Annotated in this window: 59 protein-coding genes and 1 tRNA gene; 49 read left to right on the forward strand and 11 right to left on the reverse strand. The window is 64.4% G+C overall.

All coding sequences use genetic code 11. The features are described from left to right. Window positions 1–328: 328 nt before the first annotated feature. From E8M83_RS10760 to E8M83_RS10770, 3 genes are all read left to right on the forward strand, one after another. Window positions 329–1099: an SIMPL domain-containing protein gene (locus E8M83_RS10760; RefSeq protein ID WP_137173366.1), complete on the forward strand. Its 771-nt coding sequence runs from the start codon at window positions 329–331 to the stop codon at window positions 1097–1099. Window positions 1100–1231: 132 nt separating this feature from the next. Beyond that, window positions 1232–2098 carry a CDP-diacylglycerol--serine O-phosphatidyltransferase gene (gene pssA / locus E8M83_RS10765; RefSeq protein ID WP_137173367.1) on the forward strand — a complete coding sequence of 289 codons (867 nt, stop codon included), beginning with the start codon at window positions 1232–1234 and terminating at the stop codon, window positions 2096–2098. A gap of 1 nt (window position 2099) precedes the next feature. Then, the gene (locus E8M83_RS10770) at window positions 2100–3029 is read left to right on the forward strand and encodes an alpha/beta hydrolase (RefSeq protein WP_137173368.1); all 930 of its coding nucleotides are present in this window, start codon (window positions 2100–2102) and stop codon (window positions 3027–3029) included. 3 nt (window positions 3030–3032) lie between these two features. On the opposite strand, the gene E8M83_RS10775 is transcribed toward E8M83_RS10770, so the two are convergent. Together E8M83_RS10775 and E8M83_RS10780 are read right to left on the reverse strand one after the other, a co-directional pair. After that, the gene (locus E8M83_RS10775) at window positions 3033–3518 is read right to left on the reverse strand and encodes a hypothetical protein (RefSeq protein ID WP_137173481.1); all 486 of its coding nucleotides are present in this window, start codon (window positions 3516–3518) and stop codon (window positions 3033–3035) included. 61 nt (window positions 3519–3579) lie between these two features. Next, entirely contained in the window at window positions 3580–4074 is a 495-nt protein-coding gene (locus E8M83_RS10780; protein WP_137173369.1) for a hypothetical protein, read from the reverse strand. A gap of 186 nt (window positions 4075–4260) precedes the next feature. On the opposite strand from E8M83_RS10780, the gene rpsO reads away from it, so the two are divergent. The 4 genes from rpsO (at window position 4261) to E8M83_RS10800 (ending at window position 7754) form a co-directional block, all read left to right on the forward strand. Continuing rightward, window positions 4261–4530, forward strand: coding sequence for a 30S ribosomal protein S15 (rpsO, locus tag E8M83_RS10785; protein ID WP_137173370.1), 270 nt, complete (start codon window positions 4261–4263; stop codon window positions 4528–4530). 172 nt (window positions 4531–4702) lie between these two features. Continuing rightward, window positions 4703–6805 carry a polyribonucleotide nucleotidyltransferase gene (pnp, locus tag E8M83_RS10790; RefSeq protein WP_137173371.1) on the forward strand — a complete coding sequence of 701 codons (2103 nt, stop codon included), beginning with the start codon at window positions 4703–4705 and terminating at the stop codon, window positions 6803–6805. A 155-nt stretch (window positions 6806–6960) separates the two neighbouring features. Continuing rightward, the gene (locus E8M83_RS10795; RefSeq protein ID WP_137173372.1) at window positions 6961–7371 is read left to right on the forward strand and encodes a hypothetical protein; all 411 of its coding nucleotides are present in this window, start codon (window positions 6961–6963) and stop codon (window positions 7369–7371) included. 2 nt (window positions 7372–7373) lie between these two features. Then, a complete protein-coding gene (locus E8M83_RS10800) occupies window positions 7374–7754 on the forward strand; it encodes a hypothetical protein (RefSeq protein WP_137173373.1) in 381 nt (126 codons plus the stop codon). Window positions 7755–7804: 50 nt separating this feature from the next. On the opposite strand, the gene E8M83_RS10805 is transcribed toward E8M83_RS10800, so the two are convergent. After that, window positions 7805–8050, reverse strand: coding sequence for a hypothetical protein (locus tag E8M83_RS10805; protein ID WP_206077447.1), 246 nt, complete (start codon window positions 8048–8050; stop codon window positions 7805–7807). Here E8M83_RS10805 and E8M83_RS10810 point away from each other — a divergent pair. The 11 genes from E8M83_RS10810 (at window position 8029) to E8M83_RS10860 (ending at window position 21249) form a co-directional block, all read left to right on the forward strand. Beyond that, window positions 8029–8910, forward strand: a complete 882-nt coding sequence (locus E8M83_RS10810) for a LysR family transcriptional regulator (protein WP_137173374.1) — start codon at window positions 8029–8031, stop codon at window positions 8908–8910. The genes E8M83_RS10805 and E8M83_RS10810 overlap by 22 nt on opposite strands. A 145-nt stretch (window positions 8911–9055) precedes the next feature. Further along, window positions 9056–9397, forward strand: a complete 342-nt coding sequence (locus E8M83_RS10815) for a DUF2946 family protein (protein WP_137173375.1) — start codon at window positions 9056–9058, stop codon at window positions 9395–9397. Window positions 9398–9478: 81 nt separating this feature from the next. Next, complete coding sequence (locus tag E8M83_RS10820) at window positions 9479–10714, forward strand: TolC family protein (RefSeq protein ID WP_137173376.1); 1236 nt, start codon at window positions 9479–9481, stop codon at window positions 10712–10714. Next, window positions 10711–11901, forward strand: a complete 1191-nt coding sequence (locus E8M83_RS10825) for an efflux RND transporter periplasmic adaptor subunit (RefSeq protein WP_137173377.1) — start codon at window positions 10711–10713, stop codon at window positions 11899–11901. The genes E8M83_RS10820 and E8M83_RS10825 overlap by 4 nt, the downstream gene beginning before the upstream one ends. Before the next feature lie 22 nt (window positions 11902–11923). Beyond that, complete coding sequence (locus tag E8M83_RS10830) at window positions 11924–15118, forward strand: efflux RND transporter permease subunit (RefSeq protein ID WP_137173482.1); 3195 nt, start codon at window positions 11924–11926, stop codon at window positions 15116–15118. A 128-nt stretch (window positions 15119–15246) separates the two neighbouring features. Further along, on the forward strand, window positions 15247–16113 hold the full coding sequence (locus tag E8M83_RS10835; RefSeq protein ID WP_137173378.1) for an STAS domain-containing protein: 867 nt from the start codon (window positions 15247–15249) through the stop codon (window positions 16111–16113). A gap of 10 nt (window positions 16114–16123) precedes the next feature. Then, entirely contained in the window at window positions 16124–16480 is a 357-nt protein-coding gene (locus E8M83_RS10840; protein WP_137173379.1) for an STAS domain-containing protein, read from the forward strand. Beyond that, window positions 16480–16947: an anti-sigma regulatory factor gene (locus E8M83_RS10845; protein ID WP_170976764.1), complete on the forward strand. Its 468-nt coding sequence runs from the start codon at window positions 16480–16482 to the stop codon at window positions 16945–16947. Before E8M83_RS10840 ends, E8M83_RS10845 begins: the two co-directional genes overlap by 1 nt. After that, complete coding sequence (locus E8M83_RS10850) at window positions 16935–17963, forward strand: ATP-binding SpoIIE family protein phosphatase (RefSeq protein ID WP_137173380.1); 1029 nt, start codon at window positions 16935–16937, stop codon at window positions 17961–17963. The genes E8M83_RS10845 and E8M83_RS10850 overlap by 13 nt, the downstream gene beginning before the upstream one ends. Continuing rightward, window positions 17960–19342, forward strand: coding sequence for a sensor histidine kinase (locus E8M83_RS10855; protein WP_137173381.1), 1383 nt, complete (start codon window positions 17960–17962; stop codon window positions 19340–19342). Before E8M83_RS10850 ends, E8M83_RS10855 begins: the two co-directional genes overlap by 4 nt. Beyond that, window positions 19339–21249 carry a response regulator gene (locus E8M83_RS10860; protein WP_137173382.1) on the forward strand — a complete coding sequence of 637 codons (1911 nt, stop codon included), beginning with the start codon at window positions 19339–19341 and terminating at the stop codon, window positions 21247–21249. The genes E8M83_RS10855 and E8M83_RS10860 overlap by 4 nt, the downstream gene beginning before the upstream one ends. A gap of 142 nt (window positions 21250–21391) precedes the next feature. Here E8M83_RS10860 and modC read toward each other — a convergent pair whose 3' ends face one another. The 3 genes from modC to modA are packed head-to-tail and all read right to left on the reverse strand — an operon-like array spanning window position 21392 to window position 23896. Further along, window positions 21392–22468: a molybdenum ABC transporter ATP-binding protein gene (gene modC / locus E8M83_RS10865; protein WP_137173383.1), complete on the reverse strand. Its 1077-nt coding sequence runs from the start codon at window positions 22466–22468 to the stop codon at window positions 21392–21394. Further along, window positions 22465–23148 carry a molybdate ABC transporter permease subunit gene (gene modB, locus E8M83_RS10870; protein ID WP_137173384.1) on the reverse strand — a complete coding sequence of 228 codons (684 nt, stop codon included), beginning with the start codon at window positions 23146–23148 and terminating at the stop codon, window positions 22465–22467. Before modB ends, modC begins: the two co-directional genes overlap by 4 nt. A 4-nt stretch (window positions 23149–23152) precedes the next feature. Next, complete coding sequence (modA, locus tag E8M83_RS10875) at window positions 23153–23896, reverse strand: molybdate ABC transporter substrate-binding protein (protein WP_137173385.1); 744 nt, start codon at window positions 23894–23896, stop codon at window positions 23153–23155. Window positions 23897–23998: 102 nt separating this feature from the next. Between modA and E8M83_RS10880 the strand changes: the two genes are divergently transcribed. Next, complete coding sequence (locus tag E8M83_RS10880; protein WP_137173386.1) at window positions 23999–24811, forward strand: TOBE domain-containing protein; 813 nt, start codon at window positions 23999–24001, stop codon at window positions 24809–24811. Between the two features lie 8 nt (window positions 24812–24819). On the opposite strand, the gene E8M83_RS10885 is transcribed toward E8M83_RS10880, so the two are convergent. The 3 genes from E8M83_RS10885 to E8M83_RS10895 all read right to left on the reverse strand — a co-directional run bounded on the left by E8M83_RS10885 (window position 24820) and on the right by E8M83_RS10895 (window position 28035). Continuing rightward, complete coding sequence (locus E8M83_RS10885; RefSeq protein ID WP_137173387.1) at window positions 24820–25101, reverse strand: PAAR domain-containing protein; 282 nt, start codon at window positions 25099–25101, stop codon at window positions 24820–24822. Window positions 25102–25220: 119 nt separating this feature from the next. Then, window positions 25221–26639, reverse strand: a complete 1419-nt coding sequence (locus E8M83_RS10890; protein ID WP_137173388.1) for a pitrilysin family protein — start codon at window positions 26637–26639, stop codon at window positions 25221–25223. A 10-nt stretch (window positions 26640–26649) separates the two neighbouring features. Next, on the reverse strand, window positions 26650–28035 hold the full coding sequence (locus E8M83_RS10895) for a pitrilysin family protein (protein ID WP_229491490.1): 1386 nt from the start codon (window positions 28033–28035) through the stop codon (window positions 26650–26652). 279 nt (window positions 28036–28314) lie between these two features. Here E8M83_RS10895 and E8M83_RS10900 point away from each other — a divergent pair, with 279 nt between their 5' ends. The 29 genes from E8M83_RS10900 to E8M83_RS11040 all read left to right on the forward strand — a co-directional run bounded on the left by E8M83_RS10900 (window position 28315) and on the right by E8M83_RS11040 (window position 53908). Continuing rightward, window positions 28315–29103 (forward strand): GIN domain-containing protein, encoded by a 789-nt coding sequence (locus tag E8M83_RS10900; RefSeq protein WP_137173390.1) that lies wholly within the window; start codon window positions 28315–28317, stop codon window positions 29101–29103. 75 nt (window positions 29104–29178) lie between these two features. Beyond that, the gene (locus tag E8M83_RS10905; protein WP_137173391.1) at window positions 29179–29802 is read left to right on the forward strand and encodes a tetratricopeptide repeat protein; all 624 of its coding nucleotides are present in this window, start codon (window positions 29179–29181) and stop codon (window positions 29800–29802) included. 66 nt (window positions 29803–29868) lie between these two features. Beyond that, window positions 29869–30393, forward strand: coding sequence for a hypothetical protein (locus E8M83_RS10910; protein WP_137173392.1), 525 nt, complete (start codon window positions 29869–29871; stop codon window positions 30391–30393). Window positions 30394–30459: 66 nt separating this feature from the next. Next, the gene (locus tag E8M83_RS10915; protein ID WP_137173393.1) at window positions 30460–31401 is read left to right on the forward strand and encodes an MYG1 family protein; all 942 of its coding nucleotides are present in this window, start codon (window positions 30460–30462) and stop codon (window positions 31399–31401) included. Window positions 31402–31654: 253 nt separating this feature from the next. Continuing rightward, complete coding sequence (locus E8M83_RS10920; protein WP_137173394.1) at window positions 31655–32641, forward strand: NAD(P)H-quinone oxidoreductase; 987 nt, start codon at window positions 31655–31657, stop codon at window positions 32639–32641. Between the two features lie 149 nt (window positions 32642–32790). Next, on the forward strand, window positions 32791–33537 hold the full coding sequence (tpiA, locus tag E8M83_RS10925) for a triose-phosphate isomerase (RefSeq protein WP_137173395.1): 747 nt from the start codon (window positions 32791–32793) through the stop codon (window positions 33535–33537). A gap of 88 nt (window positions 33538–33625) precedes the next feature. Continuing rightward, a complete protein-coding gene (secG, locus tag E8M83_RS10930) occupies window positions 33626–34069 on the forward strand; it encodes a preprotein translocase subunit SecG (protein ID WP_137173396.1) in 444 nt (147 codons plus the stop codon). A 298-nt stretch (window positions 34070–34367) separates the two neighbouring features. Beyond that, a tRNA-Leu gene (locus tag E8M83_RS10935) sits at window positions 34368–34452 on the forward strand. A 171-nt stretch (window positions 34453–34623) separates the two neighbouring features. Continuing rightward, on the forward strand, window positions 34624–34983 hold the full coding sequence (locus E8M83_RS10940) for an NADH-quinone oxidoreductase subunit A (protein WP_109347068.1): 360 nt from the start codon (window positions 34624–34626) through the stop codon (window positions 34981–34983). Window positions 34984–34986: 3 nt separating this feature from the next. Next, window positions 34987–35463 (forward strand): NADH-quinone oxidoreductase subunit B family protein, encoded by a 477-nt coding sequence (locus tag E8M83_RS10945; protein WP_005666428.1) that lies wholly within the window; start codon window positions 34987–34989, stop codon window positions 35461–35463. Window positions 35464–35481: 18 nt separating this feature from the next. Next, a complete protein-coding gene (locus E8M83_RS10950; protein WP_137173397.1) occupies window positions 35482–36075 on the forward strand; it encodes an NADH-quinone oxidoreductase subunit C in 594 nt (197 codons plus the stop codon). After that, window positions 36075–37328: an NADH-quinone oxidoreductase subunit D gene (locus tag E8M83_RS10955; protein ID WP_123067871.1), complete on the forward strand. Its 1254-nt coding sequence runs from the start codon at window positions 36075–36077 to the stop codon at window positions 37326–37328. The genes E8M83_RS10950 and E8M83_RS10955 overlap by 1 nt, the downstream gene beginning before the upstream one ends. An 18-nt stretch (window positions 37329–37346) precedes the next feature. Further along, the gene (gene nuoE, locus E8M83_RS10960; protein ID WP_137173398.1) at window positions 37347–37823 is read left to right on the forward strand and encodes an NADH-quinone oxidoreductase subunit NuoE; all 477 of its coding nucleotides are present in this window, start codon (window positions 37347–37349) and stop codon (window positions 37821–37823) included. After that, on the forward strand, window positions 37820–39115 hold the full coding sequence (gene nuoF, locus E8M83_RS10965; RefSeq protein WP_137173399.1) for an NADH-quinone oxidoreductase subunit NuoF: 1296 nt from the start codon (window positions 37820–37822) through the stop codon (window positions 39113–39115). The genes nuoE and nuoF overlap by 4 nt, the downstream gene beginning before the upstream one ends. A gap of 21 nt (window positions 39116–39136) precedes the next feature. Then, window positions 39137–41479: an NADH-quinone oxidoreductase subunit NuoG gene (gene nuoG / locus E8M83_RS10970; protein WP_137173400.1), complete on the forward strand. Its 2343-nt coding sequence runs from the start codon at window positions 39137–39139 to the stop codon at window positions 41477–41479. After that, a complete protein-coding gene (nuoH, locus tag E8M83_RS10975; RefSeq protein ID WP_137173401.1) occupies window positions 41479–42570 on the forward strand; it encodes an NADH-quinone oxidoreductase subunit NuoH in 1092 nt (363 codons plus the stop codon). The genes nuoG and nuoH overlap by 1 nt, the downstream gene beginning before the upstream one ends. A gap of 9 nt (window positions 42571–42579) precedes the next feature. Continuing rightward, window positions 42580–43068 (forward strand): NADH-quinone oxidoreductase subunit NuoI, encoded by a 489-nt coding sequence (gene nuoI / locus E8M83_RS10980; protein ID WP_137173402.1) that lies wholly within the window; start codon window positions 42580–42582, stop codon window positions 43066–43068. 22 nt (window positions 43069–43090) lie between these two features. Beyond that, window positions 43091–43774 (forward strand): NADH-quinone oxidoreductase subunit J, encoded by a 684-nt coding sequence (locus E8M83_RS10985; protein WP_137173403.1) that lies wholly within the window; start codon window positions 43091–43093, stop codon window positions 43772–43774. Next, the gene (nuoK, locus tag E8M83_RS10990) at window positions 43771–44079 is read left to right on the forward strand and encodes an NADH-quinone oxidoreductase subunit NuoK (protein WP_123067878.1); all 309 of its coding nucleotides are present in this window, start codon (window positions 43771–43773) and stop codon (window positions 44077–44079) included. The genes E8M83_RS10985 and nuoK overlap by 4 nt, the downstream gene beginning before the upstream one ends. Before the next feature lie 39 nt (window positions 44080–44118). Beyond that, window positions 44119–46230 (forward strand): NADH-quinone oxidoreductase subunit L, encoded by a 2112-nt coding sequence (nuoL, locus tag E8M83_RS10995; RefSeq protein WP_137173404.1) that lies wholly within the window; start codon window positions 44119–44121, stop codon window positions 46228–46230. A 22-nt stretch (window positions 46231–46252) separates the two neighbouring features. Then, window positions 46253–47755 carry an NADH-quinone oxidoreductase subunit M gene (locus E8M83_RS11000; RefSeq protein WP_137173405.1) on the forward strand — a complete coding sequence of 501 codons (1503 nt, stop codon included), beginning with the start codon at window positions 46253–46255 and terminating at the stop codon, window positions 47753–47755. A gap of 6 nt (window positions 47756–47761) precedes the next feature. Continuing rightward, entirely contained in the window at window positions 47762–49276 is a 1515-nt protein-coding gene (nuoN, locus tag E8M83_RS11005; RefSeq protein WP_170976765.1) for an NADH-quinone oxidoreductase subunit NuoN, read from the forward strand. Window positions 49277–49285: 9 nt separating this feature from the next. Further along, on the forward strand, window positions 49286–49612 hold the full coding sequence (locus E8M83_RS11010) for a DUF2818 family protein (protein ID WP_137173406.1): 327 nt from the start codon (window positions 49286–49288) through the stop codon (window positions 49610–49612). A gap of 121 nt (window positions 49613–49733) precedes the next feature. Then, window positions 49734–50300 (forward strand): NUDIX domain-containing protein, encoded by a 567-nt coding sequence (locus tag E8M83_RS11015; RefSeq protein WP_137173407.1) that lies wholly within the window; start codon window positions 49734–49736, stop codon window positions 50298–50300. A 35-nt stretch (window positions 50301–50335) separates the two neighbouring features. Next, window positions 50336–51022 (forward strand): hypothetical protein, encoded by a 687-nt coding sequence (locus E8M83_RS11020; protein ID WP_137173408.1) that lies wholly within the window; start codon window positions 50336–50338, stop codon window positions 51020–51022. After that, on the forward strand, window positions 51019–51759 hold the full coding sequence (gene ispD / locus E8M83_RS11025; RefSeq protein WP_137173409.1) for a 2-C-methyl-D-erythritol 4-phosphate cytidylyltransferase: 741 nt from the start codon (window positions 51019–51021) through the stop codon (window positions 51757–51759). The genes E8M83_RS11020 and ispD overlap by 4 nt, the downstream gene beginning before the upstream one ends. A gap of 22 nt (window positions 51760–51781) precedes the next feature. Next, window positions 51782–52297 carry a 2-C-methyl-D-erythritol 2,4-cyclodiphosphate synthase gene (gene ispF, locus E8M83_RS11030; protein ID WP_137173410.1) on the forward strand — a complete coding sequence of 172 codons (516 nt, stop codon included), beginning with the start codon at window positions 51782–51784 and terminating at the stop codon, window positions 52295–52297. Between the two features lie 46 nt (window positions 52298–52343). Beyond that, the gene (locus E8M83_RS11035; RefSeq protein ID WP_137173411.1) at window positions 52344–53597 is read left to right on the forward strand and encodes an MFS transporter; all 1254 of its coding nucleotides are present in this window, start codon (window positions 52344–52346) and stop codon (window positions 53595–53597) included. 2 nt (window positions 53598–53599) lie between these two features. Continuing rightward, the gene (locus tag E8M83_RS11040; protein WP_137173412.1) at window positions 53600–53908 is read left to right on the forward strand and encodes a hypothetical protein; all 309 of its coding nucleotides are present in this window, start codon (window positions 53600–53602) and stop codon (window positions 53906–53908) included. Window positions 53909–53948: 40 nt separating this feature from the next. Here the strand turns inward: E8M83_RS11040 and E8M83_RS11045 are convergent, their stop codons facing one another. Both E8M83_RS11045 and E8M83_RS11050 read right to left on the reverse strand, forming a co-directional pair. After that, window positions 53949–54134: a hypothetical protein gene (locus tag E8M83_RS11045; protein WP_137173413.1), complete on the reverse strand. Its 186-nt coding sequence runs from the start codon at window positions 54132–54134 to the stop codon at window positions 53949–53951. Window positions 54135–54140: 6 nt separating this feature from the next. Beyond that, window positions 54141–54500, reverse strand: a complete 360-nt coding sequence (locus tag E8M83_RS11050) for an NADH-quinone oxidoreductase subunit A (RefSeq protein WP_137173414.1) — start codon at window positions 54498–54500, stop codon at window positions 54141–54143. A 239-nt stretch (window positions 54501–54739) separates the two neighbouring features. Between E8M83_RS11050 and E8M83_RS11055 the strand changes: the two genes are divergently transcribed. Continuing rightward, window positions 54740–55294 (forward strand): NADPH-dependent FMN reductase, encoded by a 555-nt coding sequence (locus E8M83_RS11055; RefSeq protein ID WP_137173415.1) that lies wholly within the window; start codon window positions 54740–54742, stop codon window positions 55292–55294. Window positions 55295–55348: the final 54 nt, after the last annotated feature.

A 55348-nucleotide genomic window follows, 5' to 3' on the forward strand; every position in this document is an offset into this window, starting at 1 on the left:
TACAATCAGCAGAGGCTGCATCAAACCCTGGGCTACCAAACGCCAGCCGCCGTCGATGCAGCATTCCGTGTGCTCAAATAGATGTCCGAGAAATCCGGACCACCTCAGGTCTGACATTTGGACACGACCTCGACTGTAAGCGTTGTTATGGCTGGGGTCGTGTCTGAATGTCAGACCTGACCCCGCTGTTATTTGGGCCGGCTGTTACAAATTCGCTTCCAAAGCTACTCAATTGCAACTGTCCATTACAAAATCACGATGGAATCCTTGCGATTGGTATCGTATAAGTGCTGTCAGACATCTGTCGCAACTTATAGGAGAACAATAAATGGCCATTTCGAAATCCCTCGTCGCCGCCGCCCTGGTCCTGGCGTTCAGCGCCGCCCATGCGCAAAGCCTGCCGTCGCCCGCCACCAGCGGCACCATGGTCGTGGTCCCGGCCTTCGGCGAAGTGAAACATGCCAACGACCAGGCAATCATCACCTTCGCCGTCGAAGAGCACGACAAGGACAAGAATGCTGCCGCCGACCGCGTCAACCGCAAGATGAAAGAGGGCACCGAGATCGTGCGCCGCGCCGATCCGAAGGCCGAACTCAAGACGCAAGGCTATTACACCTACCCGGTCTACCCGGAAGTGCCGCCGCAGCCGGTCGGCCGCACGGTCCAGCATCCGGTCAAGCCAGTGCCGATTGCCTGGCGCGTCGGCCAGTACCTGGAAGTCAAGACCACCAACCTGGCCGCGTTGCCGAAGACCGCTGCCGCTGGCCAGAAGGTATTGCAGATCAACGGCGTCAACTTTGGCCTCAGCCCTGAACTCCTGAAGCGCCTGGACGACCAGCGCATCGCCGCCACTTACCAGAATCTGAACGAGCGCATCGTCTCGATCGCCAAGGCCATGGGCCGCCAGCCGACCGACGCCGTGCTCGATACGGTCGACTTCGAAGGCTCGGGCAACTACGCCGGCGACGCTGCTGCTCCGCAAGCCATGATGATGCGCAGCGCCAAGCGCGAGATGGCCGACGAGATGTCGGAACCGAGCTTCGAACCGGGCGAAACCACCCTGCAAATGCGCGTGGTGGGCAAGGTCAAGTTCAAGTAATCGGCGGCATTGTTCAAGTAAGCGCCATGCGATCGCCAGTCGGGTTAGCGTAGTGTTTCGCTAACACGTGTCCCCGCCTCTATAATGTGGGGGAACTGTCGCGCTCGGCGACTTACTTGAATACGATTCCTTATGCCAACCTTTCCACGAAGAAGAACACCAGGGACAACGCCAAAGGGTCCACGATTCTCCCGGCTGAAGAAGCGTTTCGGACGCCGCGCCGAAGACCGCCAGGTCGGAGAGCGCGGCCGTGGCATCTACCTGCTGCCGAACGCCTTCACCACCGCAGCGCTGTTCTGCGGTTTCTACGCCATCGTGATGGCGATGAACCAGCGTTTCGAGCATGCCTGCTGGGCCGTGTTCATCGCCATGATCCTCGATGGCCTGGACGGGCGCATTGCGCGCCTGACCAATACCCAGTCCGAATTCGGCGCGCAGTTCGACAGCCTGGCCGACATGGTCTCGTTCGGCGCCGCGCCGGCGCTGGTGATCTATGAATGGTCGCTGCGCGGCCTGGGCAAGCTGGGCTGGATCGCGGCCTTCATCTATTGCGCCTGCGCCGCGCTCCGCCTGGCGCGCTTCAACACCAATATCCAGGTGGTCGACAAGCGCTTCTTCCAGGGCTTGCCGAGTCCGGCCGCCGCGGCATTGGTGATCGGCTTCATCATGATGATGACCGACCCCGACATCAGCGTCAGCGCGCGCAAGGTCGATTGGGTGTCGTGGTGTATCACCGTGTTCGCCGGCCTGACCATGGTGTCGAACGTGCCGTTCTACAGTTTTAAGGACATCAACTTCAAGAAGTCGGTGCCCTTCATTGCGGTCTTCTTGATCGCACTGGTGCTGGCGTTGCTGGCGATCGACCCGCCCAAGGTACTGTGGCCGATCTTCGTGGTCTATGGCTTGTCGGGCTATGTCGTGTACGTCTGGCAAAAAGCCAAGGGCAAGCCGGTCAGCATCATCCCGCTCGACGACGAGCCGGACGACGTGCGCCGCTAAGATGGCGGTGCGTAGCTGGCGTAAGCGGTCGACGAAGGCGCTGGCCGTCGCCGTGGCGGCGCTGGCCGGCCTGGTCATGGCCGGCGCCCTGAGCGGCTGCTCGCCGCTCACCCTGGTCAACGTGGTGTCGCCGGGCGGAACGGCGCGTTCGGTCGCGACGGCCGCCTTCGGCCCCGACCCGCGCCACGTGCTGTCCATCTACCGGCCGGCATCGGGCGCGAGCAAGGCGCCGGTCATCGTCTTCTTTTACGGCGGCAATTGGGTCAGTGGAGAGCGCGATGATTATGCGTTCGTCGGCCGTTCGCTGGCCAAGCGCGGATTCGTGGTGGTGATTCCCGATTATCGCCTGTATCCGCAGTCCAGCTATCCAGATTTCCTGCACGATGGCGCGCGCGCCCTCGTCTGGACCGAACGCCGGATCGCGGCCTATGGCGGCGATCCGAAACGCCTGTTCGTCATGGGGCATAGCGCGGGCGCCTACAATGCGGCGATGCTGGCACTCGATCCGCGCTGGCTGCGCGAACAGGGCAGCAAGCCCGACATCCTGCGCGGCTGGATCGGCATGGCGGGTCCGTATAACTTCTTGCCCATCGAGAATGAAACCACGCGTCCCGTTTTCCACTATCCCGATACGCCGCGCGACTCGCAACCGGTCGATCACGTCAGGGCCGCGGCGCCCCCGGCACTGCTGATCGCTGCCCGCAACGACACGACGGTGAACCCCGAGCGCAATACCGGCGTGCTCGCGGACAGGCTGCGCAAGGCCGGCGTTCCCGTACGCGAGGAGTACTACGACAACGTCAACCACGCCACCCTGGTCGCCACGCTCTCATCCACGCTGCGCCGCCTGGCGCCCAGCCTGGACACGATCGAGGATTTCGTGCGCAGCGACGGCGGTCGACACACCTCTGCGGCTGCTCCGGCAAGATAAAGCCTAGAAGCCGAAGCGGTCGCGCGGTTCGTACATCGGATCGGGCGCGTTCATTATCTGCCGCACGACGCCTTGCCGGTCGAAGTGGACGTGCATGAGCGAATTCCAGACGCCGGCTTCCTTGTAGCGATAAGACCAGACCTCATAGTCCCTCATGGCGACATGCGAACGCTCGGCGGGGCGGCCGACGGTGCGCAATAGCTGGTCCTTGGTCGCGTGATCGATTTTAATCGTGGCAAATTTCTCGCTCGTGAGCACTTGCTCGTATGAGAGCAGGCGGCCGTCCGGGCCGAGGTGCGCCATCCAGGTGAATTGGCCCATGGGGCCGGTGGCGTATTCGAGGGTACGCGATGCGCCGTCGGCATACACCGCGGTTGGCATCCCCATCTTGGCCTGGATCACATCCTGCGTGTCGCCCGGGTTCGGCGGGGTGCGCATGGCGCATCCCGTCAGCAGCAGGGCGGCGATAAGTGTTGTTAATTTGATCATCATATTCTTGTCGTCGTGGCGGACAAGGCGCTGCACCGGTGCGGTCCAGCGCCTTGTTGCATTACCAGATGCCGCGATCCTGTGGGTTGTACATCGGATCCGATGCATTCATCATCTGGCGCACCACGCCTTGCCCGTCAAAATGAACGTGCATCAATGAATTCCACACGCCGGCTTCCTTGTAACGATATGACCATACCTCATAGTTCTGCATGGCGACCCGGGAATACTCGGCCGGATGGCCGAAGGTGCGCAGGACGTCGTCCTTGGTCGCCTTGTCGATCTTGACTGTAGCAAATTTCTCGCTTGTCAGGACTTGTTCGTAGGAGGTCAGCCGGCCATCCGGGCCGAGGTGCGCCATCCAGGTAAATTGGCCCATGGGGCCGGTGGCATACTCGAGGGTGCGCGCCGCGCCGTCGCTATAGACCGCTGTCGGCGTGCCCAGCTTGGACTGGACCATGTCTTGCGAGTCGCCGGGAGCCGGCGGCGGGCCCATGGCGCAGCCGGCCAGCAGCAGGGCAACGATCGGCGTTGATAATGTGATTATCTTGTTCATGTTTGTCACCTGTGTCGAGCTTGCCAGCAAGCGGTAGTCCTGTCCAATCGCCGAAGGAGGATATCAAACACTGGTTCGAGCCGGCGTTTTGCACTATACTGGCGGGTCTGTCCAATCCGGACAGGTATTTGATAACTCACGGTGCCTGGGGTTCCGACTCTTGCACCGCATGTGAAAGGTAACATCATGTCGGTCGAAAACATCAACAAAGCCGCAATCATCGCGGACAACGCTCGTGGCGAAAAAGACACCGGTTCCCCAGAAGTGCAAGTTGCACTGCTGACCGCGCGCATCAACGACCTGAACGGTCACTTCAAAGAGCACAAGAAGGATCACCACTCGCGCCGCGGCCTGATCATGATGGTCAACCGTCGTAAGAGCCTGCTGGCCTACCTGAAGAACAAAGACCTGAACCGTTACCGCGATCTGATCTCGAAACTGGGCCTGCGTAAGTAATTGCAAGCTTGCTTCAGACGGTTTAGTCAAAAAATGCCTGCGCCAGGAATCTAGCGCGGGCATTTTTCGTTTTTGCGGTTTGTTTTTGCTGTAAAGGTTGCTAAGGCAACCCGTGGTGAGAGGTGAACGACAGCTCCTGAAAATCTGTCGGCAAAATGAAAGGGATTACCCAATGTTTAATAAAGTTACGAAAACCTTCCAGTACGGTCAACACACGGTCACCCTGGAGACGGGTGAAATCGCGCGCCAGGCAAGCGGCGCCGTCGTCGTGTCGGTCGAGGATACCGTCATCCTGGCAACCGTGGTTGCCCGCAAGGACGCCAAGCCGGGCCAGGATTTCTTCCCGCTGACCGTCGACTACATGGAGAAAACGTACGCTGCGGGTAAGATCCCTGGCGGTTTCTTCAAGCGCGAAGGCCGTCCTTCCGAAAAAGAAACGCTGACTTCGCGCCTGATCGACCGTCCGATCCGTCCGCTGTTCCCGGAAGGCTACCTGAACGAAGTCCAGGTCATCATCCACGTGCTGTCGGTCAACCCTGAAATCGATCCGGACATCCCTGCGATGATCGGCGCTTCGGCCGCCCTGTGCATCGCCGGCATCCCGTTCGCCGGCCCGATCGGCGCCGCACGCGTCGGCTACGCCAACGGCCAGTACATCCTGAACCCGACCACCACCGAGCTGAAAACCTCGCAGATGGACCTGGTCGTGGCCGGCACCGAAGGCGCCGTCCTGATGGTCGAATCGGAAGCCAAGCAACTGTCCGAAGAAGTCATGCTCGGCGCGGTCGTGTTCGGCCACGAGCAAATGAAAGTCGTGATCGACGCGATCCACGACCTGGTCGCCGAAGGCGGCAAGCCGGAAGTCGAATGGGCGCCGGCGCCAAAGAACGAAGAACTCATCGCCCGCATCGGCGAACTGGCCGGCGCCAAGGTCCGCGATGCGTACCAGACCCGCGAAAAATCGGCGCGCCAGCAAAAGCTGAAGTCGCTGTCGAGCGAAGTGATGGCCGAGCTGTCGGCGCAGGGCGTCGCAGCTGACGCCGGCGACGTCGGCAACATCCTGTTCGACATGGAAGCCAAGGTCGTGCGTTCGCAGATCCTGGACGGCGAGCCACGTATCGACGGCCGCGACACCCGCACCGTGCGTCCGATCTCGATCCGTTCGAGCGTCCTGCCACGCACCCACGGCTCGGCCCTGTTCACCCGCGGCGAGACCCAGGCACTCGTGGTCGCCACCCTCGGCACGGCCCGCGACAGCCAGAAGATCGACGCGCTGATGGGCGAGTACACCGACGACTTCATGATGCACTACAACATGCCTCCGTTCGCCACCGGCGAAACCGGTCGCGTGGGCACCCCGAAGCGTCGCGAAGTCGGCCACGGCCGCCTGGCCAAGCGCGCGCTGGTCGCCGCACTGCCCAACCCTGAAGATTTCAGCTACTCGGTGCGTCTGGTCTCGGAAATCACCGAGTCGAACGGTTCGTCGTCGATGGCGTCGGTCTGCGGCGGCTGCCTGGCGCTGATGGACGCCGGCGTGCCGATGAAAGCGCACGTGGCGGGCATCGCCATGGGCCTGATCAAGGAAGGCGGCAAGTTCGCCGTCCTGACCGACATCCTGGGCGACGAAGATCACCTGGGCGACATGGACTTCAAGGTCGCCGGCACCGCGCAGGGCATCACCGCGCTGCAGATGGACATCAAGATCCAGGGCATCACCAAGGAAATCATGCAGGTGGCGCTGGCCCAGGCTAAAGACGGCCGCCAGCACATCCTGGCCGAGATGCAGAAGGCCATGCCGACCGTGAAGACCGAGCTGTCGGACTTCGCACCGCGCCTGATCACCATCCGCATCAACCCTGAGAAGATCCGTGACGTGATCGGCAAGGGCGGCGCCGTCATCCGCGCGCTGACCGAAGAAACCGGCACCCAGATCGACATCACCGACGAAGGCATCGTGACCATCGCGTCGGTCGACGCCGCCGCCGGCCAGGAAGCCAAGCGCCGCATCGAAGAGCTGACCGCATCGGTCGAAGTGGGCAAGACCTACGACGGCACCGTGTTGAAGCTGCTGGACTTCGGCGCGATCGTGCAAGTCATGCCTGGCAAAGACGGCCTGCTGCACATCTCGCAGATCGCCAACGAGCGTGTCAACGCCGTTGCCGACTACCTGAAAGAAGGCCAGCAAGTGCGCGTGAAGGTTCTCGAGACCGACGAGCGTGGTCGTCTGAAGCTGTCGATGAAGGCGGCTGATCCGGTGGAAGGCGCGGCGCAGTAATTTTGCGTCTGCAGCGCTTCGCCGCTGAATGAAAAAACCGCCAGAGCGTGAGCCTGGCGGTTTTTTTATGGGGGTTCAGATATTGCGCAAGCCCAATCCGTGACATGCGGACCCGAGAATAATGGAGCCCGACTCGTCATCCTCTCGGAGAAATAATGCCTATACAGTCAGCGCTTGCATTATTCAATCAGCTCACCGAACAAGAGCGGGCTTATCTGCGATCGCATCCGCATCATGTTCCTGTCATCATGAGAGCGCGCGAATTCGCGCAGAGCGAGGCTAAGCGGCTGTTTGCGATCAGCGGCCACAACGACAATTCGGGTGCTTTTCGCCATTGCTTGTGGTTTGCCCAGTTGGCACGCGATATTGGCATCACCAATGCGCGCCTCTACACGACGGCGCATGAATCGTCTCCCAGAAACCCGCCGAGAGAACGTGCGATGGATTTGCATAACAATAGTGTCGGCTTGAATATCGGCACGACGAAGCAATCGAACGAAGCGCTCAGCAGGCGTTGCATGGCAGCGCTGAAAATTGGCCTGCTCAAGACTCTGCAGGTGAAATAACGATGCGAATCTTCGCCGCCCTCGTGATGACCATCCTTTGTCTGCAGGGATGCACGCAAAGGTCAGTGGAAGAACAAAGCCGGGCGTTCGGCAACGACGAGTTCACGCCGACGGCGTGGGCTGCCGCCGATCAACTGGGGCGAGGCCGGATGCTGGCTTCCTTCCTGCGCCAGCACCCGGTGAAAGAACTCAATGCAGACCAAGTCAGGGCACTGCTGGGCCTATCGACGGGGTATGCCGATTATGACGAGAATCTCGCCTATTTCGTTGGGCCGTCCACTGTCGAAAGTGAATACGGCAAGGGGTATTTGCTGATATTCGTCACGGACAAGAAGACAGGCCGTATTCAACAACTGCGATTAGTCCCGTCCGTCAAGGAGTGACTGGCGACGTGCGAGTTTGGACGCGGGTCCATCTCACAGGACCTGCGTCGTCATGCGTCGAGATCCGCACTCAGGGCCAGGTCCTTCTGCGCTGTCAATCGCGCCAGGCGATCGGTCAGCGCGCAGTGGATCGATTCGTAGGCAGTGGACCCCAGTGCAATGCGCCGCCGCGCCGGCGCCTGGTCGGCCGAATCGATCATGATCTCCACCATCCGCACCGGATCACCGGTCAGCTTGAAACTGCCATCGGCCAGCGCGCGCCGCACCCCGCCCGATGGCGTGTCGGCATATTCCACCCATCGCCAATCGCCGCAGCTTTCGCAAGGCGGCGGACGAACTCGGCGTCTCGCCTTCGACCCTGAGCCATATGATGCGGGTAATGGAAGAAAAGCTCGGCGTGCGCCTGCTTTACCGCACCACGCGCAGCGTGGCGCCGACCGAGGCCGGCGAACACTTCCTGCGCCGGATCGAGCCGGTGCTGCGCGAACTGGGCGCCACGCTCGAAGACGTCAGCGGCTTTCGCGGGCGGCCGGGCGGTTCGCTGCGCATCAACACTGCCGAACCGACGGCGCGCTGGCTGCTGCAGCATGCGGTACCGGTGTTCCAGGAGCGTTATCCGGACGTCTCGCTCGACCTGTTCGTCGAGAACGGCCTGGTCGACATCGTCGCCGGCGGCTTCGATGCGGGCGTGCGCCTGCTGGAGGCGGTGCCGCAAGACATGCACGTCGCCCCCTTCGGCGCGCCGGTCTGCTTCATGCCGGTGGCCTCGCCGGCCTATCTGAAAGCACACGGCACGCCGCAAGTCCCGGACGACCTGCAACGGCACCAGTGCATCCGCATGCGCATGCAGAGCGGGAAGATATACCGCTGGGAGTTCGCGCGCCATGGCGAGGCTTTCGCGCTCGACGTCCGCGGCACGCTCATCCTGAACCAGGTCGGACTGATGGCCGAGGCGGCCCTTGCGGGACGCGGTATCGCCTACGTCCCGGACACCACCGTGCGCGACCATTTGCAGGATGGGCGCCTGGTGCCCTTGCTGCAGGATTGGTGCCAGCCCTCGTCCGAGCTGGCGCTGTACTATCCCGGCCATCGCCATGTGCCGGCGGCGCTGCGCGCCTTTATCGGGGTGCTGCAGGAGGTGTACGCAGCAAAGTGAGTCCCGGACCGAAGCCCTTACGCGACGTGCGGGATTCGGCCAAACGCCACGATTGTGCTTGACCCTGTAGCGGCTAGAGGGTATTTAATAGCTGGTAGAAAAAAATGGCCGACCGGTCGTGCGCTACCCCAACCTTGCTGACGCGATGCGACGCTTTTTCCTGATCCTGCTGCTCTTCATGATGCCACTCCAGGCTGCCTGGGCCGCCGGCGCAGCCTATTGCGGTCATGACGAACAGACCACGCATCCGGGTCACCACGTCCACAAGCATGCGCCGTCCACCGCCCAGGACCAGGACGATGACGCACCGGGCGAGCAATGCAACGATTGCGACGCCTGCCACCACCTGTCGGCCAGCGCCGTCCTGTCGGCGCAACCGAACCTGCCGCTCCCCAAGGGCGCCCCGCATATGCGCGGCGAATTGCGGCGCTACGTCTCCCACGTCCCTGACCTGATCCCTCCGCCAGACCGGCCGCTCCGCAGCTAGGGCGGCGGGCATCTCAATGTAAGGCGCTGCACTGCGGCGCCAGCATTCCCCGCCGAACATCCACCTGTTCGGAGCATCATCATGAAACACCGTTTGACACCGCTGCTGGCGGCGCTCGCGCTCGCCTGCGCATGCCTGCCTGTGGCGGCTTGGTCGGCGCCCTTGACCCTGGAAGCGGCCATCGACCTGGCCCTGCGCGCCAATCCGACGCTACGCGCGGCCGGCAGCGAAGTGGCGGCGCAATCGGGCGCGCTCACCCAGGCCGGGGCGCTGCCCAATCCGGAACTCGAATTCCTGCGCGAAGGCGAGCAGGGCGACAACCGCACCACGACCGCCACCCTGACCATCCCGATCGAACTGGGCGGCAAGCGCGCGGCGCGGGTCGATGCGGCGCGCCAGGAACAGCGCCTGGCAGCGATCGCACTGGAGGCGGCGCGCGACCGGCTACGCGCCGACACCGCCGCCGCCTTCCATGAGGTACTGGCCGCGCACGAGCGCGAACGCATGGCCCAGGAGCTCGTGGGCCTGGCCGGCCGCGCCCTGGCTGCCGCCGGCAAGCGGGTCGAGGCCGGCACCCTGTCGCCGGTCGAGCAAACCCGCGCCCGCGTGGCCCAGGGCAGCGCCCGGATCGAGGCGTTGCAGGCGGCGCGCGACCTCGAGGCTGCGCGCATCCGCCTGGCCGCGCTGTGGGCCGGCGACGCGCGCGCGCTGGAGATCGTCGCGCCGCAAGCCGCCGTGTTGCCACCGGCGCCGTCGCTCGACAAGCTGCTGGCCCGGCTCGACTCTTCGCCCGCGATGCGCCATGCGCGCCTTCAAGTGGACCATCGCCAGGCGCTGGCCCGCGTGGAGCAGAGCCGGCGCGTGCCGGACGTGAACGTGATCGTCGGCACCCAGCGCGAGGGGCCCGATGCCCGCAACCGCGCGGTGCTCGGCCTGTCGGTGCCGCTGCCGCTGTTCAACCGCAACGACGGCGCGGTACGCGATGCGCTGCGCCGGGTCGACAAGGCGCGCGATGAACGAGATGCCGAAGGCGCGCGCCTGCGCGCCGAGCTGGCGCAGGCCCATGCGCGTCTCACGGCGGCGCTGGCCGAATGCGCGCTGATCTCGACCGAGATCCTGCCCGGCGCCGAAGACGCCCAGCGCGCCGCCAACCGCGGCTTCGAGCTCGGCAAGTTCGGCCTGATCGACGTGCTCGACGCCCAGCGCGTGCTGGCGCAATCGAAGAACCAATACCTGAATGCCGTCGCGGAGAGTCATCGCGCGGCGGCCGATATCGCACGGCTGCTGGGACATGCAGCCGTGCAGGAGAATCCATGAACAAGCAACAAACCAGGGTCATCGCCGTCATGCTGGCGATCGCCATCGCATTCGCCGCCATCGTGCTGGTGCGCGACCGCGGCGCCAGTAGCGGCGACGAACACGGCCACCAGGAAGAACAGGAACACGCCGGCGAACATGGCGCAGAAGGCCATGACGACGACGGCGTGATCCGCTTCACCGACAAGCAGGTCGGCGTGGCCGGCATCACGATCGCCACCGCCGGACCGGTCCACCTGGACACCTTCATCCGCATGCCGGGCCAGATCGCGCTCAACGAGGACCGCACCGCCCACGTGACGCCGCGCGCCGCCGGGGCGGTCAGCGAGGTCAACGCCACGCTCGGCCAGCAGGTCCGCAAGGACCAGGTGTTGGCCAGCGTCGCCAGCGCCGACGTGGCGGGCCAGCGCGGCGCGCTGGCGGCGGCCGAGCGCCGGCTGGACTACGCGCGCAAGGTCCACGCGGCCGAGAAAACGCTGTGGGAAGAACAGATCTCGGCGCGCCAGGACTTGCTGCGCGCCGAGCAGGAACTGCGCGAAGCGGAGATCGCCGTGCAGAGCGCGCGCCAGCAGTTGCAGGCGCTCGGCGCACGCGACGCCGGCTCGTCGAACCTGTTGCGGATCCGGGCGCCGTTCGACGGCGTCATCGTCGAGAAGCACATCACGATGGGCGAAGTCGTCGGCGCCGATACGCGCGTGTTCACCCTCACTGACCTGTCGACCGTTTGGGCCGACGTGGTGGTGCCGGCGCGCGACCTGGACATCGTCCGGGTCGGCACCGATGCCGTGATCCGCTCGATCTCGTCCAATACCACGGCGCCGGGAAAGGTGTCGTATGTGAGTTCGCTGGTGGGCGAGGAATCGCGCTCGGCCAAGGCGCGCGTGGTGCTCGATAATCCCGGCGCGGCCTGGCGTCCGGGTCTGGCCGTGAATATCGACATCGTCACCGGCTCCAGCGATGTGCCGGTGGCGGTGGCGGTTGATGCGATCCAGACGGCCGACGGGCGCCAGGTCGTCTACAAGCGGGTCAGGGAAGGCTTTGTCGCGCAGCCGGTCGCCACCGGCCGCTCGGACGGCCGTTTCGTCGAGGTCACGGCCGGCCTGGTTGCCGGCGACGCTTATGCGGCCGCCGGCAGCTTCGCCGTCAAGGCCGAGCAGGGCAAGGGAGAGGGAAGCCATGAGCACTGATACTCCGACCGAACCCGCGACCCTGTTCGACCGCCTGATCGCCACCGCGATCGCGCGCCGCTGGCTGGTGATGCTGGCCGTGCTGGCGCTGGCCGGCATCGGCGTCTATAACTACGGCCGCCTGCCGATCGACGCGGTGCCGGATGTGACCAATGTGCAGGTCCAGATCAATACCGCGGCGCCGGGCTACTCGCCGCTCGAGACCGAGCAGCGCATCACCTATCCGGTCGAGGCGGTGCTGTCCGGCCTGCCGCATCTCGAACAGTTCCGCTCCCTGTCGCGCTACGGCCTGTCGCAGGTGACGGTCGTGTTCGAGGAGGGCACCGACATCCAGTTCGCGCGCCAGCTGGTCAGCCAGCGCCTGCAGGACGCGCGCGAGGGGTTGCCCGCCGGCGTCGTCCCGACCCTGGGGCCGATCGCGACCGGCCTGTCCGAGATCTACCAGTGGACGGTGGAGACCGAGCCGGGCGCCAGGAAGCCGGACGGCACGGCCTACACGCCGACCGACTTGCGCGAGATCCAGGACTGGATCATCAAGCCGCAGCTGCGCACCGTGCCCGGCGTCACCGAGATCAATTCGATCGGCGGCTTCGACAAGGAATACCTGGTGGCCCCGAACACGGCCACCTTGTCGTCGTATGGTCTCGAGCTGGCCGACATCGTGCTTGCGCTGGAGCGCAACAACAGCAATGTCGGCGCCGGCTATATCGAGCGCGAAGGCGAGCAATACCTGGTGCGTGCGCCGGGCCAGGCCGCGTCCATCGACGACATCGGCAATATCGTCGTCACCAGCATCCGCGGCATCCCGGTGCGGGTGCGCGACGTGGCCGAGGTGGCGATCGGGCAGGAGCTGCGCACCGGCGCCGCCACCGAGAATGGCGTCGAGGTAGTGCTCGGCACCGTCGTCATGCTGATCGGTGAAAACAGCCGCGCGGTGTCGAAGGCGGTCGACGCGCGCATGCTCGAGATCAACCGCGGCCTGCCGAAGGGCGTCAAGGCGGTCACGGTCTACGATCGCACGGTGCTGGTCGAGCGGGCCATCGCCACGGTACGCAAGAACCTGGTCGAGGGCGCGATCCTGGTGGTGGCGGTGCTGTTCTTCTTTTTGGGGAACCTGCGCGCCGCGCTGATCACCGCGATGGTGATTCCGCTGTCGATGCTGTTCACCTTCAGCGGCATGGTGGCTAACCAAGTCAGCGCCAACCTGCTCAGCCTGGGGGCGCTGGACTTCGGCATCATCGTCGACGGCGCGGTGGTGATCGTCGAGAACTGCGTGCGGCGCCTGGCCGCGGCCCAGCACCGGCTGGGCCGCATCCTCACGCGCGAGGAGCGCTTTGCCGAAGTGTTCGAGGCTGCGCGCGAAGCGCGGCGTCCGCTGATCTACGGCCAGCTGATCATCATGATCGTCTACCTGCCGATCTTTGCGCTCACCGGCATCGAAGGCAAGATGTTCCACCCGATGGCCTTTACGGTGGTGTTCGCGCTGCTGGGCGCGATGATCCTGTCGGTGACCTTCGTGCCGGCCGCCGTGGCGCTGTTCATCGGCCGCTCGGTCGAGGAAAAGGAGAGCCGCGTGATGGGGGCGGCGCGCCGCTGGTATGCGCCGGCGCTGGACTATGCGCTCGCCAATCGCGCCGTGATGCTGGTGTTCGCCGGCCTGGTGATCGCCCTGGCGGGGCTGATGGCCACGCGCCTGGGCACCGAATTCGCGCCCAACCTCGACGAGGGCGACATGGCGGTGCTGACGATGCGCGTGCCGGGCACCAGCCTGTCGCAGTCGGTCAGGATGCAGCAGCAGATCGAGGCCACCCTGATGCGCGAATTCCCCGAGATCGCGCGCGTGTTCGCCCGCATCGGCACCGCCGAAATCGCGTCCGATCCGATGCCGCCCAACGTCGCCGACAGCTACATCATCTTCAAGCCCGAGAAGGAGTGGCCCAGGCCACGGCGTTCGCGCGCCCAGGTCGAAAGCGCGATCCGCACGACACTGGAGGGCCTGCCCGGCAATAACTACGAATTCAGCCAGCCGATCCAGCTGCGCGTGAACGAACTGATCTCTGGCGTGCGCAGCGACGCGGCCGTGAAACTGTTCGGCGACGACCTGGCCGTGCTGGAGGCCAGCGCCAACCAGATCGCCGCCGTGCTGCGCCGCGTGCCCGGCGCCAACGAAGTCCAGGTGGAGCAGACCAGCGGCCTGCCGGTGCTGCAGATCCGGGTCGACCGCGAACGCGCCGCGCGCATGGGCCTGAACATCGGCGACGTGCAGGAGATGATCGCCACCGCCACCGCGGGCCGCGCGGCCGGCACGCTGTTCGAGGGCGACCGCCGCTTCGACATCGTGGTGCGCCTGCCGGAAGCCGTGCGCGGCGACATCGACGCGCTGCGCCGGCTGCCGGTGGCGCTGCCCGCGGGCGAGGGACGGGCGGCAGGCGCGCGCAGTTTCATCGCCCTGGGCGAGATCGCGACCTTCGAGGTGGCGCCGGGCCCCAACCAGCTCAGTCGCGAGCAGGGCAAGCGCCGGGTGGTGGTCAGCGCCAATGTGCGCGGGCGCGACATCGGTTCCTTCGTCGCCGAGGCCCGGCAGCGCATCGCCAGCGAGGTACGCATCGCGCCCGGCTACTGGACCGCCTGGGGCGGCCAGTTCGAGCACCTGACGCAGGCCGCCGAGCGCCTGCGCCTGATCGTGCCGGCTTCGCTGCTGCTGGTGTTCGTCCTGCTTTACCTGGTATTTAACAATGTGCGCGACGGCTTGCTGGTGTTTACCGGCATCCCGTTCGCCCTGGCCGGCGGCGTGGCGGCCTTGTGGGCGCGCGGGATTCCGCTGTCGATCTCGGCCGCGGTCGGCTTCATCGCCCTGTCCGGCGTGGCGGTGCTCAACGGCCTGGTGCTGATCGCGTTCATCCGCAGCCTGCGCCAGGAAGGCCTGCCGGTAGCGGAGGCGGTGCGCCAGGGCGCGCTGGCGCGCCTGCGGCCGGTCTTGATGACGGCGCTGGTCGCCTCGCTCGGCTTCGTGCCGATGGCGCTGGCGGTCGGCACCGGGGCCGAGGTCCAGCGGCCACTGGCCACGGTAGTGATCGGCGGCGTGCTGTCGTCGACCGTGCTGACCCTGCTTTTGTTGCCACTTTTGTATGAATGGGCGCATCGGGAACGACCCGCCCACCCATTTTTGCCACGTGTGCGGACGTTTTTTCACGGAGACAGCAAAAATATCCCATAGACAACCGTGCGCCGCAGATTGCTCTAAATGAAAATGGTATAGTTGGATGTTTAACAGAATTTTGTCCGCGCCGGCGACGGAAACGCAGTCAGGCGCGGCGCCAATTACCATTTCTAGGGATAAGACAGATGAGCATGAAGGATTACGCGGATCGCATCAGCCAGACAATCCTGGACCAGGAGACCGTCATCGGCGCCGAATGGCTGGCCCAGCTCGAAGCGCTGCTCGTGCGCAGCAATGCCGCGGCGCGCGAGCAGTTGCGCTCGCACTGCAACCAGTTCCTGAAAGCCTTCGCCGCTGCCACCCGCAGCGGTGAACTCGAGAACATCGACCATCGCTCCTGGGACGAAGTGCGCGACCTGCTGGCCGAGATCTCGTCGACCCGTGCCAAGGCCGGCTCGACCCCGAGCGAGACCGCCATCTTCGTGTTCTCGCTCAAGCAGCCGCTGTTCAGTCGCCTGCAGGCGGCGTTCGCGGCCGATCCGGCGGGGCTGGCCGCGGCATCCTGGACCATCACCAACCTGCTCGACAAGCTGGGCCTGTACACGATCGAGGTGTTCCAGAAGACCAAGGACCAGATCATCGTGCGCCAGCAGCAGGAACTGCTCGAGCTGTCCACGCCGGTGGTCAAGCTGTGGAACGGCATCCTGGCGCTGCCGCTGATCGGCACCCTGGACTCGGCCCGCACCCAGGTGGTGATGGAAAACATCCTGCAGAAGATCGTCGATACCGGCGCCGTGATCGCCATCATCGACATCACCGGCGTGCCGACCGTCGACACCCTGGTGGCGCAGCACCTGATGAAGACCATCGCCGCCGCGCGCCTGATGGGCGCCGACTGCATCATCAGCGGCATCCGTCCGCAGATCGCGCAGACCATCGTGCACCTGGGCGTGAACCTGGAAGATGTGATCACCAAGGCCACGCTGGCCGACGCTTTCCTGGTGGCGCTCGAGCGCACCGGCGCCTCGATCAGCATCAAGAACGCTGCCTGAGGACGGGGACATGGAACGCATTCCGATCCTGCGCATGGGCGACCTGCTCCTGGTGACGATCCAGGTCGACATGCATGACCGTCTCGCCATGCAGTTGCAGGACGACCTGACCGAGCGCATCGTCAGCGACAGCGCCAAGGGCGTCCTGATCGACATCTCGGCGCTCGACCTGGTCGACTCTTTCATCGGCCGCATGATCAGCAATACCGCCGCCATGGCGCGCGTGCTCGACGCCCGCACCGTGGTGGTCGGCATGCAGCCGGCGGTGGCGATCACCCTGGTCGAGCTGGGCCTGACCCTGCACGGCGTGCGGACCGCGCTGAACGTCGAGAAGGGCATGGCCCTGCTCGGAAAGAGCTATAGATAATGGTCGACGCGCATACCGACGCCGTCCTGTTCGAGACGCACCTGCTCGATCGTTACCGCCAGCAGCGTGCCGCGCGCGTGACCTTGCCGCTGCGCTCGGACGAGGATGTGGTAGGCCTGCGCAAGCAGGTGCGCGAGCGCGCGGTGGGGCTCGCGTTGTCACTGGTCGACCAGACCAAGCTGGTGACCGCCGCCAGCGAACTGGCGCGCAACACGATCAAGTATGGCGGCGGCGGCGAAGTGCACCTCGACGCGCTCAATGACGGCATACGCAAGGGCATCGGCCTGCTGTTCGTCGACGCCGGCCAGGGCATTCCCGACATCGACAACGCGTTGCGCGATGGATTCACAACCGGTGGCGGCCTGGGCCTTGGCCTGGGCGGCTCCAAGCGCCTGGTCGACGAATTCGACATCGACAGCCGTCCGAAGGAGGGCACCGCGGTGCTGATCGTCAAATGGAAGCGCTGATCAGTTCGCAGTCGCAGCAGTTCGTGTTCGCCGTGTCCCACTCCAGCGATGTCGCCGCCGTGCGCCGCGCCGGCCAGAAGCTGGCCGACTCGCTGGGTTTCAAGGAGACCCGCGCCGGCCAGCTGGCCCTGATCATCACCGAAGCGGCCACCAATATCCTCAAGCATGCCGGCGAAGGCGAGATCCATGTCGGCCCGGCGCAGTCGCCAAGCGGCATCGGCGTCGACGTGCTCGCGCTCGACAAGGGTCCCGGCATCGCCGACCTGGCCAGCAGCCTGCTCGACGGGGTCTCGACCGCCGGCACCGCGGGCACCGGGCTGGGCGCGCTGCGCCGCCTGTCGGACGAATTCGACGTGTATTCGACCCCGGGCGACGGCGCCGCCTTCTTCATGCGCCTGTGGCGCGACGTGCCGGCCCCCGATCCGTGCGGCGTCGAGGTGGGTGCGCTATGGACGCCGATCCGGGGCGAAGAGGTGTGTGGCGACGGTTGGGCGGTCGCCTGCGGCAACGATGGCGCGACCCTGCTCGCCGCCGACGGCCTGGGTCACGGCCCGGACGCTGCGCGTGCTTCGAGCGCGGCCATCATGGCGCTCGGCCAGCGCGGCGCGATCGGCGCCCGCGACCTTGTGCATGCGGCGCACGAAGCCCTGCGCTCGACGCGCGGCGCGGCGCTGGCTGCCGCGCGCATCGATTTCGAGACCGATGAGTTGCGCTTTGCCGGCGTCGGCAATATCGGCGCGATCGCCATCGGCGAGGTGCGCCGGGCGCTGGTGTCGCACAACGGCATCGTCGGCCACAATATGCGCAAGGTGCAGGAGTTCGCAGTGCCGTTCGAAGCCGGCGCGCTGTGCATCCTGTGCTCGGACGGCATCGAGACCCGCTGGGACCTGGACAAGTATCCCGGCTTGCAGGGCCGTAGCCCGGCCCTGATCGCCGCCGTCCTGATGCGCGACTACATCCGTGGCCGCGACGACGCGATGGTGCTGGTGGTGCGTCGCCTGGCGGGCTCCAGATGACTGCCCAGCGTATCCTGAGCGTCGCCCTGGACAACGACCAGGACGTGGTACTGGTGCGCCAGCGCGCGCGCCAGATCTCGGCGCTGCTGGGTTTTTCGCAGCAGGACCAGGTACGCATCGGCACCGCCGTCTCCGAGGTGGCGCGTGGCGCCAGCCTCCAGGGGCACGGAGGCAGGGCCCTGTTCCAGCTGCGCGAGAAGGATGGCCGCCAGCATCTCGAGGTGCTGCTCAGTGGTGGCAGCGCAGGCAGGGGGCGTGTTTCCGACACCGACGCGCACCAGACGGAATCGCTGCGCGAACTGGCGATCATCACCGCGCACCGCCTGATGGATGCTTGCGAGGTCGATCCCGGCGAGACCGGGGCGTCGACCGTCACCGTGCGCAAGATGCTGCCGCGCCACGAGCACGTGACGAGCGCCAGGCTGGCGGAGATCGGCGCGCGCATGGCCGACACGCCGGTGTCGAACCCGGTGCACGAGCTGCAGCTGCAGAACCAGGAATTGCTGTCGACCCTGGCCGAGCTGCGCGAGCGACAGGACGACCTGATGTCGCTGACCCGCGAACTGGAGGACACCAACCGCGGCATCGTGGCGCTGTATGCCGAGATCGAGGACAAGGCCGAGCGCCTGCGCCGCGCCGACGAGATGAAATCGCGCTTCCTGTCCAATACCAGCCACGAATTGCGCACGCCGCTGTCGTCAATCCGTGCGCTGGCCCAGCTGCTGCTGGACCGCATGGACGGCGACCTGACCGAGGAGCAGGAGCGGCAGGTCAAGTTCATTTCTACCGCCGCGGCCGACCTGTCCGAACTGGTCAACGACCTGCTCGACCTGGCCAAGATCGAGGCCGGGCGGGTCGAGACCCACGCCGAGCCGGTGGTGGTCGAGAACCTGTTCCGCGCGCTCAAGGGCATGCTGCGCCCGCTGGTGGACGAGGCGCGGGTGGAGTTGATCTTCGAGCCATCCGGCATCGACGAGCCGTTCTATTCGGACGAAGGCAAGATTTCCCAGATCCTGCGCAACTTCATCTCGAATGCACTGAAGTTCACCGAGCAGGGCTCGGTGCTGGTATTCGCGGCCCACGACCCCGAGGCCGACACCATCGCCTTCGCGGTGGCCGACACCGGCATCGGCATCAGCCACGACAACCTGCAGCTGATCTTCGAGGAGTTCAGCCAGATCGAGCATCCGCTCCAGCGCCGCAGCAAGGGCACGGGGCTTGGCCTGCCGCTGTGCCGCAAGCTGGCCGACCTGCTCGGTGGGCGGGTCGACGTATCGAGCACGCCGGGCGTCGGCTCGACGTTTACACTGACCCTGCCACGCACCTTGCCCAACATATCGCAGCAACCGCCCATGGATCCTGATGGAACCGCATCATGAATAGTCATTCGACACAGATTCTCAACGTTGACGACAACGACGGCGCCCGCTATGCCAAGACCCGCATCCTGCAGAGCGCCGGCTTCGATGTTATCGAGGCTGCCAATGGCACCGATGCGCTCGAGATGGTCAGGCGCCTGATGCCGGCCCTGGTGCTGCTCGACGTCAAGCTCCCGGACATCAACGGCATCGAGGTCTGCCGGCGAATCAAGGCGGAATCGGACAGCAGCAGCGTGCTGGTGCTGCAGACTTCGGCCGCGCTGACCGGCCGCGCCGACAAGATCCGTGGCCTGGAAGGCGGCGCCGACAACTACCTGGCGGCGCCGATCGAGGCCGACGAACTGATCGCCAACGTCAATGCGCTGTTGCGCATGCGTCGCATCCAGGTCGACCTGCGCGACAGCGAGGAGCGTTTTCGCCAGCTGACCGACAATATCGACGACGTGTTCTGGATGTTCTCGGTGCCGGGGCGCGAGCTGGTCTACGTCAGTCCGGCCTATGCCGCGCTGTGGGGCGGCAGCGGCGAGTCGCTGCGCGACGATCCCGGCGGCTGGCTCGAGGTCGTGCACCACGACGACCGCGCGCGCATGACGGTGCGCTGGGAGCGCCTGGCCGAGGAACCGCACTACGACGAAGAATTCCGTATCCACGGCGCCGACGGCCAGCTGCGCTGGGTGCGCGATCGCCTGTTCCCGGTGCGGAACTCGCGCGGCGAGGTGTACCGGGTGGCGCGCATGAGCAGCGAGATCACGGGACGCAAGGAGATGGAGGCGCTGCTGCGCACCGCCGACAGCAACAAGAACCAGTTCCTGGCGACACTCGCGCACGAGCTGCGCAATCCCCTGAGCCCGATCCGCAACGCCGCGGCCCTGCTGGGCGCCAGCGGCGACGGTGCGGCCGAGCGCCAGGCGCGCGCGCGCGAGGTGATCACGCGCCAGGTCGACCACCTGGCCCATCTGGTGGATGATTTGCTGGATGTGGCGCGCATCTCGGAAGGCAAGATCGTGCTGCGCAACGAAGAAGTGGACCTGAAAGGCGTGATCGCGCAGGCGATCGAGACCGCCGGCCCATTGATCGCCAGCCGCAAACACAGCCTGGACGTGCGCCAGCCGAACGAAGACCTGTGGGTGATCGGCGACCCGGTGCGCCTGGCCCAGTCGGTCGGCAACCTGCTGCACAATGCGGCCAAGTTCACGCCGGCCGGCGGCGCGATCGTGCTGGGCGTCGACGTCACGGGCGATGGCGCGGACGAACAGCGGCGTGTGCGCATCTCGGTGCGCGACAACGGGATCGGCATCGACGCTGACAACCTGCCGCGCATCTTCGGCATGTTCGCCCAGGCCGCGGTGCCGCCGGACCGCGCGCCGGAAGGGCTGGGCATCGGCCTGTCGCTGGTCTCGCACCTGGCCGAGCTGCATGGCGGCCGGCTCGAAGCGGCCAGCCCCGGCGTCGGCCAGGGCAGCACCTTCACGGTCGATCTGCCGCTGCTGCGCGTCGCCTCGGGTGCGCCCGAGGCTGCGCCGCATGCGGCCGAGGCCAGCATCGAGTCAGGCGGCATGCGCGTGCTGCTGGTGGACGACAACGTCGACGCCATGGAGATGATGGGCTTCCTGCTGGCCGAGATGGGCTACCAGCCGGTCACCACCGCCGATGCCAGCGAGATCGAGGCGCTGGCGCTGCACCACAAGCCGCAGGTGATCGTGCTCGACATCGGCCTGCCGGGCGTGGACGGCTACCAGGTGGCGCGCCGGATCAAGGGCAATCCCGCGCTGGCGCACATCCGGCTGGTGGCCCATACAGGTTATGGCTCGCCGGAGGACCGTCGCCGCGCGCAGGAGGCCGGGTTCGATGCGCACCTGGTCAAGCCGGCCGAGTTGTCGGATCTCGAGGCGGCGCTGCGGGGCTGAATCGGCGCCGGGTTCGTGCCGGATGAATTCGCGGCCAACCATCACCGCGTCGGCGGCATAGCCGCCGACCCTACCGCCGTTTACGACAGGGTAGGGTTGGCGGTTCCGCCGCCGACGCGTTCACAGCACGCCGGCATTCGCATCACGCCAACAACGCCACCGCCTTCACCTGCGCCCATAGCGCCAGGCCCGGTTCGACCGCCAGCTCGCGCCGCGAACGTTCGGTGATGCGCGCCAGCAGCAGCGTTTCTCCGACCTTGAGGCGCACCAGCACCTGGCCGGGCGTCGCCGCCGGCCCCACCGCATCGACCACGGCCGGCAGGATATTGGTGATGCTGCTGCCGCGCGGGCGCTCGAGGGCCAGGCTGACGTCGCGCGCATGGATGCGGCAGCGCACCCGGCTGCCAATAGCGGCGTCGCGCCGCCCGACCAACAGCTCGCCGCCGGGAAAGGCCAGGTGCGACAGGCCGTCGGCGTCGCGCCCGGCGAGCACGGTCTCGATCATCACGCCGGCATCGTCCTCGAAGTTCGCCGCCAGGTCGAGCCGCGCCAGGGTACTGGCCAGCGGTCCGCTGGCCAGTACCCGTCCCTGTTCCAGCACCACCAGGTAGTCGGCCAGGCGCGCCACCTCGTCGGCCGAGTGGCTGACATAGATCACCGGCAGCGCCAGTTCGTCGTGCAGGCGCTCGAGATAGGGCAGGATTTCCTGCTTGCGCTTCATGTCGAGCGCCGCCAGCGGCTCGTCCATTAACAGCAGGCGCGGCGAGGCGAGCAGGGTGCGCGCGATCGCGGCGCGCTGGCGTTCGCCGCCCGACAGCGTGGCCGGGCGCTGGGCCAGCAGGTGCCCGATGCCGAGCAGCTCGGTCACGGGCCCGATCCCGAAGCGGCGCGCATCCCGCGGCAGGCGCTTGAGGCCGAACTCCAGGTTGGCGCGCACGTCGAGGTGCGCGAACAGGCTCGCTTCCTGGAACACGTAGCCGATGCCGCGCCGGTGGGTCGGCACGAACACGCCGCGCGCATCGTCCTGCCAGGCCTCGTCGCCCACGGCGATGTGGGCGCCGGGTGCGCGTTCCAGTCCGGCCAGGATGCGCAGCAGCGTGGTCTTGCCGGAGCCGGAGTGGCCGAACAGGGCGCTCACGCCGTGGTCGGGCAGGTCGAGGTCGGCGTCGAGCGCAAAGCTTCCACGATCCAGCGCTACCTTGATACGAATGCCGCTCATCGGCGCGTCCCCCTGGCCGTTTGCGGATACAGCGTGTACAGCACCAGCAGCACCACGAACGAGAACACCAGCATGCCGCCAGCCAGCCAGTGGGCCTGCGTATATTCCATCGCTTCGACGTGGTCGTAGATCTGGGTCGAGACCACGCGCGTCTTGTCCGGGATGTTCCCGCCGATCATGAGCACCACGCCGAATTCGCCGATGGTGTGGGCGAATCCGAGGATGGCGCCGGTGACGAAGCCGGGCCGCGCCAGCGGCACCACCACCGACCAGAAGGTGTCCCAGGGCGTGGCGCCCAGGGTGGCCGCCACTTCCAGCGGGCGCGTGCCGACCGCCTCGAAGGCATTGGTCAGGGGCTGCACCACGAACGGCAGCGAATAGAATATCGAGCCGATCACGAGGCCGGTGAAGGTGAACGAGAGCGTGCCCAGGCCGAGGGCCTGGGTGGCTTGCCCGAGCGGGCCGTTGGGGCCCATCGCCAGCAGCATGTAGAAGCCGATCACGGTCGGCGGCAATACCAGCGGCAGGGCCACCACGGCGCCGACCGCGTGCCGCAGGCGCGAATGGGTGCGCGCCAGCCACCAGGCCAGCGGCGTGCCGAATAGCAGCAGGAGCAGGGTGACGACCGTGGCCAGCTTGAGGGTCAGCCAGATCGCGGCAAAGTCCGAACTGTCCAGCATCGGCTCAGACTTCGTAGCCGAAGCTGCGGATAAGCGCTTTCGCCTTGTCGGTGCGCAGGTATTGCAGCAGCGCCTGGGCTGCCGGATTCTTCGCGCCCTTGCTCAGCAGGGCGGCGTCCTGGCGGATCGGGTCGTGCATGGTGGCGGGAACGATCCAGCCCGAGCCCGAGGTGAACTTGCCGTCGCGCCAGACCTGGGCCTGGGCCACGAAGCCCAGTTCGGCGTTGCCGGTGCTGGCGAACTGCCAGGCCTGGGCGATGTTCTCGCCTTGCACGATGCGCGGCTGCACGGTCTGATACAGGCCCAGCTTCTGCAGGGTGGCGACGGCGGCGGCGCCGTAAGGGGCGGTCTTCGGATTGGCGATCGACAGGTGTCTGTAGCTGCCGGTCCTTAGCACATTGCCACCGGCATCGACGACGCCGTCCCTGGCCGACCACAGCACCAGGCGGCCGGTGGCGTAGGTGAAGCGGCTGCCGGCCACGACGTGGCCTTCTTTTTCCAGCCTTGCCGGGGTGTCGTCGTCGGCCGAGAGCATCACCTCGAATGGCGCGCCGTTGCGGATCTGGGCGTAGAACTTGCCGGTGGCGCCGCTGGCGACGATCGCCTTGTGGCCGGTGTCGCGTTCGAACCCGGCGGCCAGCTTTTCCATCGGGCCGGCGAAGTTGGCGGCGACCGCGACCTGGACCTCGCCGGCATGCGCCGTTCCCATGAAGGTCATTACGAGGGTCAAGCTGGCAAGGCGTTTCATGCTTTTTCTCCGGGTAAGGATGGGAACGTCGTGGTAGCCTGCTGATCTTGAAGGGCAGGCGCTATATATTAGAGTATATAACGAAATATCATACGACAACAGATGAGCATGGAAGACAAGCGTATTGGCCTCGAGGGCAAGGTCTGGATGACCGTCGGCGGCGAGAACCTGGGCGGCAGCAACCGGGTCGAACTGCTGGCGGCGATCGCGCAGCTCGGTTCCATCACCGGCGCCGCCAAGGCAGTCGGCCTGAGCTACAAGGCGGCCTGGGATGCGATCGACACGATGAACAATCTCGCGGGCGAGGCGCTGGTGGAGCGCGTCACCGGCGGAAAGGGGGGCGGCGGCACGCGGCTCACGGCGCGCGGCCAGCAGCTGGTGGACAATTTCAGGACGATCGAACAGGTGCACAATGATTTTCTCGTACGACTCAACCGCCAGGCCGGCGACGTGGCCGACGATCTCGCGCTCTTCGCGAGGTTCAAGATGAGGACCAGCGCACGCAACCAGTTCTTCGGCAACGTGACCCGCGTGACGCCGGGCGCGGTGAACGACGAGGTCGAGCTCGGGATCTCCGGCGGCCAGGCGATCGTCGCCATCGTCACGCGCGAGAGTTCAGAGAACCTCGGACTCGCGCCGGGACGCCAGGCCTTCGCGCTGATCAAGTCGTCGTCGGTGATCGTGATGACGGATGGCGATGGCGCGCGGCTGTCGACGCGCAATCAATTAAAAGGCCAGGTCACGCGCCTGATGCGCGGCGCGGTCAATTCCGAAGTGGTGATCGCACTGGCGGGCGGCGGCAGCGTGGCCGCCACGATCACCAACGAGAGCGTCGACGCGCTGGGACTGGCCGAAGGCGCGACGGCGACCGCGCTGTTCAAGGCTTCGAGCGTGATCCTGGGCGTACCCGAGTAGGCTTCATCTTATTGGCCGCACAGCTGCTGCACCGCGACCAGCCGCGGCGGCGGGTCGCAGCGGCACAGGCACAGGTCGCCGTCGAGGGCATACTGCCGGCCGTCGTGGCGTGCCGACAGGCGCGGCCCGTCGAGCCCGATGATCCCGGTCGACCCGCAGGCAGGGCAGGATACCTGGTCGCCTTCGAGCGCGACCTTGACGCCGTCGAGCGCCAGCAGCGAGCTGGCCGAGGTCACCGTGCCGCCGGCCGTCGTCGATGCACCGAGCGTGATGTAATAGCGCGTTGCCATGTCTCACTCCTTCCATGCAAGGCTGCAGCATAAGGATGGACCGGACTGCCGGTCTTGACAAGCCATAAAAAAAAGCCCCGCGAGCGTCGCGGGGCTTTCGGACCGGCTTCCAGGCCGGCTTACTTGTCCTGCACCGTAAACGCCCCATACGGCTTGAGCTGTTCATCGAGCTTGGACGGGTCGCCCACCACCACGATCGACTGGTTCTCGGGCGCGAAATACTTCTTCGCCACCGTGCGCACCTGTTCCGGCGTGACCTTCTGGATCTTCGGCACGTACTCGCCCAGGAATTCCGGCGGCAGGCCGACCAGCCAATTGGCGGCCAGGGTGTTGGCGACCGAACGCTGCAACTGGTTGCTGAGCAGGTAGCCGCCCGCGACGTAGCGCTTGTTCATGTCCATTTCCCTGGCCGGCACCAGGTCGGCGCCGAGGCGCTTGTACTCCTTGAAGTACTCTTCCAGCGAGGCGCCGGTGACTTCGTTGCGCACGTCGGCGCCGCCCACCATCATGCCGCCCGCGCGGCTCATGCGCGCGCCGGCCGAGGCGCCGTAGGTATACCCCTTTTCCTCGCGCAGGTTGGTGTTGATGCGGCTCGAGAAGCCGCCGCCCAGGATGGTGCTGGTCAGGCGCAGCGGGATCTGGTCGGCCGCACTGGCCGCGATGCCCGGACTGCCCAGGCGCAGGGTCGACTGCACGCTGCCGTCGCGCTTGAGCAGGACCCGCGCCGGCTTCACGCCGGTCGCGGCGGCCGGGGTATCGGGCAGCGCGGCGCCGGTGGCTTTCCAGTCGCCGAAGGCAGCGTTGGCGAGCTTCATTGCCTCGGCTTCGCTGATGCGGCCGGTGACCACCAGCAGCGCGCGGTCGGGACGGAAGCGTTTCGCGTGTTCAGTGCGCAGTACCTGGGCCGTGACGGCGTTGATCGACTCGACCGTCGGGTCGGTGCGGCCATAGGGATGGTCGGCATACACCGCCTTCTTGATCGCGCGTTCGGCGCGAAAACCCGGCTGGGTTTCCGAGACGCGCAGCGCCTGCAGCGCATTGGCCTTGGCCAGCGTCACTTCGTTCTCGGGGAAGGACGGCTGGCGCGCGATCTCGGCCATCAGGTCCAGCATGGCCGGCGCCTGCGAGGCGAGGGCGTTGGCGGACAGGATGATGCCGTCCGCGGCCGGGCTGGCGGCCACTTCGCCGCCCATGCCCTGGGCCGCTTCGGCGATGGCGCGCGAATCGCGCTTGGCCGTGCCTTCGTTGAGCATGCCGGCCAGCATGGCGGCAAAGCCGCTCTGGTTCGGGGCGTCGGCAGCGAAGCCGGCGCCGCGCAGCGCCAGCACGTAGTCCACGCGCGGCAGGCCTTCGCGCGGCACGACCCATACGGTCAGGCCGTTGGACAGCGTCTGCTTGGCGATCTTCGGCGCCGGGATGGATTTTTCCTGGCCATAGGCGGGCATGCCGGACGGCTTGGCAGGTGTCTTGGCGTCTTGCGCGTAAGCTGCTGGCGCGAATGCGAGAGAGACGGCGAGTGCGAGCATCAGTTTGTTCATGATGCGCTCCTTATTTGGTAGTGGTGGCGGCAGAGACGGTCTTGGCGGCCTCGATCATGGCGGCCGGCTTGCGGTCGATGACGGTGCGGTTGGTCGGCACCAGGTAGGTCTTGACCGCGCGCTGGATGTCGCTCGACGTCACGCCTTCGATCCAGCCCGGGATCTTGTTGACCACATTGGCGTCGCCCCACAAGACCTGCAGCTTGGCCATGGTATCGGCGCGGTTCACGAAGCTTTCCAGCTTGTTGTTCCAGTCGGCCAGCATGCGGGTCTTGACGCGCTTGAGGGTCGCGTCATCCACGCCATCCTTCGCGATCTTCGCGATCTCTTCGTCCATGGCCTTGAGCACGGCGTCGGCGCTGCTGTCCGGCTTGTACAGCGCGAACACGGTCATCAGGGTCGGGCCGTTGTATTCCCATGGGCTGGTCAGGCCGAACATGGTGTCGACATTCAGGGCGATCTCGCGGCCCTTGACCAGGCCCTGGTAGAACAGCGACGCATCGCCGCCGCCCAGCAGCTCGGCCAGCACCGCGATCGGCGCCTGGTCGCGGCTGCCGCGTTCGGGCACCTTCCAGGCCGCCGCGATCGCCGGCACCTGGGCCAGGGCGTCGCTCTGCTCGAGGCGTTTCTCGGCGGTGTTGAGCGGTTCGGTGAAGTCGGTGCCCTTCGGCACCGGGCGAGCGGGAATCGCGCCGAAGTATTTCTGGGCCAGTGCAAAGCCCTGCTGCGGCGTGATGTCGCCAGCGATCGCCAGCACCGCATTATTGGGGCCGTAGTAGTCGCGGTGGAAGGCGCGCACGTCTTCCAGGCTGGCGTTTTCGAGGTCTTCGAAGCTGCCGTAGCCGTCGTGGTTGTTTTCCCATTTCTGGAACGCGTGCTGGCTGATGTCGATCCACATGAAGCCGCCGTAGGGCTGGTTCTTGACGTTGACGCGGATTTCTTCCTTGACCACGTCCTGCTGGTTCTTGAGGGTGGCCGGGTTGAAGTCGAGGGTCTTCATGCGGTCCGCTTCCAGCCACAGGATCGGCTCCAGGCTCGATGCCGGGGCGGTCTCGATGTAGTTGGTGAAGTCAGGACGGGTCGAGCCGTTGTTCCAGCCGCCGCCGGCGGTGATGGTGGTGTCGAACACGCCCTTCGGCGCGTTCGGCGTGCCCTGGAACATCAGGTGTTCGAACAGGTGGGCGAAGCCGGTGCGGTTGCGCGGTTCGAGCCGCATGCCGACGTGGTAGACGACCGACACGCCAACGGTCGGCGAGCTGCGGTCTTCCGACACGATGACGGTCAGTCCGTTGTCGAGTTTCTTGGTATTGACCGGCAGGGTCCACTGGTCGCTCGAGGCGGCCAGGGCCGACATCGACAGGGTGAGCCCGGCCATCAGGACAGGTAATTGGCGCATGCGCATGGTGACCTCTTTCATGATTATTAGGACGAAGGGAGCGAGCCCATCGGCGGCTTATCTTAGCGCAATGGCATGTTATTAAGGTATGTTTTTGTTGCGGCGGCGCAGGACATGACGATGTCATGCAGACAGCATCCGGCCCCGCGCATGTGCATTTCGGGTGGCGAATCGTGCAGTTCGTCGCATAGGCCGTCGGCCCGCCTGGCTTTCGGGCTATAGTTGCAACATGACAAGTCCCGGTGCAAAGCCGGCGCAAGAATTCACTGGAGAGAATGGATGAACCACCTGATCAAGCTGGGCGCAGCGTTTGCGCTGCATTGCGTCTTGTTCTGGGCCTCGATCGGCCTGGCCGACGCCGCGCCGGACACGGGCACCGAGACGCGTCCGATCGATGCGCGCGTGGTGCGTGTCAAGCTCGAAGGGGTGGGCGACCTGAAGATCCGCCAGGGGACGACGCCGGCCCTGATCCTCACCGGCGACGCGCGCCTGCTGTCGCGCACGACGACCTCGCAGCGCGGCGACACCCTGCAGATCGAGACCGAGGGCCGCAATTCGGGCTTCAGCTTCGGCCGCTCCTCGGGCCTGCAGGCCGAGCTGGTGCTGCCGAACCTGCGCGCGGTGTCGTCCGAAAGCGTCGGCTCCACCACGGTGAGCGGGTTTGCCGGTGACACGCTCGACATCAACCTCGATGGCGCCGGCTCGATGTATGTATCATCATCGGAATACCGCAACATCAAGGCCAGCCTGGGCGGCGTCGGCAACCTCAAGATCCAGGGCGTGGACGCCGAGACGGTCGACCTCAGCCTGGGCGGCGCCGGCTATGTGACCCTGAGCGGGCGCAGCAAGAACCTCAGGGCCGAGCTCGGCGGCTTGGGTGGACTCGACGCCCAGGCTTGTACGGTCGAGGCCGTGACCCTGGACCTGTCGGGGCTCGGCAATGCCACCGTCAATGCCCGCAGCAGCGCCAACCTGTCGCTGTCGGGCATGGGCTCGGTGACGGTGTTCGGCAAGCCGGCCAACCGCAAGGTCGCCCTCGACGGCCTTGGCAAGGTCAACTGGAAGTAACCCGATGGCGCACATGCCACCGCATCTACAACGACCGCGGGAATTCCCGATCGATCCAGATTCTGTGCACGAGACATGAAAAAAATACTCCTTGTGACGCTGCTTGCCATCGGCCTGCAACTGGGCCTGCCGACGAGCGCCCGGGCCGGCTTTGCGGAGGGCGCGAGCGCCTACAACGCCCGCAATTATGCACTGGCATTGAAAGAAATCAATCCGCTGGCCAAGGCGGGCAACCCCGATGCCCAGCATCTGCTGGGCCTGATGTACTACATGGGCCGCGGCGTCACGCGCGACTACAAGCAGGCGTTCGCCTGGCATATGAAGGCGGCCGGGCAGGGCAAGGCGGATGCGCAGTACGTGGTTGGCGCCATGTACTACACTGGCAACGCCGTGCCGCAAGACCAGAAGCACGCCGTCACCTGGTTCCGCAAGGCGGCCGAGCAGGGCAATCCCGACGCCCAGCACGCGCTCGGGCTGATGTACCGCTACAACGTGGCCGGCGTGCCGCAAGATGTGGTGCTGGCCTATATGCTGTACAACCTGGCGGCAGCCGGCGGCCACCGCAATGCGGTCGAACAGCGCGCCGCGATCGCCAAAAAGATGACGCAGGAACAGGTAGAAGAAGCCCAGGCCTTGTCGCGCACCTGGAAGGCGGGCACGACGTTGCCGACGGCGTCAAGGACAGGCGCCGGTATGTGATATGCCGAACTGAGGAAAATGCCATTGCAGTCCAGCATGAGCTTGAACTCATGACAGGAGGCTGCGATGAAGAAGGTCGAATTGACGATGTCGACCGAGGTGCCGGTATCGACGCAAGAGGCCTGGGCCTGGTCCACCTCGCTGCGCAGCGTACGCGCTGAAATGCGGCCATTGCTCAGGCTCGTTTTCCCGAAAGGGATGACGGATATCGGCACCAATACCATGCTCGGCAAGTCGCTCGGCCGTTGCCAGTTTTTCCTGTTCGGTCTGTTTCCGGTCGATATGTCGAAGCTGACATTCAGCGAGATCGTGCCTGGCCACCGTTTCGTCGAGCAATCGCAGCTACTCTCGATGCACTTCTGGCGGCATGAGCGGATCATCACGCCTGGCGCCGACGGACGTGGCTCCCGGATTACCGATCATCTTACCTTTTCTCCCCGTTTTGCTACCCCGATCGTGCGCCTGATGGTCAAGCAGCTGTTTGCGCATCGCCACAAGATGCTGGCGCGCGCGCTAAAGCGCCAGGAAATTGCGCATGGTAAAGCAATATCAGGAAGCGAAAGGGCACGCCAGGACAGGTCCGCGTGGTAGGCTTCGGCTTTGAACCACGCATGAACGCCCGTAAATACAAGGGCGTTGTGACTATTTGGAGCATGTATGTTGATTGCCACTCATGGCGGCAAATTCCACGCGGACGATGCGTGGGCGGTTGCCGTCCTGAAGGTGCTGTTTCCCGATGCGGACGTCGTCCGTACCCGCGAACAGGCCAGGATCGATGCCGCCGACTTCGCGATCGACGTCGGCGGGGTCTGGGACCCGGCCGCGGGCCGCTTCGATCACCACCAGAAGGAATTCGACGCCACCCGACCGTCTGGCGTGCCGTATGCCAGCGCCGGCCTGGTCTGGCGCGAGTATGGTGCGCAATGCGTCGCCGCCCTGGCCGAGCGCCATACCGGCGAGCGCCTGTCGGACGACACGGCCCAGCAGATCGCCCACGCGATCGACGCTGATATCGTGCAATATCTCGACCTGTCTGACGTGGGCGTGGCCAAGAACGCGCCGGGCAGCTATGGCTTGTCGGCAGTTGTTTCTGGCTTTAACCCCGGCTGGCTCGACGAGCAGCGCCTGGGCTATGGCGAAGCTGTAGACAGTTATCGCATGGGCCAGTTCATGCGCGCCCTCGAGTTTTTGACCGACATCATGGGCAATGCCGTGCGCTACCGCGTCGGCGCCATGCTGGCCGTGACCCAGGTACGCCAGGCCGAGGTGCTGGAAGACGGCAAGCTGCTGTTCCTGAAAAATGCCGCGCTGCCCTGGAGCAGCGTGGTGCGCAAGGAAATGCCGAAGATCCTGTTCGTCATCAGCCACAGCCTGACCGAGCAGCGCTACATCCTGCACACGGTCTCGGTCGATACCGAAAGCTTCGACGCCCGGGCCGACCTGCCGGCTTCCTGGGCCGGCCTGCGCGAGGCCGAACTGGCGGCCGTGACCGGCGTCGAGGATGCCGTGTTCTGCCATACCGGCCGTTTCATCGCGGCCGCGCGTACCTACGCCGGTATCTTGACCATGGCGCGCCAGGCCCTCGCGGAGGTGGCGTAGGGTCGACGGCTACGCCGTCGACGCGGTGATCGGCGCAGGCTCCGCTTTCGCGCCGGTTGATCCCGCCGCCAGCCATCACCGCGTCGGCGGCACAGCCGCCAACCCTGTGATCGGCGCAGGCTCCGCTTTCGCGCCGGATGATCCCGCCGCCAACCATCACCGCGTCGGCGGCACAGCCGCCAAGCCTACACATCACGCACGCTTGCACCGACTCCCGTACAATTACGGTTTTGCTAACACGGGAGTCATTTTTATGCGCGCCATCGAGATCACCCAGCCCGGCAAGCCGGAAGTCTTGCAACTCTGCGAACGCCCGACGCCAGTCCTGAAGGCCGGCGAAGTGTTGATCAAGGTCCACGCGGCCGGCATCAACCGTCCCGACGTGCTGCAGCGCATGGGTAAATACCCGGTGCCGCCGGGCGCGTCCGACCTGCCGGGCCTGGAAGTGGCTGGCGAGATCGTCGACGGCGACCTGGCCGACAGCGGTTTCAAGAAAGGCGACCTGGTGTGCGCGCTGGTGCAGGGCGGCGGCTATGCCGAATACTGCGCAGCGCCGCTCGGGCAATGCCTGCCGGTGCCCGAAGGCCTCTCTGCCCTCGAGGCGGCCACCTTGCCAGAAACTTATTTCACGGTGTGGAGCAATGTGTTCGACCGCGCGCGACTGTCCGAAGGCGAGAGCCTGCTGGTGCAGGGTGGCAGCTCGGGCATCGGCGTGACCGCGATCCAGCTGGCCAAGGCCCTGGGCCACCGCGTGTTCGCCACCGCCGGCACCGACGACAAATGCCGCGCCGTCGAAGCGCTGGGCGCCGAACGCGGCATCAACTACCGCGACGAGGATTTCGTTGCCGTGATCAAGGAACTTACGGGCGGCAAAGGTGTCGATGTCATTCTGGACATGGTCGCGGGCGAGTACGTGGCGCGCGAGATCGATTGCCTGGCCGATGACGGCCGCCTGGTCGTGATCGCGCTGCTGGGTGGCGCGCGCGCCAATATCGATATGGGGCAGGTGTTGCGCCGCCGCCTGCACGTCACCGGCTCGACCCTGCGTCCGCGTCCGGAGTCGTTCAAGGCCGCGATTGCGAACCAGCTGCGCGAGCATGCCTGGCCGCTGTTCGCCCAAGGCAAGATCAAGCCGGTCGTGCACCAGGTGTTCCCCTTGGCGCAGGCGGCCGAGGCGCATGCGCTGATGGAGTCGAGCACCCACGTCGGCAAGATCGTCCTGCAGGTGCAGGAAGGCTGACAACAAGATAAAACGCGTGCCGGGCAGGGCCAGGACGGCCCGCCACGGCGCATCCGGAGGCGGTCTGGCGGGCGGCTTGACAGCCCAGCCTTTGTTTGACCGCCATATGAACGACCGCTAGAATAGCGGGTTATTTGACATGGGGTAGTATGCGTCCCAAACTCGTCGTAGGTAACTGGAAAATGAACGGCAGCCGTGCAGTCAACGCAGAGCTGCTGCAAGGTATTCTCGCTGGATTGACGGAGCAGGGCGCCGCGAGCGCCGTCTGCGTGCCGGCGCCTTACCTGTTCCAGTGTGAGCAACTTCTCGCGGGTAGCGCGATGGCCTGGGGCGCGCAAGACGTCGCGACCGAGCCATGCGGCGCCTTCACCGGTGAAGTCTGCTCCTCGATGCTGCAGGATTTCGGTTGTCGTTATGTGATCGTCGGTCACTCCGAGCGCCGTGCCTACCATGGCGAATCGAATGAGCTGGTGGCAGCCAAGGCCAGGGCGGCGCTGGACGCCGGCCTGACCCCGATCGTGTGCGTCGGCGAAACGCTGGCCCAGCGCGACGCGGGCGCCACGCAAGAAGTGGTGGGCGCCCAGCTGGATGCGGTGCTGGAACTGGTCGGTGCCGAGGCGGTCGCGCGCCTGGTCGTGGCCTATGAGCCGGTCTGGGCGATCGGCACTGGCAAGACTGCGACGCCGGCAATGGCCCAGGAAGTGCATGCCTTCTTGCGTGAGAAACTGCGCAACTGCAACGCCGAAGCTGCAAACAATGTACAAATCCTTTACGGCGGGAGCATGAAGCCGGAGAATGCAGGCGATCTGATGGCGCAGCCGGATATCGATGGCGGCTTGATCGGTGGCGCAGCGCTAAAGTCGACCGATTTTCTCAAGATTATTCAGGCCGTATAAAATCCTGCAGTACGCATCACGAATTTTCGAATCTTTTGAAAATATAAGAAATTTAAAAACGTTGTTTTAAACTTGGAATGGAATTGCAATGATCTGGTTCAATTTGATTATCGTCGTGCAGGTTGTTTCGGCCCTGGCCATTATCGGCCTGGTCTTGATGCAGCACGGTAAGGGCGCCGACATGGGCGCGGCCTTCGGTTCGGGCGCCTCGGGCAGCCTGTTCGGCGCCTCGGGTTCGTCGAACTTCCTGTCGAAGTCGACCGCCGTCGCGGCCGCGATCTTCTTCGGTTCGACCCTGGCCCTGGCCTATATCGGTAACAGCGGCAGCAGCGGCGAGAGCGGCGGCGGCGTCATGGGTCGCGTGACCGTGCCGTCGAGCCAGGCACCGGCGAGCGGTATCCCTGGCGGCGCACCGGCCCAGACCGCACCGGCCGACGTGCCGAGCCTGCCGGCCAGCAACGCTGCCCCGGCCGAAGCCGTTCCGGCGACCCCGGCGCCTGCTGCCCCAGCGCCAGCCGCGCCAGCGAAGTAAACAAGGGCGGGGGCGGCAAGCGCGCCACACTTGTTGTCCAGAAACGCGCCGTTCTACGGCGCGTTTGTGTTTTTAGGCGTAGAATGCTGCGGCGCGTGGCTAAAGTATCAAGCCACCCGATGCGTGACCCTGGAATATTGACACGTATCCTGTTTAGCAGTGCGGTCTGTCGGCGGAAGTAATTGATGAGCCATCGATTATTCGGCGACATGATTCAAAAAATTCGCAAATATCCTTGTGATTACGCAATTTGAGCATTGATAAGTCATGCTAAGGCAGGGTAAAATACTGGTCTCCAGCCGACGTGGTGAAATTGGTAGACACGCTATCTTGAGGGGGTAGTGGCGCAAGCTGTGCGAGTTCGAGTCTCGCCGTCGGCACCAAAATTTAGAAAGAAAGCCAGCAAGGGCGCACGAGTTTTTCCTCATGCCTGAGCTGGCTTTTTTACGAGGATCGTCGTCCGGTCCTGGTGGCAGGCTAGAAGCCAGGTTCGCACGATTCGGTGCTGCATCCCCGCAGCGTCCCATTAACCGATCGTTCAGGAAGCTTCATCTGTGAACCTCGAAAATTATCTCCCCGTTCTTCTCTTTATCCTGGTTGGCATCGGTGTCGGTGTCGCCCCGCAGGTGCTCGGTCGCCTGCTGGGGCCCCACAAGCCCGACGATGCCAAGCTGTCCCCGTATGAATGCGGCTTCGAAGCGTTCGAAGACGCACGCATGAAGTTCGACGTCAGGTACTACCTGATCGCGATCTTGTTCATTTTGTTTGATCTGGAAACGGCATTCTTCTTCCCATGGGGCGTCTCGATGCGCGAGCTGGGTTGGACCGGTTTCATCACGATGATGGTGTTCATCGCCGAGTTCGTGGTCGGTTTCTGGTACATCTGGAAGAAAGGTGCCCTTGATTGGGAATAAGCCATGGCAATTGAAGGCGTATTAAACGAAGGTTTCATCACCACCACAGCCGACAAGCTGATCAACTGGGCGCGTACGGGATCGATGTTCCCGATGACGTTCGGTCTGGCCTGCTGCGCGGTCGAGATGATGCACGTGGGCGCGGCCCGCTACGACATGGACCGCTTCGGTATCGTGTTCCGTCCATCGCCGCGTCAGTCCGACGTGATGATCGTCGCCGGCACCCTGTGCAACAAGATGGCGCCGGCGCTGCGCAAGGTCTACGACCAGATGGCCGAACCGCGCTGGGTGATCTCGATGGGTTCCTGTGCCAACGGCGGCGGCTACTACCACTACTCGTATTCGGTAGTGCGCGGCTGCGATCGCATCGTCCCTGTCGATGTGTACGTGCCAGGCTGCCCGCCGACTGCCGAAGCGCTGCTCTACGGCATCATGCAGCTCCAGAACAAGATCAAGCGCACCAATACCATCGCGCGCTAAAAACGGACGGCGTACTCCATGACGACAAAACTCGAGACCCTTGAACTCGCCCTGAAAAATGCATTGGGCGAGGGCGTTGCCATGTCGGCGGCGCTGGGCGAAGTGACCGTGGTGGTCAAGGCGGCGGACTATATCCGCACCATGCAGACCCTGCGCGACGACGCGACCCTGGCATTCGAACAGATGATCGACCTGTGCGGCGTCGACTATTCGACCTATGGCGAAGGCACCTACGAAGGTCCGCGCTTCGCGGTCGTGGTGCACCTGCTGTCGATTTCGAAGAACTGGCGCGTCCGCGTGCGCGTGTTCTGCCCGGACGACGAGATGCCGCTGGTCGAGACCATCACCCCGATCTGGCGCGCCGCCAACTGGTTCGAGCGCGAAGCGTTCGACATGTACGGCATCCTGTTCGACGGCCACGGCGACCTGCGCCGCATCCTGACCGACTACGGTTTCATCGGCCATCCGTTCCGCAAGGACTTCCCGGTCTCGGGCTATGTCGAAATGCGCTACGACCCGGAACAGAAACGCGTGATCTACCAACCCGTCACGATCGAGCCGCGCGAGAACATCCCGCGCGTGATTCGCGAAGAGACCTACGGGACGAAATAATGGCTGAGCTTAAGAACTACACCCTGAACTTTGGTCCGCAGCACCCGGCAGCGCACGGCGTGCTGCGCCTGGTGCTGGAACTCGACGGCGAGGTGATCCAGCGCGCCGACCCGCATATCGGCCTGCTGCACCGCGGCACCGAGAAGCTGGCCGAGACCCGCACCTACCTGCAATCGGTGCCGTACATGGACCGTCTCGACTACGTGTCGATGATGTGCAATGAACACGGCTACGTGCTGGCGATCGAGAAGCTGCTCGGCATCGAAGCGCCGATCCGCGCCCAGTACATCCGCACGATGTTCGACGAGGTCACCCGCATCCTGAACCACCTGATGTGGCTCGGCGCGCACGCGCTGGACATCGGCGCCATGGGCCCGTTCCTGTACTGCTTCCGCGACCGCGAAGACCTGTTCGACGTGTACGAGGCGGTGTCGGGTGCGCGCATGCACGCGGCCTACTACCGTCCGGGCGGCGTGTATCGCGACCTGCCGGACACCATGCCGCAGCACAAGCAGTCGCCGATCCGCAGCGCCAAGGCGATCGCCGAGCTGAACGAACACCGCCAGGGTTCGGTCATCGACTTCCTGGACGCGTTCACGAAGCGCTTCGACGGCTATGTCGACGAATACGAGACCCTGCTGACCGATAACCGTATCTGGAAACAGCGTACAGTCGGCATCGGTGTCGTGAGCCCCGAAGACGCGAAAGCCATGGGCTTTACCGGCGCCATGCTGCGCGGCTCGGGCATTGCCTGGGATCTGCGCAAGCACCAGCCGTACGCGGCCTACGACAAGGTCGAGTTCGACATCCCGGTCGGCACCAACGGCGACTCCTACGACCGCTACCTGGTACGCGTGGAAGAACTGCGCCAGTCGAACCGCATCATCAAGCAATGCCTGACCTGGCTGCGCGCCAATCCAGGCCCGGTGATGATCGACAACAACAAGATCGCGCCGCCGAACCGGATGGACATGAAGTCCAATATGGAATCGCTGATCCACCACTTCAAGCTGTTCACCGAAGGCTTCCACGTCCCCGAGGGCGAGGCCTATGCCGCGGTCGAGCACCCGAAGGGCGAGTTCGGCATCTATATCGTCTCCGACGGCGCCAACAAGCCATACCGCCTGAAAATCCGCACTCCGGACTACGTCCACCTGCAGAGCCTCGACGAGATGGCACGCGGCCACATGATCGCTGACGCGGTGGCCATCATCGGTACCCAGGACATCGTGTTCGGCAGTATCGACCGATAAGGGAAGGGCAGAGAGAAAATGTTATCGCAGCAGTGCTACCAAAAAATCGATCGCGAGCTGGCCAAGTACCCAGCCGATCAACGCCAGTCGGCCGTGATGGCTTCGCTGGCCCATGCCCAGGTCGAACTGGGCTGGTTGTCGCCTGAAACCATGCAAGAAATTGCCGACTACATCGGCATGCCGGCGATCGCCGTGCAGGAAGTGGCGACTTTCTACAATATGTTCAACATCAAGCCGGTCGGCCAGCACAAGATCACCGTGTGCACCAACCTGCCATGCGCGCTGTCGGGCGGCGAACGCGCGGCCCAGCGCATCAAGGACGCGCTCGGCATCGACTTCCGCGACACCACCGCCGACGGCAAATTCACGCTGATGGAAGGCGAATGCATGGGCGCCTGCGGCGACGCACCGGTCATGCTGGTGAACAATCACCGCATGTGTTCGTTCATGAGCGACGCCAAGATCGACGCCCTGCTTGAGGAACTGAACAAATGACCAGCCTGCACGACCGTCACATCAAACCGCTGATCCTCGCCAACCTGAACGGCGAAAACTGGCACCTGGCCGACTACGTCAATCGTGGCGGCTATTCGGCGCTGCGCCGCATCATCGAAGAAAAGATCACCCCTGAGCAGATCATCGCCGACATGAAGGCCTCGGGCCTGCGTGGTCGCGGCGGCGCCGGTTTCCCGACCGGCCTCAAGTGGAGTTTCATGCCGCGCCAGTTCCCGGGCCAGAAATACCTCGTCTGTAATAGCGACGAAGGCGAGCCGGGCACGTTCAAGGACCGCGACATCATGCGCTACAACCCGCATTCGCTGATCGAAGGCATGACCATTGCTGCCTTCGCGATGGGCGTCACCGTGGGTTACAACTATATTCACGGCGAGATCTTCGCGGACTACCTGCGCTTTGAAGAAGCGCTGGAAGAAGCACGCGCGGCGGGCTTTTTGGGCAATAACATCCTGGGCAGCGAGTTCAGCTTCCAGCTGCACGCCCACCACGGCTACGGCGCCTATATCTGCGGCGAAGAAACCGCCTTGTTGGAATCGCTCGAAGGCAAGAAGGGCCAGCCGCGCTTCAAGCCGCCATTCCCGGCCTCGTTCGGCCTGTATGGCAAGCCGACCACGATCAACAACACCGAGACCTTCGCGGCCGTCCCGTTCATCCTGAACATCGGCGCCGAGAACTACATGGCGCTCGGCAAGCCGAACAACGGCGGCACCAAGATCTTCTCGATCTCGGGCGACGTCGAGCGTCCAGGCAACTACGAAGTCCCGCTCGGTACGCCATTCGCGACCCTGATGGAACTGGCGGGCGGCATGCGCGGCGGCAAGAAGATCAAGGCCGTCATCCCTGGCGGTTCGTCGGCGCCTGTCGTTCCTGGCGACCTCATGATGCAGACCGACCTGGACTATGATTCGATCGCGAAAGCCGGTTCGATGCTGGGTTCGGGCGCCGTCATCGTCATGGACGAGACTCGCTGCATGGTCAAGTCGCTGCTGCGCCTGTCGTACTTCTATTACGAGGAATCGTGCGGTCAGTGCACCCCGTGCCGTGAAGGCACCGGCTGGATGTACCGCATGGTCCACCGCATCGAGAACGGCCAGGGTCGTCCGGAAGACATGGATCTGCTGAACAACATCGCCGACAACATCAAGGGCCGCACCATCTGCGCGCTCGGCGATGCGGCCGCGATGCCTGTCCAGGCGATGATCAAGCACTTCCGCCAGGAATTTGAATATCACATCGAGCACAAGCACTGCCTCGTGCCCGCATACCTTTAAACCAGGTCAGGTAACGATCAAATGGTTGAAATCGAATTAGACGGCAAGAAAGTCGAAGTCCCACCGGGTTCCATGGTGATGGACGCCGCAAACAAACTCGGCACCTATATTCCGCACTTCTGCTATCACAAGAAATTGTCGATCGCAGCGAACTGCCGCATGTGCCTGGTCGAAGTGGAGAAGGCGCCCAAGCCGCTGCCGGCATGCGCCACGCCAGTGTCGCCGGGCATGATCGTGCGCAGCCACAGCGACAAGGCCGTGCAGGCCCAGAAGTCGGTGATGGAATTCCTGCTCATTAACCACCCGCTGGATTGCCCGATCTGCGACCAGGGCGGCGAATGCCAGTTGCAGGATCTGGCCGTCGGCTACGGCAAGAGCGGCTCGCGCTACGAAGAAGAAAAACGCGTGGTGGCCCCGAAAGAAGCGGGCCCGCTGATCTCGATGGAAGAGATGTCGCGCTGCATCCAGTGCACCCGTTGCGTGCGTTTCGGCCAGGAAGTTGCCGGCGTCATGGAATTCGGCATGCTGGGCCGCGGCGAGCACTCCGAGATCACGACTTTCGTCGGCAAGACCGTCGACTCGGAAGTGTCCGGCAACATGATCGACCTGTGCCCGGTCGGCGCGCTCACCAGCAAGCCGTTCCGCTACTCGGCACGTCCATGGGAACTGCAGCGCCGCAAGTCGGTCTCGCCGCACGATTCGCTGGGCGCCAACCTGATCGTCCAGGTCAAGGGCGGCAAGGTCATGCGCGTGCTGCCGCTCGAGAACGAAGCGGTCAACGAGTGCTGGCTGTCCGATAAAGAGCGTTTCTCGTACGAAGCGCTGGACAATGCCGATCGCCTGACGAAACCGATGATCAAGCAGGACAACAAGTGGATCGAGACCGAGTGGTCGACGGCCCTTGAATATGTTGCCCACGGCCTGCGCAATATCCGCCACGAGCACGGCGCCGACAGCCTTGCGGCCGTCGCCACCGCCCACTCGACCGTGGAAGAACTGTATTTGCTGAACAAGGCGTTCCGCGGCTTCGGTTCGGAGAATGTCGACTTCCGCCTGCGCCAGAGCGATTTCGCGCTGGACGGCCAGGTGACCCCGTGGCTCGGCATGCCGATCAACGATATCAGCAAGCTCAAGCGTGCACTGGTCATCGGTTCCTTCCTGCGCAAGGATCATCCGCTGGTCGCGACCCGCCTGCGCGCTGCGACCAAATCGGGCCTGCGCCTGTCGCTGCTGACCGGTAGCGACGACGAACTCCTGATGAGGACGGCCCATAAACTGGTCGCCGCGCCAAGCGACTGGCTGGTTGCGCTGTCGGAAGTCGTGGTTGCCATCGCTGCCGACAAGAACATCGCCGTGCCAGCCGGTTTCGAAGGCATTGAAGCCTCCGATATCGCCAAGGCGATCGCCGCTTCGCTGGTCGTCGTCGGTGACGTCGAGGTGCCAGGCGCGATCCTGCTGGGTAACGCCGCCGCACAGCACCCGCAAGCGTCGCAAATCCACGCCGCCGCGCAGTGGATCGCCGAGCAGACCGGCTGCAGCTTCGGCTACCTGGTCGACGCTGCCAATACCGTCGGCGGCCACCTGGTCGGTGCTGTCTCTGGCAAGAAAGAGTCGATCTTCGCCACGCCGAAGAAAGCCTATGTGCTGCTGAACGCCGAACCGGAACTCGATGCGGCCAACCCGCAGCAAGCCGTCGCCGCCCTGAAGGGCGCCGAAATGGTGGTTGCCATGTCGGCCTTCAAGCACGGCATGGACTACGCCGACGTGCTGCTGCCGATCGCGCCGTTCTCGGAAACCTCGGGCACGTTCGTGAACTGCGAAGGCCGCGCACAGAGCTTCAACGGCACCGTGCGTCCGCTGGCCGAAGCGCGTCCAGCCTGGAAAGTGCTGCGCGTGCTGGGCAACCTGCTCGGCCTGCAAGGTTTCGACTACGACACCTCGGAAGCGATCCGCGACGAAGCCTTCGGCAAAGGCAATACCGACCTGTCGGCCAAGCTGAACAACAAGGCGAGCCTGGCGCCAACCGCGGGTTCGTACGCCCCGGCCGGCCAGCTCGAGCGCCTGACCGACGTGCCGGTGTACTTCACCGACGCGCTGGCCCGCCGTTCCGAGCCGCTGCAGCGCACCGCCGACGCCAACGCGCCGCTGGTCACGCTGTCGAAAGCGGTCGCCGAATCGATCGGCGTCAATGCCGGCGACAAGGTCAAGGTCACCCAGGGCAGCGGTTCGGCCGTGCTGGTCGCCAATGTCGACAAGACCCTGCCGTCGAACGCAGTGCGTGTCGCTGCCGGCCACCCGGCCGTGGCCACGCTCGGCGCGATGTTCGGTTCCATCCAAGTTGAAAAAGCAGGGGAGGGCAAGTAATGGCAACGCCCGGTTATATCGATTCGTTCAACGCCGGCGGCGCCGACCTGCTCGGCCCGGTCTGGCCCCTGGTCTGGACCATCATCAAGATCGTCGCGGTGGTCGCACCGCTGATGATCGCGATCGCCTACGCCACCCTGTGGGAACGTAAATTCATCGGCTGGATCCAGATCCGTATCGGCCCGAACCGCGTCGGTCCTGGCGGCCTGCTGCAGCCGATGGCCGACGGCCTGAAACTCCTGATCAAGGAGATCGTGATCCCGGCCAAGGCGAACCGCAACCTGTTCATCATCGGCCCGATCATGACGATCATGCCGGCGCTGGCGGCTTGGGTCGTGGTGCCGTTCGGCCCGCAGTTCGCGCTGGCCGACGTCAACGCCGGCGTGCTGCTGCTGCTGGCGATCACCTCGGTCGAAGTCTACGGCATCATCATCGCCGGCTGGGCCTCGAACTCGAAGTACTCGTTCATGGGCGCGATGCGCGCCTCGGCCCAGATGATCTCCTACGAAATCCCGATGGGCTTCGTGCTGGTGGTCGTGCTGATGGTCTCGGGCACCCTGAACCTGTCGGGCATCGTCGCCGGCCAGCAAGTGGGCATGTTCGCCGACATGGGGATCAACTTCCTGTCGTGGAACTGGCTGCCGCTGTTCCCGCTGTTCATCATCTACCTCGTGTCGGGCCTGGCCGAATGCGGCCGTCACCCATTCGACGTGATCGAAGGCGAATCGGAAATCGTGGCCGGCCACATGGTCGAGTACTCGGGTATGTCGTACGCGATGTTCATGCTGGCCGAATACGGCAACATGATACTGATCGGTACCCTGGCTTCGCTGTTCTTCATGGGCGGCTGGTCGGCGCCGTTCGCCTTCCTCGAAGTGGGCGGCACCATTGGCGGCTTCATCGGCTTCTTCTGGCTGTTCCTGAAGGCCTTCCTGTTCGTGACCTTCTTCATCTGGGTGCGCGGTACCTTCCCACGCTACCGCTATGACCAGATCATGCGCCTGGGCTGGAAAGTGTTCATCCCGCTGACCCTGATCTGGCTGGTCGTCGTTGCCGTCTGGATGCAGACGCCGTGGAATATTTGGAAGTAAGGAACGGACATGTCTCGAATGAAAGAAATCCTCGGCAGCCTCATGCTGACCGAGTTGATCAAGGGCTTGGCCCTGACCGGGAAATATGCGCTGTCGCGCAAGATCACGGTCCAGTACCCGGAAGAAAAGACGCCGATGTCGAACCGCTTCCGCGGCCTGCACGCGCTGCGCCGCTACCCCAATGGGGAAGAGCGCTGCATCGCCTGCAAGCTGTGCGAAGCGGTGTGCCCGGCGATGGCGATCACGATCGAATCGTCGCAGCGCGATGACGGCACCCGCCGCACCACGCGCTACGACATCGACCTGACCAAGTGCATCTTCTGCGGCTTCTGCGAAGAATCGTGCCCGGTCGACTCGATCGTGGAAACCCACGTGCTGGAATACCACGGCGAGAAACGCGGCGATCTCTACTACACCAAAGAGATGCTGCTCGCCGTGGGCGACCGCTACGAAGCCGACATCGCCGCCGCCCGCGAGGCGGACGCGAAGTACCGCTAAACATAAGGGTCCTGGGTAAGTCATGACATTTACAACTGTTCTGTTCTACGTGTTCGCGGCCATCATGGTGCTGGCCGCACTGCGCGTCATCACGGCCAAGAATCCGGTCCACGCCGCGCTGTTCCTGGTGCTGGCCTTCTTCAACGCGGCCGGTATCTGGCTGCTGCTGAAGGCCGAGTTCCTCGCCATCGTGCTGGTGCTGGTCTATGTCGGCGCCGTCATGGTGCTGTTCCTCTTCGTCGTCATGATGCTCGACATTAATATCGACCGCATGCGCGAAGGCTTCTGGGGTTACCTGCCGGTGGCGTCCATCGTCGGCGGCCTGATCGTGCTCGAGATGGGCGTCGTGCTGTGGCACGGCTACAGCAACTTCGAGCAGAGCGCCGAAGCGGCTGCCCTGAACATCGGCGGCACCAAGGAACTGGGCCTGCAGATCTACACCCGCTACATCTACGGCTTCGAGATCGCCGCCGTGGTGCTGCTGGTGGCGATCATCGCCGCCGTCGCCCTGACCCTGCGTCGCCGCAAGGACACCAAAGCCATCGACCCGGGCCTCGCGGTTCGGGTCAAGCGTAACGACCGCCTCAAGATCGTCAAGGTCGCGACGGTCAACCAGCGCGCCATCGACGCAGCGAACGTCGAGAAGGCCGCAGCCGCTGCTGCTGCAGCTGCCGCCGCCGCCGCCGAACCGAAGGAGCCAAAATGACCTTGACGCTCGCACACTACCTGATCCTGGGCGCGATCCTGTTCGCGATCTCGGTGGTCGGTATCTTCCTGAACCGGAAGAACATCATCATCCTGCTGATGGCCATCGAATTGATGCTGCTGGCGGTGAACCTGAACTTCATCGCGTTTTCCCACTACCTGGGGGACGCGGCGGGGCAGATCTTCGTGTTCTTCATCCTGACCGTCGCTGCCGCCGAGTCCGCAATCGGCCTGGCAATCCTGGTGGTCCTGTTCCGTAACCTGGACACGATCAACGTGGAAGACCTCGACAGCCTCAAAGGCTGATGAGCTCGTCTCGATAACTAATAACGAATAAGGTTCAACATGGCGGGGCAAATTTCAACCTCACTCTTACTGGCGGTGCCTCTGGCGCCGCTGGCAGGCTCGGCGATCGCCGGCCTGCTCGGCACCAAGTTCCTGGGCAATGTGGTCGGCCGCAAGGTGTCGCATACGGCGACCATCCTGGGCGTGCTGATCGCGCTGATCATCTCGGTGCAAACCCTGATGGCCACGCTCGACGGCTTCAAGCTGAATGAAGATCTCTACACCTGGATGACGGTCGGCACGCTGAAACTGGCGGTCGGCTTCCAGATCGACACCCTGACCGCGATGATGATGTGCGTCGTGACCTCGGTGTCGCTGATGGTCCACATCTACACGATCGGCTACATGGCCGAAGACGACGGCTACAACCGCTTCTTCTCGTACATCTCGCTGTTCACCTTCGCGATGCTGATGCTGGTCATGTCCAACAACTTCCTGCAGCTGTTCTTCGGCTGGGAAGCAGTGGGCCTGGTCTCGTACCTGCTGATCGGCTTCTGGTACACCCGTCCGACCGCGATCTTCGCCAATATGAAGGCCTTCCTGGTTAACCGCGTGGGCGACTTCGGCTTCATCCTCGGCATCGGCCTGATCCTGGCCAGCGCCGGCACGATGAACTACGTCGAAGTGTTCGACAAGGCCGACCAGCTGGCCCTGATGACCGTGCCGGGCACCGACTGGCCGCTGCTGACCGCCGCCTGTATCTGCCTGTTCATCGGCGCGATGGGTAAATCGGCGCAGTTCCCGCTGCACGTCTGGCTGCCTGACTCGATGGAAGGCCCGACCCCGATCTCGGCACTGATCCACGCCGCAACGATGGTTACCGCCGGCATCTTCATGGTGTCGCGCATGTCGCCGCTGTTCGAGCTGTCGGATGGCGCACTGTCGTTCATCATCGTCATCGGTTCGATCACCGCGCTGTTCATGGGCTTTTTGGGCATCATCCAGAACGACATCAAGCGCGTCGTTGCTTATTCCACCCTTTCTCAGCTCGGTTACATGACCGTGGCGCTGGGCGTGTCGGCCTATTCGGTCGCCGCCTTCCACCTGATGACCCACGCGTTCTTCAAGGCACTGCTGTTCCTTGGCGCCGGTTCGGTCATCATCGGCATGCACCACGATCAGGACATGCGCAATATGGGCGGCCTGCGCAAATACATGCCGATCACCTGGATCACTTCGCTGATCGGTTCGCTAGCCCTGATCGGTACCCCATTGTTCTCGGGCTTCTACTCGAAGGATTCGATCATCGAAGCGGTGCACGCAAGCACGCTGCCGGGTTCGGGCTTCGCCAACTTCGCGGTGCTGGCCGGCGTGTTCGTCACGGCGTTCTACTCGTTCCGTATGTATTTCCTGGTGTTCCATGGCGAAGAGCGTTTTGGCAAGGCACATGCTCACGATCATCATGACGATCATGCGCATCACAAAACTGCTGCGCACGACCACGCCGATCCGCATGCGCACCATGATTCGGATGCGCACCATGAAGAAGAACACGATGACCACGGCCACCACGGCCTGGCCCCGGGCCAGAAGCCGCACGAGTCGCCATGGGTCGTGACCCTGCCGCTGATCCTGCTGGCGATCCCGTCGGTTGTCATCGGCTACCTGGCGATCGGTCCTATGTTGCACGGTAAGTTCTTCGATGGCGTGATCACGGTCAATCCTGCTCACCCTGCGATGGCGGAACTGGGCGAAATGTTCCATGGCGCCGGCGCGATGGCCCTGCACGGTCTGCAGACCGCACCGTTCTGGCTGGCACTGGCTGGTGTCGTTGCCGCCTACTACTGCTATATGGTCAACCCGCGCGTGCCGGCCTGTTTCTATGCCAAGCTCAAGCCGCTGCACACCCTGCTGGACAACAAGTACTACATGGATGCGTTCAACCAGAAGTTCTTCGCTGGCGGCGCACTCGGCGTGGGCAAGGGCCTGTGGAATGTCGGCGACCGTGGCCTGATCGACGGCCTGGTCGTCAATGGCAGCGCCAAACTGGTGGGCTGGTTCTCGACCGTCACCAAGCGCGCGCAGACCGGTTACATCTATCACTATGCGTTCGTGATGATCGTCGGCGTACTGGCAGCGATGCTGTACTTCTTCCCGTTCTGGCGCGGTTAATCACAGGCAGAGATAAAGAAAAATGATGCAGTCAACAATTTCTACGTTTCCACCGTACCTGAGCCTGGCAATCTGGCTCCCGATCCTGTTCGGCGTGCTGGTCCTGGCCATCGGCCGCGACAAGAACGCCGGGATGGTGCGCATGATGTCGCTCGTGGGCGCCGTCGTCAGCCTGCTGCCGACGATCCCGCTGATCGCCAACTTCGACAACGCTGCCCATGGCATGCAGTTCTATGAACAGGCGGCCTGGATCGATCGCTTCAACGTCTTCTACCGCCTTGGCGTGGACGGCCTGTCGCTGTGGTTCGTGCCGCTGACCGCCTTCATCACCATCATCGTGGTGCTGGCGGCGTGGCAGGTGATCGAAGAGCGCGTTGCCCAGTACATGGGCTCGTTCCTGATCCTGTCGGGCCTGATGATCGGCGTGTTCTGCGCGCTGGACGGCCTGCTGTTCTACTTCTTCTTCGAGGCCACCCTGATCCCGATGTACATCATCATCGGCGTGTTCGGCGGCCCGAACCGGGTGTATGCGGCGTTCAAGTTCTTCCTGTACACCTTCTTCGGTTCGCTGCTGACCCTGGTCGCGATCGTCTACCTGTACACCCAGTCGCAATCGTTCGACATCCTGGCCTGGCATCAGCTGCCCTTGACGATGAAAGAGCAGATCCTGATCTTCATCGCCTTCTTCATGGCCTTCGCCGTGAAAGTGCCGATGTGGCCGGTGCACACCTGGCTGCCGGATGCCCACGTCGAAGCGCCAACCGGCGGTTCGGTCGTGCTGGCCGCGATCATGCTGAAGCTGGGCGCTTATGGTTTCCTGCGTTTTTCGCTGCCGATCACCCCGGACGCATCGCAGTACCTGGCGCCGGTCGTGATTGGCCTGTCGCTGGTCGCCGTGATCTACATTGGCCTGGTGGCCCTGGTGCAGAAAGACATGAAGAAACTGGTCGCCTATTCGTCGATCGCGCACATGGGCTTCGTGACCCTGGGCTTCTTCATGTTCAACGACCTGGGCGTGCAGGGCGGCCTGATGCAGGCAATCTCGCACGGCTTCGTGTCGGGCGCGATGTTCCTGTGCATCGGCGTGCTGTACGACCGCGTCCACTCGCGTGAAATCGCCGACTACGGTGGTGTGGTCAACACCATGCCGAAGTTCGCGGCCTTCGTGGTGCTGTTCTCGATGGCCAATGCCGGCCTGCCGGCGACCTCGGGCTTCATCGGCGAGTTCATGGTCATCCTGGGCGCCGTCGAGTTCAACTTCTGGACCGGTGTCGCATCGGGCACCGCCCTGATCCTGGGCGCGGCCTACTCGCTGTGGATGGTCAAGCGCGTCATCTTCGGGCCAGTGGCCAACAAGAAAGTCGCCGCGTTGACCGACCTGAACGGCCGCGAGTTCGCCATCCTGTCGGTGCTGGCAATCGCCACCCTGGCGATGGGTCTGTATCCAGCGCCGATCGCCGAGACGCTGCAAGTGTCGGTCACCGACCTCTTGCAACACGTCGCAGTCAGCAAAGTGCCTCAATAAAACGCCATGAATGAAATGAACTCGACCCTGTTATCGGCCGCCGACACCAATCTGGCGCCGGTGTATGCCGAAATCTTCCTGCTGATCGCGACTTCCGCGATCCTGCTGATCGACCTGTTCCTGAAAGAAGGCAAGCGCAACCTGACCTACGGCCTGTCGCTGCTGGCGATCGGCGGCTGCGCGATCCTGTCCTTCATGGACTTCGAGTCGGGCGCGACCGTGTACACCTTCAGTGGCATGTACGTGTCGGATCCGATGTCGAACCTGCTGAAGATGTTCACCTACCTGGCCACGGCCATGACCATCGTCTACTCGCGCCAGTACGCCGGCGACCGCGGCATGATGTCGGGCAACCTGGGCGGTGAGTTCTACACGCTCGCGCTGTTCTCGATGCTGGGCCAGATGATCATGATCTCGGGTAACAGCATGCTGTCGATCTACCTGGGCCTGGAACTGATGTCGCTGTCGCTGTACGCGCTGGTTGCGCTGCGCCGCGACCACGCCGTCTCGACCGAAGCCGCGATGAAGTACTTCATCCTGGGCGCCCTGGCATCGGGTTTCCTGCTGTATGGCATCTCGATGATCTACGGCGCGACCGGTTCGCTCGACATCACCACCATCGGCCAAGTAACTGCCGCCGAAGGCGCGAACCGCACCATCCTGGTGTTCGGCCTGGTGTTCGTGGTGGCCGGCCTGGCCTTCAAGCTGGGCGTGGTGCCATTCCATATGTGGGTGCCTGACGTCGTGCAAGGTTCGCCGACCGCCGTGACCCTGCTGCTGGGTGGCGCGCCGAAGATCGCGACCTTCGCCATCGTGATCCGCCTGCTGGCCGAAGCCCTGCCGTCGATGGCCTTCGACTGGCAGCAGATGCTGCTGGTGGTCGCCGTGCTGTCGCTGGCCTTCGGTAACGTCACCGCGATCGCGCAGACCAATATCAAGCGCATGCTTGCGTATTCCACCATCGCGCAGATGGGCTTCGTGGTGCTGGCCCTGGTGGTCGGCAACGTCGACGGCGACACCACCAATGCCGCCGCTGCCTACAGCGCTGCGATGTACTACACCATCATCTATGTGTTGACCACGGTCGGTACCTTCGGCCTGATCATGATGCTGGCGCGCGCCGGCCATGAGGCCGAGCTGATCAGCGACTTCAAGGGTCTCGGCAAGCGCAGCCCATGGTTCGCGATCGTCGCCACGATCCTGATGTTCTCGCTGGCCGGCGTGCCGCCGATGGTGGGCTTCATCGCCAAGTACGCGGTGATCCAGGCCGTTGCCGATGCCGGCATGGTGTGGCTGGCCGTCGTGGCCGTGATGTTCTCGCTGATCGGCGCGTTCTACTACCTGCGCATCGTCAAGACCATCTGGTTCGACGAAGCGGTGGACACTGCCGCGATCGCGACCCCGACCGACATGCGCGTCATCATGTCGCTCAACGGTGTTGCCATCGTCGTGCTGGGCGTGATTCCTGGCGGCCTGCTGGCGATCTGCTACAGCGCCATGCAGGCGACCCTGGCGAACTGAGGCTGACCAATGGATAGCTCGCTGGCCGTCATGCTGGTGATTGCCCTCGCGCTGGCGGGGGCCAATCTGCCGTTCGTGAACGAGCGCCTGTTCGGGCTCGTGCCGGTGCCTGGCGGCAAGGCGGCGGCGAAGGCTCGCAACAAGGCTTTCGCGCTGCGCCTGCTCGAACTGGTGGTGCTGTATTTCATCGTCGGGCTGGTGGCCAAGCTGCTGGAATCGCGCATCGGCTCGGTGTTCGTGCAGACCTGGGAGTTTTATGCGGTGACCGGGTGCATGTTCCTGGTGCTGGCGTTTCCGGGCTTCGTGATGCGGTATATGCGCAAGCGGCGCGCTTAAATTCCATTCGTTGAACGCGTCGGCGGCGGAGCCGCCAACCCTACGGTAATCAGGGTTGGTGCTCCGCCGCCGACGCGTTTGGCTTATGATCTTCCCATCTGCATAATCGACGGAGTAGCGAATGGAGCACAAAGTGTCGGAACTGATAGAAACCCGCATCGACGGCGGCGTCGTCTACGACGGCCACTTTTTGAAAGTCGAGAAAGACCGCATCCGCCTGCCTGACGGCTCGGAAAGCCAGCGCGAATTCTTCCGCCACCCCGGCGCCGTCGTGATCCTGCCGCTGTTGCCCGACGGCCGCGTGCTGCTCGAGCGCCAGTTCCGTTATCCGAACGCCCAGGTCTTCATCGAATTCCCGGCCGGGAAGATCGACCCGGGCGAAGACCACCTCGAATGCGCCAGGCGCGAGCTCAAGGAAGAGACCGGCTACACGGCGGGCCGCTGGCGTTTCGTGTGCACCATCCACAATGCGATCGCCTATTCGGACGAGCACCTCGAGATCTTCCTGGCCGAAGACCTGACCGCCGGCGAGCAGCAGCTCGATGCCGGTGAATTCCTGGAAACCTTCAGCGCCACCGTGCCCGAGCTGCTCGAGATGGTGCGCCGGGGCGAGATCACCGACGTCAAGACCATCATCGGCACGTTCTGGCTCGAGAAAATCCTGGCCGGCGACTGGACGCCTGCCTGAAGACCATGCGGCCGGGTCGGAGCTGGATCGCGCCGATGTCGGCCGCGTTGGTCTTTCTGCTGGCAGCCCCGGCCTCGGCCCAGGCCCGCACGCCGTTCCAGGCGAAATGCGAAGACACGCTCGGCGAGACGATCTCGGTGCTGTCCAGCCGCGGCGACGGCTACCGCATCGACAACACCCGTTCCTATTTCGACCTGACGCGCCTGAAGGGCAGTGTGCGTCGCGGTTCCTGGGTGCTTGGCCTGACGCATACCGAGGCGCGAGTGAGCATCAAGGTCGGCGGACGTATGCTGGTCGACCAGGCCAGCGGCCATGAATGCGTGGCCCCGCGCATCGACGTCAACCTGTACTACGCGCCGATCGTGATCTATGTCAGCCGCGAGTTCCCGCCGGGATCGTGTTCCTACCAGGAAGTGCTGGCCCACGAGATGCGCCACCTGAAGACCTACCAGGACTTCCTGCCCCGTGCCGAGGCCATCGTGCGTGCGCGGCTGGCGGCGCGTTTCGCCGGCAAGCCGCTGTATGCGCCGATCGGACAAGCGCGAAACCTGCTCCAGCGCGAAGTCGACCGCAGCTGGATGCCCTATATTCAACGTGAGATGGCCAAGGTCGAAGTCTTGCAGGCGGCCATTGATACGCCGCAGGAATACGCCCGCCTGGGCAAGGTTTGCGCAGGTGAGGTACAGTCTTTGCTTAGACAGGCAACACGACGCAGTTCATGATCACGAAACAGACGAACACGGCAGCGCCGTCGCATTGTGCGCGGCATGTGGCATTGATTCCGGCAGCCGGCGTCGGCGCCCGCATGGCGGCAGGCAGCCCCAAGCAATACCTGGCGATCGGCGCCAAGCCCATGCTGCGCCACACGGTCGACGCCTTCCTTTCCAGCCCCCTTGTTGTGCACACCTATGTCGTGGTGAGCGCCGACGATCCCTTCATCGACGGCGTGCTGCCCGAAGCAAAAGCCGCTGGCAGCCGCGTTACGGTGCTGCGCTGCGGCGGCGCAACCCGGATGGAATCGATCCGCAACGGCCTGCATGCGCTGCAAGATACGATAGCAGCGCAAGACCGCGTGCTGGTGCACGACGCTGCACGGCCCGGGCTGAACGCCGTGCTCATCGAACGCCTGATCGTCGAGACTGGTGACCATGAGGCCGGCGGCCTGCTGGCCCTGCCCGTGGTCGACACCGTCAAGCGCAGGGGCGAGGGCAGCGTCGCCACCGTCCCGCGCGATGGGCTGTGGCTGGCCCAGACCCCGCAGATGTTCACTTACGCGCTGCTGTGCCGTGCGCTCGATGCGGCAACCGACCCTGCCGCGATCACCGACGACGCCAGCGCGGTTGAAGCGCTCGGCCTGGCCCCCAAGTTGGTGGAAGGCCATCCGCGCAACCTGAAAGTCACGCTGCCATCCGACATCCGCATCGCCGAGATGTACCTGGCGCATGATTCCACCATTTGACCGACACCGAAGAAACACGACCATGGCACTCGCATCCTACAATCCCCATCCTCCGTTTCGCATCGGCACCGGCTACGATAATCACGCGCTGGTCGAAGGCCGCAAGCTGATCGTCGGCGGCGTCACCATCCCGCACCGCCTGGGCCTGTTGGGCCATTCCGATGCCGACGTGCTGCTGCATGCGATCATCGATTCGCTGCTGGGCGCGGCCGCGCTGGGCGATATCGGCAAGCACTTCCCGGACACCGACCCGATGTTCGCCGGCGCCGATTCGCGCACCCTGCTGCGCGAAGTCGCGCACCGCGTGCTTAATTCCGGCTACACGATCGGCAATATCGATGCCACCATCATCGCCCAGCAGCCGAAGATGGCGCCGCACATCCCGCTGATGGTCTCGCGCATCGCCGAAGACCTGGGCGTGTCGCCGCAGCAGGTCAATATCAAGGCCAAGACCAACGAGAAGCTGGGCTACCTGGGCCGCGAAGAGGGCATGGCGGCGCACTCGACGGCACTGCTGATCAGGGCCTCTACCGACTGATCGACGGGCTTCGGCAAAGGTCGAAAAGGCAATCTATAATTGCCCGATGACCGATGCCAACCCGACACTTTCTCCGCGCGCGGCCTGGATCCTGATCCTGGTCGCCAGCGCCATCATGATGATCACGATGGGCGCGCGGCTGACCACCGGCCTGTTCCTGTCGCCGCTCAATACCGCGACCGGGCTCGGCGTGGCCACCATCAGCTTCGTGATGGCGGTGGCCCAGCTGATGTGGGGCGCGGCCCAGCCGGTGTTCGGCGCCGTCGCCGACAAGTACGGGCCGGGCAGGGTGATCGCCCTCGGCGGCGTGATGCTGGCGGCCGGCACCGCGCTCACGCCTTTCGTGAGTTCGGAGTGGGCGCTGCTCTTGACCATGGGCTTTTTGTCCGCGGCCGGCGCCGGCGCCGGCAGCTTCTCGATCCTGATCGGCGCCACCGCCCAGCGCCTGCCCGTCGAGCGGCGCGCCTTCGCCTCGGGCTTCATCAATGCCGGCGGCTCCTTCGGCCAGTTCGTGTTCGCGCCGTTGATGGGCGCGATCATCGCCGGCGCCGGCTGGATCTGGGCCATGCTGACGATGGCCGCCGCCACCTTGCTGACCATTCCGCTGGCCTGGCCGCTGCGCGGCAGGAAAGCCGCCGCCTCGGCTGTCGCGACGCCTGCCACCGGGCAGCCGGCGCTGCCTTCGATCTCGCTCGGCCAGCAGCTGCGCCAGGCCATGCGCGACCGTAGTTATATCTGCCTGCACCTGGGTTTCTTCACCTGCGGCTTCCACATCGCCTTCCTGGTCACCCACCTGCCGGGCGAGGTCGCGCTGTGCGGCTTGCCGACAAGTGTCTCGGCCACCGCGCTGGCCCTGATCGGCCTGTTCAACATCGTCGGCAGCCTGGGCGCCGGGATGCTGTCCTCGCGCTACCGCATGAAGTCGCTGCTGTTCTGGATCTACGCCAGCCGCGCGGTGCTGGTCGGTGTGTACCTGCTGGCGCCTAAGACCGAGTGGACCTTCTACCTGTTCGCCGCCGCGCTCGGCGCCACCTGGCTGGCCACCGTCCCGCCGACCGCGGGCCTGGTCGGCAAGCTGTTCGGCGTGCGCTACCTGGCCACCCTGTTCGGCATGACCCTGCTGTCGCACCAGATCGGCGGCTTCTTCGGCGCCTGGCTGGGCGGCCTGGCGGTGGTGCAGAACGGCGACTACAGCTGGATGTGGTATGCCGACATGGCGCTCGCGCTGGCGGCGGCATTGGTGAACCTGCCGATCCGCGAAGCGGCGGTGGTGCGTACGCCGAAGCTGGCGGGGGCGTAAAGGTGGCGCGCGATACCTGGGCTTATCGCGAGGTGGCGGTCGAGTCGGCGCTCGATGCGTGGAGCGGCAAGCCGCGCATCCGCCCGGTGTCGGGACAGGCATTCGCGACCGATATGCGGGTCCAGTGTTCGCGCAGCCTGCTCGACACCGAACGGTATCCGGTCGGCACGCGCTTCCTGCTGTCGGTGCGGATCACGGACCGCCAGGGCGGCGCGCCGTTTCTCTATGCGTGGCATGGCGATCCGGTGGTCGTCATGAACAAGACGCAGGTGAAGCGCTTCCTCGAGATGTACCGGCGTTTGCGCTTGTAGCGCGAAATGAAAAAAGGCCGCGGATCGCGGCCTTTCCATTTCAGTCGACGGTGGGAGGCGGGACGCCGGCCCCGCTGGCCAGCACGGACAGGGAGAGGGCGATCCCGGTGCCGGCGATGGTCGCCAGCAGCGCCGCGGTGCGCGGCCTGGCGTTCTTGTGCGAGCGCCAGGCCGCATCGAGCAGCCCGATGCCGATTACCAGGTTCACGAACAGCATGGCGTCCATGTCGGCTTAATCCCAGTCCAACGCGCCTTTTTTCCATTCATAGGCCAGGCCGATGGTCAACAGGCCCAGGAAGACCATCATGCCCCAGAAGCCGGTCGAGCCGATGTCGGTGACGACGACTGCCCAAGGCACCAGGAAGGCCACTTCGAGGTCGAACAGGATGAACAGGATCGCAACCAGGTAGAAGCGCACGTCGAACTGCATGCGTGCATCGCCGAAGGCTTCGAAACCGCACTCGTACTGCGACAGCTTTTCGGGATCCGGACGGTGCGGGCCCAGCACGCGGCCCAGCACCTGGGGCGCGACGCCGACCAGGATGCCGATGATAATGAACATGAGTACGGGGAAGTATTCTTCGAGATTCATGGCTCTACTGCGCGGTAATGCGCGTGGGTTGATAAAGGAAGTGGTGCGGCCTCGACAGGCAAAGTTGGGCTCGATTCTAACCGCATACAACCCTGTTGCCAACCAGGCATTTTGCGTGCAATTACTGTGTTTACGCAGGTATTTACGCGTAACTGCCTTCCATTGGCGCCGCACGCGACCCAAACTGGTTATCATCCGGTGTTGGCAGATCGACCTCATCCAAAATCCAAAGGAGCACCATGGCCTCGAAAAAAATCGCCGTCCTCGTCGGCAGCCTGCGCAAGGACTCGTACACCCGCCGCGTCGCCCACAGCCTGATCGAACTGGCTCCCGCCGGCCTCGAGCTGTCCATCGTCGAACTGCGCGACCTGCCGCTGTATAACGAGGACGATGAGACCGATCCGGCTCCAGGCGCCTATGCGGCGTTTCGCGAAGCCATCCGCCAGGCTGACGGCATCCTGTTCTGCACCCCGGAGTACAACCGCTCGGTGCCGGGCGCGCTCAAGAACGCGATCGACGTCGGCTCGCGTCCCTACGGCAAGGCCGCCTTCGCCGACAAGCCCTGCGCCATCGTCAGCGTCTCGCCGGGCGCACTGGGCGGCTTCGGCGCCAACCACCACCTGCGCCAGATGCTGCCCTTCCTGAACATGCCAACGATGCCGGCGCCGGAAGCCTATGTCGGCAGCGTGGCCACCAAGTACGACGGCGCAAAGCTGACCGACGAATCGTCGCGCGCCTTCTTCCAGAAATTCATGGCCGCCTTTGGCGCCTGGGTGGATCAGCATGCCGCCTGATGCCGCATCGGCGCAGGCGCCGGCGCCGGGTGACACGGGCCGCGACTGCGAATT

The sequence above is a fragment of the Massilia sp. HP4 genome, assembly GCF_005222695.1.
Lineage (GTDB): Bacteria > Pseudomonadota > Gammaproteobacteria > Burkholderiales > Burkholderiaceae_D > Telluria.

Coding starts and splice junctions, on each gene's coding strand:
- E8M83_RS10910 (WP_137173392.1), top strand. CDS start 29,869: ATGAAGAAGGTCGAATTGACGATGTCGACCGAGGTGCCGGTATCGACG.
- nuoL (WP_137173404.1), top strand. CDS start 44,119: ATGGCGGGGCAAATTTCAACCTCACTCTTACTGGCGGTGCCTCTGGCG.
- E8M83_RS10795 (WP_137173372.1), top strand. CDS start 6,961: ATGCCTATACAGTCAGCGCTTGCATTATTCAATCAGCTCACCGAACAA.
- E8M83_RS10800 (WP_137173373.1), top strand. CDS start 7,374: ATGCGAATCTTCGCCGCCCTCGTGATGACCATCCTTTGTCTGCAGGGA.
- E8M83_RS11020 (WP_137173408.1), top strand. CDS start 50,336: ATGTCGGCCGCGTTGGTCTTTCTGCTGGCAGCCCCGGCCTCGGCCCAG.
- modB (WP_137173384.1), bottom strand. CDS start 23,148: ATGCTGGACAGTTCGGACTTTGCCGCGATCTGGCTGACCCTCAAGCTG.
- E8M83_RS11055 (WP_137173415.1), top strand. CDS start 54,740: ATGGCCTCGAAAAAAATCGCCGTCCTCGTCGGCAGCCTGCGCAAGGAC.
- nuoE (WP_137173398.1), top strand. CDS start 37,347: ATGTTATCGCAGCAGTGCTACCAAAAAATCGATCGCGAGCTGGCCAAG.
- E8M83_RS11010 (WP_137173406.1), top strand. CDS start 49,286: ATGGATAGCTCGCTGGCCGTCATGCTGGTGATTGCCCTCGCGCTGGCG.
- E8M83_RS10920 (WP_137173394.1), top strand. CDS start 31,655: ATGCGCGCCATCGAGATCACCCAGCCCGGCAAGCCGGAAGTCTTGCAA.
- E8M83_RS10900 (WP_137173390.1), top strand. CDS start 28,315: ATGAACCACCTGATCAAGCTGGGCGCAGCGTTTGCGCTGCATTGCGTC.
- E8M83_RS11045 (WP_137173413.1), bottom strand. CDS start 54,134: ATGGACGCCATGCTGTTCGTGAACCTGGTAATCGGCATCGGGCTGCTC.
- tpiA (WP_137173395.1), top strand. CDS start 32,791: ATGCGTCCCAAACTCGTCGTAGGTAACTGGAAAATGAACGGCAGCCGT.
- E8M83_RS10945 (WP_005666428.1), top strand. CDS start 34,987: ATGGCAATTGAAGGCGTATTAAACGAAGGTTTCATCACCACCACAGCC.
- E8M83_RS10860 (WP_137173382.1), top strand. CDS start 19,339: ATGAATAGTCATTCGACACAGATTCTCAACGTTGACGACAACGACGGC.
- nuoK (WP_123067878.1), top strand. CDS start 43,771: ATGACCTTGACGCTCGCACACTACCTGATCCTGGGCGCGATCCTGTTC.
- E8M83_RS10835 (WP_137173378.1), top strand. CDS start 15,247: ATGAGCATGAAGGATTACGCGGATCGCATCAGCCAGACAATCCTGGAC.
- E8M83_RS11035 (WP_137173411.1), top strand. CDS start 52,344: ATGACCGATGCCAACCCGACACTTTCTCCGCGCGCGGCCTGGATCCTG.
- E8M83_RS10840 (WP_137173379.1), top strand. CDS start 16,124: ATGGAACGCATTCCGATCCTGCGCATGGGCGACCTGCTCCTGGTGACG.
- E8M83_RS10985 (WP_137173403.1), top strand. CDS start 43,091: ATGACATTTACAACTGTTCTGTTCTACGTGTTCGCGGCCATCATGGTG.
- E8M83_RS11050 (WP_137173414.1), bottom strand. CDS start 54,500: ATGAATCTCGAAGAATACTTCCCCGTACTCATGTTCATTATCATCGGC.
- E8M83_RS10780 (WP_137173369.1), bottom strand. CDS start 4,074: ATGAACAAGATAATCACATTATCAACGCCGATCGTTGCCCTGCTGCTG.
- nuoH (WP_137173401.1), top strand. CDS start 41,479: ATGGCAACGCCCGGTTATATCGATTCGTTCAACGCCGGCGGCGCCGAC.
- E8M83_RS10810 (WP_137173374.1), top strand. CDS start 8,029: ATGGCGTGTCGGCATATTCCACCCATCGCCAATCGCCGCAGCTTTCGC.
- secG (WP_137173396.1), top strand. CDS start 33,626: ATGATCTGGTTCAATTTGATTATCGTCGTGCAGGTTGTTTCGGCCCTG.
- E8M83_RS10825 (WP_137173377.1), top strand. CDS start 10,711: ATGAACAAGCAACAAACCAGGGTCATCGCCGTCATGCTGGCGATCGCC.
- pssA (WP_137173367.1), top strand. CDS start 1,232: ATGCCAACCTTTCCACGAAGAAGAACACCAGGGACAACGCCAAAGGGT.
- E8M83_RS10890 (WP_137173388.1), bottom strand. CDS start 26,639: ATGAACAAACTGATGCTCGCACTCGCCGTCTCTCTCGCATTCGCGCCA.
- nuoI (WP_137173402.1), top strand. CDS start 42,580: ATGTCTCGAATGAAAGAAATCCTCGGCAGCCTCATGCTGACCGAGTTG.
- ispD (WP_137173409.1), top strand. CDS start 51,019: ATGATCACGAAACAGACGAACACGGCAGCGCCGTCGCATTGTGCGCGG.
- E8M83_RS10760 (WP_137173366.1), top strand. CDS start 329: ATGGCCATTTCGAAATCCCTCGTCGCCGCCGCCCTGGTCCTGGCGTTC.
- nuoN (WP_170976765.1), top strand. CDS start 47,762: ATGAATGAAATGAACTCGACCCTGTTATCGGCCGCCGACACCAATCTG.
- E8M83_RS10845 (WP_170976764.1), top strand. CDS start 16,480: ATGGTCGACGCGCATACCGACGCCGTCCTGTTCGAGACGCACCTGCTC.
- E8M83_RS10770 (WP_137173368.1), top strand. CDS start 2,100: ATGGCGGTGCGTAGCTGGCGTAAGCGGTCGACGAAGGCGCTGGCCGTC.
- E8M83_RS10880 (WP_137173386.1), top strand. CDS start 23,999: ATGAGCATGGAAGACAAGCGTATTGGCCTCGAGGGCAAGGTCTGGATG.
- rpsO (WP_137173370.1), top strand. CDS start 4,261: ATGTCGGTCGAAAACATCAACAAAGCCGCAATCATCGCGGACAACGCT.
- modC (WP_137173383.1), bottom strand. CDS start 22,468: ATGAGCGGCATTCGTATCAAGGTAGCGCTGGATCGTGGAAGCTTTGCG.
- E8M83_RS11015 (WP_137173407.1), top strand. CDS start 49,734: ATGGAGCACAAAGTGTCGGAACTGATAGAAACCCGCATCGACGGCGGC.
- pnp (WP_137173371.1), top strand. CDS start 4,703: ATGTTTAATAAAGTTACGAAAACCTTCCAGTACGGTCAACACACGGTC.
- ispF (WP_137173410.1), top strand. CDS start 51,782: ATGGCACTCGCATCCTACAATCCCCATCCTCCGTTTCGCATCGGCACC.
- E8M83_RS10905 (WP_137173391.1), top strand. CDS start 29,179: ATGAAAAAAATACTCCTTGTGACGCTGCTTGCCATCGGCCTGCAACTG.
- E8M83_RS11000 (WP_137173405.1), top strand. CDS start 46,253: ATGATGCAGTCAACAATTTCTACGTTTCCACCGTACCTGAGCCTGGCA.
- modA (WP_137173385.1), bottom strand. CDS start 23,896: ATGAAACGCCTTGCCAGCTTGACCCTCGTAATGACCTTCATGGGAACG.
- nuoF (WP_137173399.1), top strand. CDS start 37,820: ATGACCAGCCTGCACGACCGTCACATCAAACCGCTGATCCTCGCCAAC.
- E8M83_RS10775 (WP_137173481.1), bottom strand. CDS start 3,518: ATGATCAAATTAACAACACTTATCGCCGCCCTGCTGCTGACGGGATGC.
- E8M83_RS10895 (WP_229491490.1), bottom strand. CDS start 28,035: ATGCGCCAATTACCTGTCCTGATGGCCGGGCTCACCCTGTCGATGTCG.
- E8M83_RS10815 (WP_137173375.1), top strand. CDS start 9,056: ATGCGACGCTTTTTCCTGATCCTGCTGCTCTTCATGATGCCACTCCAG.
- E8M83_RS10915 (WP_137173393.1), top strand. CDS start 30,460: ATGTTGATTGCCACTCATGGCGGCAAATTCCACGCGGACGATGCGTGG.
- E8M83_RS10955 (WP_123067871.1), top strand. CDS start 36,075: ATGGCTGAGCTTAAGAACTACACCCTGAACTTTGGTCCGCAGCACCCG.
- E8M83_RS10855 (WP_137173381.1), top strand. CDS start 17,960: ATGACTGCCCAGCGTATCCTGAGCGTCGCCCTGGACAACGACCAGGAC.
- E8M83_RS10820 (WP_137173376.1), top strand. CDS start 9,479: ATGAAACACCGTTTGACACCGCTGCTGGCGGCGCTCGCGCTCGCCTGC.
- E8M83_RS10950 (WP_137173397.1), top strand. CDS start 35,482: ATGACGACAAAACTCGAGACCCTTGAACTCGCCCTGAAAAATGCATTG.
- E8M83_RS10850 (WP_137173380.1), top strand. CDS start 16,935: ATGGAAGCGCTGATCAGTTCGCAGTCGCAGCAGTTCGTGTTCGCCGTG.
- E8M83_RS10885 (WP_137173387.1), bottom strand. CDS start 25,101: ATGGCAACGCGCTATTACATCACGCTCGGTGCATCGACGACGGCCGGC.
- nuoG (WP_137173400.1), top strand. CDS start 39,137: ATGGTTGAAATCGAATTAGACGGCAAGAAAGTCGAAGTCCCACCGGGT.